Genomic DNA, 44,082 nt, shown 5'->3' on the forward strand with positions numbered 1-44,082 from the left:
TATTACGCTGCTCAATTAGGAGCGAATACTTGTGAAAGTTCTGTAAGACTTGAAGTAGAAGTAACTATCAACGATACTGCTACACCAACAACAACAGATGATACACAAGAATTCTGTGCGGTAGACGCACCAACAGTAGCTGACATTCAAGTTAACGAAACGGATATTACTTGGTATGATGCGCCAACAGGCGGAAATGCGTACAACGCAACCGATCTTTTAGTAGACGGAACCACCTATTACGCTGCTCAATTAGGAGCGAATACTTGTGAAAGTTCTGTAAGACTTGAAGTAGAAGTAACTATCAACGATACAGCTACGCCAACAACAAATGATGATACACAGGATTTTTGTACCACCACCCCTCCAACGGTAGCTGACATTCAAGTTAACGAAACAGATATTACTTGGTATGATGCGCCAACAGGTGGAACTGCCTACAACGATACTGACCTTTTAATTGATGGAAATATTTATTACGCAGCACAATTAGGAACAAATGGTTGTGAAAGTTCAGTGAGACTTGCAGTTACTGTTACTGTTGATGACGTGGCAACCCCTACAACTGATGATGATACACAAGATTTCTGTACAGTTGATACCCCAACAGTAGGTGATATTCAGGTAAACGAACCAAACATTACTTGGTATAACGCACCAACTGGTGGAACTGCCTACAACGATACTGATCTTTTAATTGATGGGAATATTTATTATGCGGCTGCAACTGGAACAAATGGTTGTGAAAGCAGTATAAGACTTGCAGTAACCGTTACTGTTGCTGACGTAGCAACCCCTACAACAGACGATAGCACCCAAGATTTCTGTGCAGTAGATGCGCCAACAGTAGGCGATATTCAAGTAAACGAACCAAACATTACTTGGTATGACGCACCAACAGGTGGAACCGCTTACAACGATACTGATCTTTTAATTGATGGCAACATTTATTATGCGGCTGCAACTGGAACGAATGGCTGTGAAAGCTCAGTAAGACTTGAAGTAACCGTTACAATCGAAGATACTGCCACCCCTACTACCGATGATAGTACTCAAGACTTCTGTGCAGTAGATGCGCCAACAGTAGGTGATATTCAGGTAAACGAACCAAACATTACTTGGTATAACGCGCCAACTGGTGGAACTGCTTATAACAATACTGACCTTTTAATTGATGGCAATATTTATTATGCAGCTGCAACCGGAACAAATGGTTGTGAAAGTGCAACAAGACTTGAAGTTACTGTTACTGTTGCTGACGTGGCAACACCAACAACAGACGATAGCACTCAAGATTTCTGTGCAGTAGATGCGCCAACAGTAGGTGATATTCAGGTAAACGAACCAAATATTACTTGGTATGACGCACCAACAGGTGGAACTGCTTATAACAATACTGACCTTTTAATTGATGGGAACACTTATTATGCGGCAGCAACTGGAACAAATGGCTGTGAAAGCAGCACAAGACTTGAAGTAACTGTTACTGTAGGTGACACAAACACCCCAACTACTGATGACAATTCGCAAGATTTCTGTGCAGTAGATGCCCCAACCGTAGCTGATATTCAAGTAAATGAACCAAATGTAATCTGGTATGATGCTCCAATAGGTGGAAATGCATACACTGCAACAGATTTATTGATAGATGGAACAACTTATTACGCAGCGCTTACAGGCCCTTCTGGTTGTGAAAGCTCTGTTAGACTTGTAGTTTCAGTTACAATTAATGATTCTACTACTCCTACTACCGATGACGATGTACAAGAATTTTGTGCTGTAAACAATCCTACAGTAGCAAACTTAAATGTAAGAGGAACAAATATTGTTTGGTATGATGCGCCAATAGATGGAAACGCATACAACTTAACGGATCCACTAATAGATGGAAACATTTATTACGCTGCAGCAACTGGTGCTTCTGGATGTGAAAGCTCAAGCAGATTAGAAGTTACTGTTATCTTGAATAACGCTAGCGATCCAACAATTACTTCAGATGCAACTGGAGAAGTATGCTTGAACACAGTAATTACTTACACTACTGAAGCAGGAAACACAAATTATATTTGGAATGTTACTGGTGGCGATGCTATTGCTGGAGGTTCTAGTACAGATAATTTTATTACTGTACAATGGTCTTCAATAGACAATACTACAGTAAGCGTTAGTTATGATACTGTTGCAAATTGTTCTACCGGAACCAATACTGTTTTCACAGAAACCGTAGTAGTTTGTGCAGATATAACTATAGAAAAAACTGTTGATGTTCCTGAACCAATGGTTGGAGAAAATGTTGTGTTTACCATTTCGGTTCACAATTTAGGACCTAATGACTTTACCAATGTAGAGGTTTCAGAACAAATTCCTTCAGGATACGATCTTATAAACTTTACAACTAGCATCGGAACCTATGTACCTACTACTGGTATCTGGTCAATAGCTATTCTACCTGCTGAAGAAACAGCCATACTTACTGTAACGGTTAAAGTGCTTGGGCAAGGAGATTATTTAAACTCTGCTACAATAACTACTTCAGATCCTATGGATGCTGATGACACAAACAACACTGCCGAAGTAGACACAGAGCCTTTATGCCTATTTGTATTTAATGAGTTCTCTCCAAACAACGATGGTATCAACGATACTTTTGTAATAACGTGTATAGAGAATTTCCCTAATAGCTCCATTAAGATTTTCAATAGATATGGAAGTCTAGTATACGAAAAAGCAAAGTATGATAACAGCTGGAACGGAATAGGAAATGTGGGTAACACTAAAAAAGACGAGGTACTACCATCAGATACTTATTATTATATTTTAGAACTCGGCGATGGAACTAAACCAAAAAATGGATGGTTATTTTTAATAAAGTAATCTCAGGCAAACCCATTAACAAAACCGAATTAGAAAATCAAAAATAACATTATGAAACTACACATATCCTTAAAGACCATTAATTGCCTGGTCGTGGCGCTCGTATTAGCAATGTCCTCATATGCGCAACAAAACCCACAGTACACGCAATATATGTACAACACTATGAGCATTAACCCTGGTTATACAGGGTCTATGGGAACACTTGATGCCGTTCTTACATATAGAGATCAATGGGTAGGAATTGATGGCGCTCCAGTCTCGCAAAATTTTGGTATTCACAGTCCGCTTAGCAATGAAAAAATCGGACTGGGTCTAAACCTTCAAAACGATGAGATTGGCCCTGCACAAGAAATGTATGCAGATGCTAACTTTTCATACACCTTGCAAGTAAGCTCCACATTAAAACTTGGACTTGGTTTAAAAGCTGGAGCCAAAATTTTTAATGTAGATTTCTCAAAAGGTACTTTTGAAAATCCAGGCGGCGACCCACTAAACCAAAACATAGACAATAAGCTTACTACTGCATTAGGAGCTGGGGCTTATTTATATTCCGAAAAATGGTACTTAGGGCTTTCGGTTCCAGATTTTATTAGCAATAAATATTACGATGATATTGAAGAATCTGTAGCTGAAGAAGAAATTCAGTACTACCTAATCGGGGGGTATGTATTTGAATTAAGCCCATCTTTAAAATTTAAGCCAGCATTCCTTGCGAAATATGTACAAAACACACCTTTTGTAGTTGATGTTTCTGCAAACTTCCTAATCATGGATCAGTTTTCATTAGGAGCATCCTATAGATATGAAGACTCTGTAAGTGGGCTAGCTGGAGTTAATTTTATGAAAGGTTTTTTCGTAGGCTACTCGTATGACTATACACTTACAGACCTGAGCGATTACAACTCAGGTTCTCATGAAATTGTATTACGTTATACAATTCCACAAAAAAATAAAAAAGTAAACTCACCACGATATTTTTAAAATTATAAAAGATGAAAAAATTAATACTCTTCACCTTATTGATCATATCGGGTAAATCGTTTTCACAGGCAGAGCTAAGAAAAGCAGATCGTCTATACGAAGCCCACGCATACGCAGAGGCCGCAAAACTCTACTCAGACAAACTTGAGCAGGGCGGAACAGCTTCAACTGAAACATTTCTAAAAGCCGCTGACGCTAATTATTTTGTAAACAAAATGAGAGCGGCCGCAACTTTTTATGAAAAAGCAATGGCTTCAGACGCTACTATTCAAGAACCGTATTTATCAAGGTACGTAAGAAGCTTAAGAAGCGTTAGAGATTATGAAAAAGCAGATGAAATTTATCTTGATTATCTAACTAAAACAGGAAACACTATAGCTATAGAGAAGTTTAAAAACGAAATAGCAGCTTTCAAAGCCTTGAATGAAAGCGAAGAGCCTTCTCGTTATGCAGTTTCAAACTTGAATATAAATTCTAAATATTCAGATTTTGTTAATGTAATTAGAGGTGAAGAAGTAATTTTCTCTTCTGCACGCCCTGGCGCAGCTAAAGAACTTTATGACTGGAATGAACAGCCTTACTTAAGCCAATATGTAGCAACTAAAACTGAAACTGGGCAACTTGCTAATCCGCAACTTTTCGGACAGCAAATAAGCTCTAAATATCATGATGCCACTATCGCTTTTGTTCCTAACTCCGAAACAGTTTACTACACATCAAGCGCCTTAAATAAAAATAGATTGTTGTTAGATGATGAACAAAAAAATAACTTCAACATTTATAAAGGAATCTATAAGGATGGAAAAATCACTGGAAAGGAAACACTCTTTTTTAATAGTAATGATTATTCAACAGGGCACCCTTCAGTAACGAGCGACGGTAAATACTTGTTTTTTGCTAGTGATATGCCAGGAGGTTATGGCGAAGCAGACATCTATTATTGTGAAATCTTTGAAGACGGAAAACTTTCTACCCCAAAAAATGCTGGTGCACTAATTAACACTGCTGGAAACGATTTTTTCCCTTCTATGCATGATGGAGAACTTTATTTTTCATCAAATGGACACCTAGGTTTTGGTGGAATAGACAACTATGCTTCTAAGTTTGACAGCAAAGAAGGCACCTTCACTAAACCAGAAAATCTTGGTAAAGTGGTAAATACAATCGATGACGATTTTTCAATTATATTTAATGAAGATGGCAATTCTGGTTACTTATCATCAAACAGAGAAGGTGGAAAGGGAGATGATGATATTTATTTTTTCACAAGAACCCCACTTCCATGCGATCAATTTATTTCAGGAAAAATTATAGATAAATTATCTAAAAATGTACTTTCTGATGCAACGATTACTGTAAAAGATTCTACAAATATTGTAATTCAAACATTACAAGCCGAAGAAGACGGTACCTATAAAGTAAAAGTACCTTGCGACAATACCGTAACTGTAACAGCATCAAAAGAAGGATATATCGCCAAAACTGAAACTGTAACAACAGGAAGCGTTGATGGCGAAAACACTCCAGAATTAAATTTCGAATTAAATAAATACGAAGATATCATTGTAAAAGATGATAAAGGAGTTGAGAAAATAAAGATGGATCCTATTTACTTTGATTATAATAAAGCGGATATAACTGAGTCGGCAGCAGCTGTATTAAATAAAGCAGCTGAAGTGATGCGAGATATTCCAGAAATGACCATAAAAATTGAGTCTCATTCAGATTCTAGAGGGCCTGCAGCATACAACCTTTCTTTGTCAGACAAAAGAGCAAAGGCAACACAACAGTACCTTTACTCGCAAGGAATTGCTGAAGAGCGCATAGAAAGTGCTATTGGTTACGGAGAAAGTAGATTGCTTAATGAATGTGCAGATGGTGTAAAATGTTCTGATGAACAACACGATGTAAACAGAAGATCTGATTTTGTTATTATTAAAAGATAAAACTACTTTTATCAGGATTAATTTTTAAAATCCTACGACGAATCTAATTTTACCCAAACACTTACTAACGTGTTTGGGTATTTTTTTACATCAATGCACTATTAAAAAAAGATTAGTAGCTACATTAAATTATTATTTACCTAATAAGAATAAATAAAAAGTACTTTTAAACTGTATAGCAAATTACTAAGGGCCAAGAAAAGCTGTACGAAGCATCGTTTAACTAAAAAAAGCCAGTTGTTTTTCAACAAGAAAACTAAGCGATTAAATAATTCTTAAAAATGAAAGAAACTAGCTTAAAATGTAAATCCGAATTCACCCGTAATACCGAAGCTTCGCGCATCGGGATTGTCTAAGTAATTACCTCGGAAATTGAAATCTAATCTAAAAACACGGAAAATATTCCCTACACCAACACTCCATTCCCAGTATATATCTTCAGGTGCCTGATACACAATATTAGAAGCATTTACAGCTATATTTTCCTCAGAAATTTCACCATAAATTGCTCTAAAACCAACTACTTCACGTAAGTCTAGTTTTCGCAATAATGGAATACGAGAAAAAATACGTCCACCAAAATTGTGCTCCAAATGAAGCGAAGAATAGGTATCACTCACAAACTCATAATAATCCAATTGTGAAAAGGTATTGTAAAGGCTAAAATAAGTCTGGTTCCCAGGAATAGGGTTTAAAAGGCTTAAAGGAACAGCGCCAAAAGTTTTACCTACCTCAACGGTAGATAACAGACGTCCAAGCCCACCTATATTCCAGGGTTGTGTATAAAGCGCTTGCAGTTTTTTATATTCAAAATCACCCCCCATTACATCTTTTAACCCATAACTATAACCCGCATAAAACGATGGAAAATCGCCTTCATTAATAACGGTTTGCTCTACGCCATAACCAGAAGTTTTTCTTCCTGGCGCATATAAAAACCCTAGTTGAATTTCAGCTTGTTTTAATTCACTTTTTACTTCCCCTGTAAAAAGCCCATCTTCCATAACATTATAATCAATACTAAAAGTTTCAGTAGCAGATTTTAAAGTTCGATAGGAACCTGTTAAGCGTAAAATAAAATTTTTCCATGGTTCTATATCAAAACCAACGGTACTTAAATTTATTCGTGAAAGCCTATCATTGGCTCCAACAGACAATAATGAAGAAGACGCAAGGCTTCTGCCCAATACATCATTACTATTGGTTAAACTTGCTCCAGTTTGTTCTACATCGCGCCGATTTCCGCCAAAAACGGTTAGCCTTGATTTTCTATCTAAAAGCCATTTTCCAGAAATGCCATATTTAAAACGATCATCCCCAAAACCATAAGCTCCAAAAACCTCCAAACGCCACGGGTCATTTTGAGTAAAATAGGTTCTACCGCCTAAACGTACACGTAACCCTTCAGCTTCATTGTAACCAAAAATGGAAAATACTGGACCTATATCAAAATTATTTATTTCATAATACCCACTGGCGAGCGTGGCTCCAACATTATAAAGCGCTTTAAACCTAGGAACCGTTTTAAGGGTGTCGAGCATCTTATAAACCCCCGTTTCATCCTTACTAAGTTTTTCCATCCGGTTTATCTCCCAAAAATCATCCGGACGATTGTAGATTTCATAATTGTAGGGATCTACCTGTTGGTTGTAAAACTTTTTGTCTTTAGGGATATCAAAAGCATATTTGTCATATAGAGTAGTACGTTTTCCATAGACCCCTTTAGCCTCTTCTTTTTTCCGAAAACTGAAATCACTCATAAAGTAATCTCTAGTTATAAGAAAAATAGAATCGTTTAACACATCAAACTCTTGCTCAATATACACGTCGCGAACCCAGTTTAGATTCGCGCTTTTTGAGGCTTGAAGACTTATTTCTTTAATTGCCCAAGTAGTATCGTTAACCCAAAAATTTCCTTTGAAGGTAAGCTCGTTTTTTCGCCTTGGGTAATAAATAATGTTATAACACCATTTATTGTCCCGATACGCACTATCCTGAAGTACATAATTATAAACATCTATCCCTGTTCTAGACAGCGGACTTGTAAAAGCTTTGTCGAAAAATTTTAAGTAATTATCATATACATCATACTCGCTATAAAGATCTTTTACAAAAGCAATCAAGGTTTGATTATTCTCAAAACCTGAGTTTTTATTCCCTTGTAAAACTTCCTTTTCTTCATTAATTGAATTGTCACCATAAACTTTGGAAGCAGCTTCATTAATAAAAATAGGCAGGTAGGTATTTCCTGTTACATTTGAAGTATCAACCTGATCAAAAATGAACTCCATCCCCTTGAAAATTTTGCTTTTTATAAGCGCACTATCAATGGTATTTAAATCGAATTCCAACTTTTCGTACTTATCGTACTGATACTGTTTGAATTTTTTTACACCGTTTTCTCTTCTATTTTCCCATATTTTCCGAAGAATATCTATTGCTGGATTATTCTTTTTTGAGGTTTTTCCACTATAAACCACCACTTCATCTAAGGCATCAGCACTTTCCTCCATAAGCACTTCCATGGAATACGTACTTCGTGAAGCGAGCTCTACTTCTTTCGTAGTGTACCCAATAAATGAAAAAATAACAGTTTTATAGGTCTTATCACTTTCTAAATAAAAACGTCCGTTTTCATCAGAAATAGTCCCTTCCTGTGAGTCTTTAAAAATAACATTCGCGAAAGAAACAGGATACCCAGTAGCATCCGTAATAACGCCACTCACTTTGGTTTGAGAATATACCGAAGCACTAATAACTATAAAAAAAGATAAAAGGAAGTGCTTCATAAAATAACTGGTAACTAATATTTAGTAAAGTGTATAAAATTAGTCTCTATAAAGCACTTTCTTTACAGCCTTAACAACATCTTCACTATTAGGCAACCATTCCTGTAATAAAGCTGGAGAATATGGCGCGGGTGTATCAGCTGTATTTATTTTTATGATTGGCGCGTCTAAATAATCAAAAGCTTTGTTTTGTACCATATATGTAATTTCGGTAGCTATGTTTCCAAATGGCCATGCTTCTTCAAGAATTACAAGTCGGTTTGTTTTTTTAACAGACTCAAGAATAGCTTCTTGATCCATTGGTCGCACTGTGCGTAAATCAATAATTTCGCATTCTATACCTTCTTCTGAAAGTGTATCTGCTGCTTTATAAGCTTCTTTTATAATTTTTCCGAAGGAAACAATAGTTACATCCTTTCCTTTTCTCTTAATATCAGCAACACCAAGAGGAATTAAATATTCTCCTTCTGGCACCTCCCCTTTATCGCCATACATTTGTTCGCTTTCCATAAAAATAACTGGATCATTATCGCGAATAGCACTTTTAAGCAAGCCTTTTGCATCGGCAGGATTACTTGGCACAACTACTTTTAACCCTGGACAGTTTGCATACCAGCTTTCAAAAGCCTGGCTGTGTGTCGCAGCAAGTTGACCAGCAGAAGCTGTTGGCCCACGAAAAACGATAGGAATATTAAACTGCCCTCCACTCATCTGGCGCATTTTGGCAGCATTATTTATAATTTGATCTATCGCCACCAACGAAAAGTTAAAGGTCATAAACTCAATAATCGGTCTGTTGCCGTTCATTGCTGAGCCCACTCCAATACCCGAAAAACCCATCTCGGAAATTGGGGTATCTATTATGCGTTTTGCGCCAAACTCGTCTAGCATTCCTTTACTGGCTTTATAAGCACCGTTGTATTCGGCTACTTCCTCGCCCATTAAATATATGGATTCATCGCGACGCATTTCTTCGCTCATCGCTTCCTGTATGGCTTCTCTGAATTGTAATGTTTTCATCTGTCTAAATTGAAATGTAAATAACTGAAATTTTTCAGGGATAGCAAAAATACTATAATTCCAATCTGTTTAGTATTATTTTTTAACTTTTAACCTAAATTTATTATGCATGCATAATAAAAAAAAGAAATATATCCGTAACTTCGCCCGCAAGCAATCTTAAATAGATGTAACTCATTATTTTTGCTGAAAATTTACAATCCAAAAACATTCAAAAAAATGAAAATATTAGTCTGTATTAGTCACGTACCGGACACAACTTCAAAAATTAACTTCACCGACGGCGACACAAAATTTGACACAAATGGCGTTCAATTTGTTATAAATCCAAATGATGAATTTGGGCTTACACGCGCTATGTGGTTTAAGGAAAAACAAGGAGCAACAGTACATGTAATTAATGTTGGTGGCGCAGAAACGGAGCCAACCTTACGCAAAGCCTTGGCAATTGGCGCAGATGAAGCAATACGTATAAATACTCCTGCCACCGACGGATATTCTGTTGCAAAACAACTTGCAAATGTTGTAAAAGAAGGTGGATACAATTTAGTAATTGGTGGTCGTGAATCCATAGATTACAACGGCGGCATGGTTCCAGGAATGGTTGCAAAACTTATTGGAGCAAATTTCGTAAATACATGTATTGGTCTTGAAGTAGAAGGCGATAACGCAACTGCAATTCGAGAAATTGACGGTGGAAAAGAAACTTTAAAAACCTCGCTTCCATTAGTTATTGGCGGTCAAAAAGGTTTGGTAGAAGAAAGCGATTTACGCATTCCAAACATGCGTGGTATTATGCAAGCGCGTTCAAAACCACTTAATGTAAAGGAACCTATTGCTTCAGATTCAGAAACCAACACGGTTTCTTTTGAAAAACCAGCTCCAAAAGGAAGTGTTAAATTGGTTGATAATGTAGACGAATTGGTGAGTCTTTTGCACAACGAAGCGAAAGTTATATAATACCATAATCGGCCAACCACAATTTTAAATAATAACAATAATTTACGAAAACAATAATCAGTCTAAAAATCGTAAATCTAAAATCGTAAATCTAATGTCAGTTTTAGTATATACAGAATCAGAAGAAGGAAAAATTAAGAAAATAGCCCTAGAAGCCGTTTCGTATGCAAAAGGAATTGCGGACCAAATGGGGACTTCGGTTACTGCGGTTAGCATAAATGCAAATGGTACTTCAGAATTAGGAAAATACGGTGCTTCAAAAGTATTGCAGGTTTCTAATGACAAATTAAGCAAGTTTAACGCTGAGGCCTATGCATACGTTGTAGCACAAGCTGCTAAAGCAGAAGACGCTAAAGTAATTGTAATGACTTCAAGCGCAAACAGCAAGTTTTTAGCACCACTATTAGCGGTAAATTTGGAAGCGGGCTTTGTGCCAAACGCAGTTGGTTTGCCTGAAAGCACTTCACCATTTAAGGTTAAGCACAATGTTTTTACAAACAAAGCATTCGCAATAACTGAAATTACCACCGATAGAAAAATTATTGGTTTAGGAAAAAATTCCTACGGCTTAAAGGAGAATGAAACTTCAGCAACTTCGGAAGCATTTTCTCCAAGCTTAGATGCACACGATTTTAATATGGAAGTTATTTCCGTAGACAAAGCAACCGATAAAGTAACCATAGCCGATGCGGAAGTAGTTGTTTCTGGCGGTCGCGGACTTAAAGGTCCTGAAAACTGGGGAATGATTGAAGAGTTGGCAAAAACTTTGGGCGCTGCTACAGCATGTTCAAAACCTGTGAGCGATTTAGGCTGGAGACCACATAGCGAGCACGTTGGGCAAACTGGTAAGCCTGTAGCTTCTAATCTGTATATTGCCATTGGTATTTCTGGAGCTATTCAGCATTTGGCTGGTATCAACGCTTCAAAAGTAAAAGTTGTAATTAATAACGATCCTGAAGCTCCTTTCTTTAAAGCTGCAGACTACGGTATTGTTGGTGATGCTTTTGAGGTTGTACCAAAACTCATCGAAAAATTAAAAGAATTTAAAGCGCAGAACGCATAATTTTTTATTAATTTGTGCCTGAAATAAAGGCTGTTTAAATAAGGAAACACCCTCGTTTAAACAGCTTATTTTTTTATTTGTTATTTTTATAACCCACTGTTTATCTGAACAGAGCGCTTAACTACTGACTATTGATTGTTGAAAAATGAGTTTAGTAAAACTTACTATAAAAGGAATTTCATACAGCCAAACACAAAATGGCGCGTACGCACTTATTTTAAATGAAGTGGACGGCGACCGCAAACTACCTATTGTAATCGGAGCTTTTGAAGCGCAATCGATAGCTATTGCACTCGAAAAAGAAATAACACCTCCAAGACCACTTACACACGATCTTTTTAAAAACTTTGCAGACCGCTTTCAAATAGTCGTAAAGCAAATAATAATTCACAAATTAGTAGACGGTGTTTTTTATTCCAGCATTATCTGTGAATGCGACAAAATTGAAGAAATAATTGATGCCCGAACCAGTGATGCCATAGCATTAGCACTTCGGTTTAAAGCTCCAATTTTTACATATAAAAACATTTTAGACAAAGCTGGGATTTATTTAAAAACACCAACTTCCAAAAAAAACCTCTCAAAAAAAGAAGAAACCGTAATAGAAAATTTAATTTTAGGAGAAGATAAAGAATCTGTAAAACCTACCAGTGAAGATTATAGCAAGTTTAGTTTAAATCAACTAAATAAAATGCTAGATGAAGCTGTGAATAATGAAAATTACGAAAAAGCTGCAAGCGTTCGTGATGAAATATCAAAAAGACAGTAGCTTCGTTTAAAATAATTGAAAGAAGATAATTATAACTATTTTATGCAAAAAATACTATTTGCCGCAATAATTTTTCTTTTCTTCGGAAATATGTTTGGTCAAAGCATTGAAAAAACGTGGCTATTTTTAGATATAAAAGACGAAACTGGACTTTCCTTATTTCAAATAAACCCAGAAAAAGATTTTCTAAAACTCGAAAACGGTTCGTTCGAATATCAAATAACCGCACACGACAGCATAAAATCCAGTGGCGATTATTTATTACAAAATAACTTATTAGTCCTTTTCTTTAACACCCCAAAGGACAGCATTAGAAGGTTTCGTGTGGCAACCGTTACAGACACCTCACTCACGCTTTCAGAAAATAATTTTAAATACAATTTAATCATCCCCAAAGCTGAAGTTGCCCCCACATTAACCACTGTTACAAAAGCTTCAGATATTATGCCAAGCCAAGGATTTTCAATGCAAAGTCTGTGGCGTGGTGCATTAGGAATGTTCTCTTTATTATTTATTGCATTTCTTTTTAGTGCAAATAGAAATGCAATAAACTGGAAAACTGTAGGCTTAGGACTGGCTTTTCAATTAATCATTGCTATAGGCGTATTAAAAGTTTCTTTTGTTCAAAATATTTTTGAAGGCATTGGGCAAATTTTCGTTAGCGTTCTTGAATTTACACAAGCTGGAAGCAAGTTTCTTTTTGAAGGCTTAGTTGTAGATATGGATACCTTCGGTTTTATTTTTGCTTTTCAGGTTTTACCAACCATCATTTTCTTTTCAGCCTTAACCTCCGTTTTATTTTATTTAGGAATCATACAAAAGATTGTAAAAATAATGGCTTGGCTTTTAACCAAAACATTAAAAATTTCTGGCGCTGAAAGCTTAAGTGTTGCAGGAAATATATTTTTAGGACAGACGGAAGCACCACTTCTAATTAAAGCCTATTTAGAGAAAATGAACAAAAGCGAAATGCTTCTTGTTATGATTGGCGGAATGGCAACTGTAGCCGGAGCAGTACTTGCAGCCTATATTGGATTTTTGGGTGGCGACGATCCTGTTTTAAGATTAACCTTTGCAAAACACCTTTTAGCAGCTTCGGTTATGGCAGCTCCTGGGGCAATTGTAATATCAAAAATTCTATATCCACAAACAGAATCTATAAATACAGATGTAAAAGTTTCTTCTGAAAAAATTGGCTCAAACATTCTAGATGCTATTGCCAATGGAACTACAGAAGGACTAAAACTCGCTGTAAATGTAGGTGCCATGCTTTTGGTTTTTGTTGCATTTATTGCAATGCTAAACGGTATTTTAGGCACCATAGCCAGCTTTGACGGATTTTCAATCGCGTTTCTAAATATTGACTGGCATTTTATGTCGCTTAATGAATTTATTGCAAAAAATTCTACCTACGATGGGCTTTCACTTGAATTTATTCTGGGTACTATTTTCGCCCCTTTAATGTGGTTAATAGGTGTAGCAAAAGAAGATATGATGATGATGGGACAACTGTTAGGAATCAAACTTGCCGCAAGTGAATTTGTAGGCTATATTCAGCTAGCAGAACTTAAAAATGCAACAAATGACTTGCATTTAAATTACGAAAAAAGCATCATTATGGCCACCTATATGCTTTGTGGTTTTGCAAATTTTGCTTCTATTGGGATTCAAATTGGCGGAATTGGTTCTTTAGCACCAGGACAACGTAAAGTGCTTTCAAAATTTGGAATGAAAGCGTTGATAGGCGGAACAATAGCTTCACTAATTTCTGCTACAATTGCTGGGATGATTATTGGATAGTTATTTAGTGTAGTTAATAACTTTTTAAATAATATAGGCAACGCATGCGTTCTCTTAATGTGATTTCTCTATTTTAGAAAACTCTAAAAAGCGATGGCATATGAAGCAATACCACGACCTCTTAAAACACGTACTCGAAAACGGAACTGAAAAACAAGACCGCACTGGTACTGGCACCAAAAGTGTTTTTGGCTACCAAATGCGATTTGATCTCAGTGAAGGTTTTCCGATGATTACCACCAAAAAACTTCACTTAAAATCAATTGTTTACGAACTTCTATGGTTTTTAAATGGAGATACTAACATAAAGTACCTACAAGAAAACGGAGTTCGTATATGGAATGAATGGGCAGATAAAAATGGTGATTTAGGGCCGGTTTATGGCCACCAATGGAGAAATTGGAACAGCGAAGAAATAGATCAGATTTCAGAAATAATTGAAACACTTAAAAAAAACCCAGATAGCCGCAGAATGCTTGTAAGCGCATGGAATCCAAGTGTTATGCCCAACACTTCAAAACCTTTTGCTGAGAATGTAGCAAATGGAAAAGCCGCTCTTCCACCCTGCCATGCTTTCTTCCAGTTTTATGTTGCCAATGGCAAATTATCGTGCCAATTATACCAACGAAGCGCTGATATCTTCCTAGGCGTTCCTTTCAATATCGCCTCCTATGCTTTATTAACAATGATGGTTGCGCAAGTTTGTGGGTACCAAGCAGGAGATTTTATTCATACCTTTGGAGATGCCCATATTTACAGCAACCATTACAAACAAGTTGAACTTCAGCTTACTCGAGAAACACGTACGTTACCAAAAATGTTGCTCAATCCAGATGTAAAAGATATATTTGGCTTCACTTTTGATGATTTTACCCTTGTGGAGTATAATCCCCACCCGCATATTAAAGGCGCTGTTGCCATTTAAACAAAAAAAACATTATGAAAAATCTAATTTTTGCGCTTTGCATCCTTTTTACTTCAACCCTTTTCGCGCAAAAAGAATGGGGAAATGTAAATAAAAATAAGGTAACTTTAAAAGAAATTAGCCCTATCTGGCCTGGTTGTGAGAGTGGTAACGTTGCACAACGAGATGCGTGTTTCAATCAGAAATTAGCTACACATATTGCTAAAAACTTTAAATATCCAGCCGAAGCATACAAGAAGAATGAAGAAGGAAAAGTAACTATAGAGTTTGTTGTTAATGAAAAAGGAATTGTGGAAATAGACAAAGTGTATGGGGCAACTAAACTATTACAAGAAGAGGCAAAAAGAAATATTTTGTCTATCCCAAAAATGGCAAAACCAGGAATGATGGGCGGTAAACCCCGAGCAATTAAAATGACTGTAAACATCCCATTTAAAACTGGGAAATAACATTTTTTGTGTTTTTTTAATGCGCTAACCCTAGTTTAACAACTGTTTAACGCAATTATAAGAGCCTTCAACAATTTTAATAATTATATTTAAAGTGTCGTCAAAATACGACACTTTTTTTATGACTGCAATTGCTACATTGGTTTCATTTTTTAGTGAAACCCGCCAACATACCGAAAATATTTGCAAACCGCTGGAGATTGAAGATTACGTTGTCCAGCCCATTGTAGATGTTTCCCCTCCTAAATGGCATCTTGGCCACACAACATGGTTTTTTGAGGAATTTATTTTAAAACCACATAAGCCAGGTTATAAATTATTTCATGAGGATTTTGCATTTGTTTTCAATAGTTATTATGAAAACATTGGAAAACGTGTAATTAGAAATGATCGCGGAAACCTTTCCAGGCCAAGTGTGGCAAAAGTTTATGAATACCGTAAGTATGTAACAAATGAATTAAAAAAATTTCTTTTAGATGAAATTTCTGAAGCTATACAAGAAATTTTAATAATAGGTATACATCATGAAAAACAACACCAAGAACTTCTTTTAACAGATATAAAATACATTTTAGGGAACAATCCGCTGCTTCCTAAATACACTGATTCATTTTCTGAAAATCCAATTCAAAATTTTGCACAAGAATGGATTTCAATACAAGAGGGGGTTTATGAAATTGGCCACAACAAGCCCGAAGAGTTCTGTTATGACAATGAATTAAACCGTCATAAGGTATACCTTCCGGATTATAAAATTTCAAACAAACTCGTTACCAACGCCGAATTTCTTGATTTTATAAATGCTAATGGCTATAAAGATTTCAACCTTTGGCATGCGGAAGGCTTGGATTGGGTAAAACAGAATAATATTACCGCCCCACTGTATTGGCATTTAATAGATGGCGAATGGCACCAATATACTTTAGCTGGACTTCAAAAAATAAATTTAAACGCAGCCGTATCACATATTTCCTATTTTGAAGCATTCGCATATGCCCAATGGAAAGGGTGTCGTCTTCCCACAGAATTTGAATGGGAAATAGCACAAAAGAAATTCAAATGGGGATCTCGATGGGAATGGACAGAAAGTGCCTACCTCCCCTACCCAAAATACACCAAAGCGCCTGGCGCAATTGGAGAGTACAATGGAAAATTTATGGTGAACCAAAAAGTACTTCGCGGCGGTTCTGTTGCTACACCCAACTTACATACACGACCTACCTACCGAAATTTTTTTCAAACAAATTTAAGATGGCAATTTACTGGGTTAAGGTTGGCCAAATAATTACGACAAAGCGTTTATGGAAATTAAAACAAAACCTCAATTAGATACAACTTTTAAAAACGAAGTTTTTAAAGGGCTGTCTTCATTTCCCAAATTCCTTTCGTCAAAATACTTTTATGATAAAAAAGGGGATCGCCTTTTTCAGGATATTATGGCTATGCCATCGTATTATCTTACTGGTTGTGAATATCAAATTATTTCGTCGAATACAAAAACCATAGGCGAGCTTTTTCGGGATCGTAAAAATGGGCTAGACCTAATTGAATTAGGTGCAGGAGATGGAAAAAAGACAAAAGTATTGCTGAAGTATATGGCAGAAAATGATTTCAACTTTATATACAAACCTATTGATATTAGTGAGAATGCTGTAGAAATGCTGTCTAATAATCTAGCTGATGAAATGCCAACTCTAAACGTTGATGCTGAAGCTGGTGAATATTTTGAAGTTCTAGATAGGCTGAAAGGCTTCAACAAACGCAAAAAAGTAATCATGGTCTTGGGTAGTAATATTGGCAATTTAAAACACCCAAAAGCAATTGAATTTCTTTCAAAACTTAAAGACACAATGCTTTCTGACGATTTACTTTTTATGGGGTTCGACCAAAAAAAGAATCCACAAACCATCTTAAATGCTTACAATGATGACACTGGAATTACAGCAGCATTCAATAAAAATATTTTAACACGAATTAATCGCGAGTTAGCAGGGAATTTTGAAGAAGCTAAATTTAACCATTGGGAAGTTTACGACCCTGAAACTGGAACAGCCAAAAGTTTTTTAGTAGCAACGGAAGCTATGGAAGTAAGTATCCAAAAATTGGGACTTACCATACGTTTTGATCCCTGGGAAACTATCCACACGGAGATTTCGCAGAAGTATGACGATAAAACAGTTCGTTGGCTTGCAGCACAAGCTGGCCTAAGAATAGAAACTTCATTCACGGATGCGAAAGGCTACTATAAAAATTACGTTTTCAGAAAAGAATAAAAGCCTATCTTTTTAAAATAGTCAATAAATATTCTAGCTCATTTTCAGTATTATAATAATGAAAACTAACTCTAATACCTCCACCACGAGGCGAACATATTATATTATTATCACGTAGTTTTTGAAATAATTCCATATCTCCTTTTAAATTAAAAATGGAACTATGTTTTTCACGAAGCAAGGTGTTTTTTTTTAAAAGTCCCATTTCAGCAAAATTATTCTTTGCTTTCTCTGCAAGTGTTGCTATTGCATGGTAAATTTTATCTACCCCTAATTTTTGTTGAAATAAAATTGCCTGCTCCAAGCTACCGTAATTCAAAGTGTCTTGATGGCCTGGTTCAAAATGTTTCATAAAGGCGGTTTCAATTGGTTTACTTTCAAATTTTTCAGCAGAATTAAATCCTAAGGTTTTTGGAAATATCCGAGCTCGCGCAGCTTCTTTTATCATTATAAATCCATTGCCATAACCCGCAGTAAGCCATTTATAGGCACTAGCGCCCAAAACATCAATTGCAGTATCTTTAAAACTAAATTTTTCGGTTCCTAGGTATTGCGTGCCATCTGCAATGAGAAGCATATTGGGGTTTTGGCTTTTTAATTTTTTTAAAAAATCTAAATCAATTTTAATTCCGTTTAGCCATTGCACAACACTAAACATAAATATATCTGGGGCATGTTTGGCAACTGCAGCTTCAATATTACTTTCTAAATTTTCGTCTATTTCTGCATAACACACCCTAAAATCACGTGTTTCAACAGGCCAGCCCAAAGAAGGATAGTCATTTTTTAATAATAGAATTTTTTGACCTTTTGGAAGCCCTTCCAACACTGTATTTATTCCAAATGAAAAATTAGGCACCAAGGCTGTTTCTGTGGCAGATGCATCAAAAAAATTAGCTACAGTCATTCTAATTTGCTCAATATGCCTTTTATGCTCATCGCGAAAAACACTAGCATGATTCATTAAATTTAAATCGTGCTGGTGGCGCCATGCTATTATAGGTCTGGGAATCACACCATTTGAAGCAGTATTAAGATAAGTACATGAGGATAAAGCGGGAAAATGATTTCTTATTTCTTCCATAGTAAATGGCCAAAATGGCGAAAATTAGGTATTTTTACAATACTGATTCTACAGTTAATTGTAGAATCTTCAACGAAAATACTTAACTATGTTTTCAAAAGCTAAAAAAACCGAAAGAATTGACGCTGAGCAGCGTGAGCAATATGAATACGCACGTAAGCGCATTGCACAGAAAAAAAGTTTAATGAGGCATTTCATCCTCTTTTTAGTAGGATCTGTGCTACTTATTATTATCAACCCACTTTTGGGGTATGGCAATGATTTTTTTATAAAAGATTGGTTTATTTGGGCGATTTTAATTTGGACATTTATATTTTTAATCCATCTTTTTAATGTTTTTGTGATGAATAAATTCATGGATAAAGAATGGGAAGACCGCCAATTGGAAAAGCTTAAAGCAAGACAAGCCGAACGAATTGCACAATTACAACAAAAAGTTGACAATGAATTACAATTACCTACAACACCAACAAATACTACAAAAAGCAACGAACTTAATAACCCTTTACCCCCAGATGTAGAATGATTACAATGATTGCCGCCGCTGGCGAAAACAATGAATTAGGCAAGGACAATGATTTGTTATGGCATTTGCCAGACGATTTTAAACGTTTTAAGCAACTTACAACAGGCCACCATATAATTATGGGGAGGAAGACTTTTGAAAGCTTCCCACGGCCACTCCCCAACAGAACGCATATTATAATTACCCGCAATAAAACGTACAAAAAAGGGGACATCCTGATTGCTCACGCAATGGAAGAAGCATTGCAATTAGCAGCTAAGGCCCCCCATCCTTTTATAATTGGGGGCGGCGAAATTTACAAAATGGGCCTCCCCATTGCTGATAAGATTGAACTTACTCGGGTTCATAGTACATTTGAGGAGGCTGATACTTTTTTTCCTGAATTTTCTAAGGAAGAATGGCAGCTTATTTCAGAAACAACGCATGAAAAAGACGATAAACACAACTATAGTTTCACTTACGAAACATGGATTCGCAAATAAAAAATAATTTTTCTTAAAAAAACATAGCATGAAAGCATATATATTCCCAGGTCAGGGTGCACAATTTACAGGAATGGGTAAAGACCTATATGAAAACTCTTCAAAGGCAAAAGAATTATTTCAAGAAGCAAATGAAGTTTTAAGCTTTGATATTACCAAAATAATGTTTGAAGGTACCGCTGACGAATTGAAGGAAACCAAAGTTACACAACCTGCAATATTTTTACATTCCACCATTTTAGCTGAAGTAATGGGTAGCAAATTTCAGCCAGCTATGGTTGCAGGACATTCATTAGGAGAAATTTCTGCTTTGGTTGCAAATAGAACACTCGCCTTTAGTGATGGATTGCAGTTGGTATACAAACGTGCCTTAGCCATGCAAAAAGCGTGCGAGGTAACTCCTTCAACAATGGCAGCAGTATTAGGCTTAGACGATCATTTAGTAGAAGCAATCTGTGCTGACACCCCAGGAATTGTGGTAGCTGCAAATTATAATTGTCCAGGACAACTTGTAATTTCTGGTGCAACTGAAGCCGTTGGCAAAGCCTGTGAAAACTTAAAAGAAGCTGGAGCGCGTCGCGCATTAATATTACCTGTTGGCGGGGCATTTCACAGCCCTTTAATGGAGCCAGCACGAGAAGAATTAGCCGCTGCCATTGAAGCTACGCAATTTTCAGAACCTGCGTGTCCAATATACCAAAACGTATCTACCTTTGCAGTAACAGCCCCTTCTGAAATAAAGAAAAACCTAATTTTTCAACTTACCGCCCCCGTTAAATGGACGCAAAGCATCCAAAATATGATAAAGGACGGTGCTACTAAATTCATTGAAGTTGGTCCAGGAAATGTTTTGCAAGGATTGGTGAAAAAGATTGATAATACTGTGGAAACTGAAAAAGCAGAGCTTTAAAAATTAATTCAAAAAAAAGCCGAATGATAATTATCATTCGGCTTTTTTAGTTTTATACCTGTTCTTTATGCACTTATCGCGCAATCCTCACAATCTTTCACCTCTCCATAATAGGTTTCTCGGTATTTGTGAAGGGTTTTAAAAGGAACATTTAAAAATGTTTTTTTAATGTAGATCACACTTGTAGTGAACATACCCATTTTTTCTGTAAATCGTTTTTCTGTTTTTGTTTGTCGTTTCACTGAAACTAACTTCATCATTGTTTTTTTGACCCCCTTTGGCCCCTAAAACATAGTTTTATAAAGCGAAAGTACAGAGTACTATTAGCGTGCAAAGAAACAAAGGATTAAAGCCAATACCAAATATTTTACGTTAAACATGGGTTAAACCCAAAATATTAAAAAATAGCATCAGATTTTATTAAACTGATTATCAATCAATACCACGCACTTTTTGCTCCCATTTCCATGCAGACAGCAAAGCTTCCTCCATCGTTTTTTCAGTCTTCCACCCTAAAATTTCATTTGCTTTCTTGGTATCTGCATACACTGAAATCACATCGCCTACACGACGCCCTACTTTTTTATAATTTAATTTTTGTCCCGTTGTTTTTTCAAAAGAATTTACAACTTCAAGAACAGAACTACCTCTCCCTGTACCAAGGTTAAAAACCTCGTAGTTATGGTTATCAACAGCAGGAGTATTTTTAGAAAGTAATCGTTGCAATGCAACAACATGTGCTCTTGCCAAATCTACAACATGAATATAATCGCGGATACAACTACCGTCTTCCGTTGGATAATCAGTTCCAAAAATAGAAAGCTCTTTTCGAACTCCAGCTGCCGTTTGTGTAATAAAAGGCACTAAATTTTGAGGAACCCCAGCTGGAAGCTCTCCTATTTCAGCAGTTTCATGTGCGCCAATCGGGTTGAAATAACGCAATGCAATCGCCATTAATTCTGAAACAGAACAGGTATCCTTTAATATTTCTTCACTGATTTGCTTGGTATTTCCATAGGGCGAAGTAGCTATTTTTATTTGTGCATCTTCGGTTATAGGAAGTGAATCTGGTTCGCCATACACAGTACATGAAGAGCTAAAAATAAAATTGTTAATTCCATAGGCATTACATTCTTGAAGCAGATAAATAAGCGTATTTAAATTGTTTTCGTAATACAATAACGGGTTTTCAACACTTTCTCCAACAGCTTTGCTAGCCGCAAAGTGAATTATTCCTTCAATATCTTTATTTCTTTTAAAAAAATCTGAAACGTCTGCTTTTAGACGAAGATCTAATCTTTCAAAGCGGGGGGGTGTTTTAGAAATATTGGTAATTCCTTCCAAAACATCTATTGACGAGTTAGAAAGATTATCAACAATAATAACCTGAAAATCTGATTTTTGTAGTTCAACAACAGTGTGGGAACCAATATAGCCCAAACCGCCAGTAACGAGTATTTTTTTCATTATTTAGCAACAAAATTTATAATAGTTTGGGTGATGAAATCTATTTGTTCATCATCCAACTCGGTATGCATTGGGAGCGAAATCACTTCTTTTACCAATTGATTTGTAACCGCAAAATCTGCTTCCTTATAGCGTTCATCTTTATAAGCTTTTTGAAGATGTAATGGAATCGGGTAATAAACACCACAAGGGATTCCATTAGCATTCAAATGTTTTACTAAAGCATCGCGATCTGTGTTAATAATTTTTAGGGTGTATTGGTGAAAAACATGGGTTTTTTCCTCCTCATTCTTATTAGCATCAAATCCCCCTGGTGCAATTATATTTTCAATCCCTTTAAATGCTGCTGTATATTTGCCTGCAGCCTTAATTCTGGCAAGATTATAACTATCTAAATGCGGGAGTTTTGCCCTAAGAACCGCTGCTTGAATAGAATCTAACCTACTGTTTACGCCTACCACATCATGATGATAGCGCTCATACATACCGTGATTTACAATACCGCGAATAGTATGTGCCAAGGCATCATTATTAGTGAAAATTGCACCACCATCACCATAGCATCCTAAGTTTTTAGATGGAAAAAAAGAAGTAGAAGCTACGTGACCAATGGTTCCAGCTTTTTTCTTGACACCATCTTTTGAAAGATAATCCGCGCCGATAGCTTGTGCATTATCTTCAATTACATATAGATTATGTTCCTCTGCAATAGCCATAATTGCATCCATATTTGCCGTAAGGCCAAAAAGATGCACAGGAACAATTGCTTTTGTTTTTGGAGTAATTGCTTTTTTTATTGCTGCTACATCTATGTTAAAGTTGACTGGATCAACATCTACCAAAACGGGCGTTAATTGCAAAAGCGCAATAACTTCAACAGTAGCAGCAAAGGTAAAATCTGCAGTAATAACTTCATCACCTGGCTTTAAATCGAGCCCCATCATCGCTATTTGAAGTGCATCCGTACCATTTGCACACGGTATAACATGTTTTACATTGAGATATTCTTCAAGCTCCTTTTGAAATTCGTGGACCTCAGGACCGTTTACAAAAGCTGTGGTTTCAATAACATTCATGATAGAACTATCCACACGCTCTTTTATATTTTTATATTGACCTTTAAGGTCGACCATTTGAATTTTTTTCATCTGTATGAAATAATATTTAGTTCTGTAAAATTACGAAAATGATATTTGTTATTTTGGAGCTACACTATATTTTGAAAGTATTCTTACAACATAAAATTCCAAACGATATAAGCTAGTGAATGTTTTTATCTCAAATAACTTATTTCTGAATACTGACCGTTGAATTTAGTATTTTTGCTATTCATGCATACCATCTATAATATTTTAGTTCATTTAACCTCCTTCGGTTTGGGGATTGTGGCCTTGTTCAACAAAAAAATGAAACTATTTGTTGCTGGAAGAAAAGATATATTTAAAATACTTCAACAAAAAATAAAAGAGGGAGACAAAACTATTTGGTTTCACTGCGCTTCCTTAGGAGAATTTGAACAAGGTGTGCCCATTATTGAAGCGATTAAAAAAATAAAACCAGATCATAAAATTGTAATTAGTTTTTTTTCACCCTCTGGTTATGAAATAAAAAAAAATACGCATTTGGCTGATGCAGTTGTTTACTTACCTCTTGACACCCCTAAAAACGCAAAAAAGTTCCTTGAATTACTTCAGCCTTCATTTGCTTTTTTTGTGAAATATGAATTTTGGCCTAATTATCTTTTTGAACTTCAAAAGAAAAATATCCCTACACTTTTAATTTCTGGCGTATTTCGTGAAAATCAACTATTCTTTAAAAGGTATGGTGGGTTTATGCGAAAAGCCTTATACGCTTTTAATCACTTTTTTGTGCAGGAAGAAAACTCTAAAACACTCATAAAAAGCATTGGATTTACTAATGTTACTATAAGTGGCGATACACGTTTTGACCGGGTTTCTCATCAAATAGAAATGGATAATACATTAAGTTTTGCCAAAGAATTTATAGGTGATTCACTTTGTATTGTTTGTGGAAGTACGTGGGCTGAAGACGAAGCAGTGCTTTTAAATTATATAAATTCATCTGCTGAAAATGTAAAATTTATAATCGCGCCACATAAAATTGAACCCGATAAAATTGAAGATTTTAAAAATAAAATCAATAAAAAAACCATACTTCACTCCAACAAAGATGAGGTAAATATTTCTGAATATTCTGTGCTACTTATCGACTGCATTGGGCTATTAAGTAAACTTTATAGCTATGCTGATATTGCGTATGTGGGCGGTGCGATGGGAAAAACAGGCCTACATAATATATTGGAACCAGCTACTTTTGGTGTTCCAATTATTATTGGAGCGCATTACGATAAATTCCCCGAAGCAATTCGTCTCCGCGAACTGGCGGGTTTATTTTCTATAGAAAGCAGTCAAGAAGCATCTGAAATACTCGAAAAATTGGTTAAAGACACCAACTTTAGAAATAAAACTGGAATGATTGCAGGTCATTATATAAATAAAAATACGGGTGCCTCCCAAATTATTATAACACACTTCAATTCTCTCAATTAAGTTCGTTTTTATGATAAAAACCTATTTTTATCGCCAAAATCATAAATATTAATATTTAGTTCACACTTTTTAATAAACAATTATTAATACCTCGGGTTTTTATGAAGTAGCTTTGTTTAAGTATTAAACACTAACTTAAATTTAAAAACTATGAAAAAGTTAACAATGATTGCCTTATTTACAGGACTAATTACAGTCTCACTTTCTTCGTGTAGAGATAAAAAAGACATGACAGAAGTTGAAGAAACTGTACAAGAAATGCAAGATAAAGGTGCTGATATAGATATTAGCGAGGACGGAGATAAAATAAAAATGGAAACCGAAGACGAAAAAGTTAAAATAAAAACTGACGAGGACGGTGATACCAAGATAAAACAAAAAGAAACTGACTAATCTAATATTTATTTAAAATAAAACAAACACCAATGGATGCTTTAAAAAGCATCCATTTTTTATTTCAAGCTACTTATCTGCCCTTTCAAATCGTCCATTGACTGTTGTAATTGACGAAGAAGACTATTCTCTGAAGGATCATCTACCCCAAAAGTTAGTTTGCTATTCACATGCCATAATTCTTGGATATCATTCACTTTTATATCAATAGGCATGTATTGGTCATTCAAAGAGACAAGCTTCACTAAATGTGGGTTATTTGGAATCTTTTGAAGTTTTTTAACTAAAACAGAATCTCTTAATACCACAATATAAATTTTACTGTCAGTTGCCTCCAGAATACTTGGCACTGCGCGCCCCAAAACCCATTCATTAGGCTTTAAATTAGGCAACATACTATCGCCCTCTACCTGAAAACCACGATAGGAAGCGTTTCTATATTCTGGTAAAGGAATATTAAAAGCTGGCAGGGTTTGATACCAACCCATATCGTGAATGTTATTTGGATATCCGGCAGCAGCTTTTTGGTTAACGAGTAAAATACTTTCCTCCCCAGTAGGATTTATAGTTACAATTTTTGGACTAACGTCTCCACGAGAGGTATCAATATTTTTTTCATAACTTTTCCCATAAAGCCATAACGGATTTATATTAAATTGAGCCATTAGCTCCATTACAATTTTACCTGTTATCTTCGTTTTTCCTCTTTCAATATCTGCGGTAGTGGCACCAATATTCAATAATTCAGCAAAAGATAGCTGTGTATGCCTCAGCTCTTCTCGGATTTTTTTAAAGCGTTGTGCTTCAATAGGTAGTTGTGATTTCATATACAAATATAAAATATTTTGGAAAATATCCAATCAAAAAGACGGTGTCGCATTGTGTTTTTTGGAATATTTCCGAAAATTTAGGCGGTTATTAAAAAATTTAATATATTTAGTATGTAAAAAATTTAACCAAAAGTAGAAAAAACGCCAAAATTCAGACTAGACAACTTATTTCAAGACAATCAAATAGCCTTAAAAAAGAAGAATTATCAGCTTATATATAAATAATTAGTATTGTATTTGAAATAATTATCGTAAAAAAAATTTTGAATCAAAAAATTAATTACTTTTGCCCACTATTAATCACTAATCTATTCAACATGAAAAAAGTATTTTTATCACTTGCCGCTCTTGCATTAGTTGCTTCTGTTTACTCTTGCAGAGATACAAAAGAAGGAACAATCGAAGATTCAGCTGAAACTATGCAGACTGAAGCAGAAAACGTTATAGACGAAGCTGGCGATGCTATTGACAACGCTGCTGACGCTACTGAAGACGCTTTAGAAGACGCTGGCGATGCTGTTGAGAACGCAGCTGAAGACACTAAAGAAGCTGTTAAAGACGCAACTGACGGTCAATAAGCAATAATTTTGCTAAAACTTATAAAGCCCTTTCAACTTTGAAAGGGCTTTTTTTGTTTTGTTTTTTAAATTTAAAGTATAAAAATCGTGTAACAACCGTTATACTTTTTCATATAAACCAGACTTGAATATCTAAAGATATTTTAGATTAATTACAATTTTCAAGTTTTGATTTTAGTCTTAAAATTTCCCTATCTCGAACGTGAACTTTGTATTCAAGATTTAAAATTCTGTCTTTTAATTGACGGTCTGTCTTCGGTGTTTTTACTGTTCCGCAACCACTAATTACAATTGCGACTACTAAAATTGTTAGTATCGTTTTCAAGTACATTAAATTTTATTAAGAGCATTAAACATAGATGAGGGTAACAACTCTCTCTTTTTAAAATATTGAGTTGCTATTTTTTGAAAACTACTAATACTACTTATCATCACTTCGATGATAGCTGTTAGTACACTTAGTGATAAAATTAAATAAACGATTGATTCCATAATTTAGCTAATAATTTAGAATCAAATCTATGAAAGAATAGCTAAAGCTTTTTATGGTTTTCCGTAAGAAAGAAAATAAAAATGGCGATTTTGATAAAAAAGGAACTCTTTTTTAAATTACTGACTAAATAGTAAATAAAAAAACCTTAACAATCTAATAAATAGAAAGTTAAGGTTTTAATAAGTACTGATGGCGGGACTTGAACCCGCACGACCAGATGGTCACAGGATTTTAAGTCCGGCGTGTCTACCAATTCCACCACATCAGCATTTAGACTGCTTTTTAAAACAGTACAGAGGTTGTCTTTATACAACCTGGACTTAACAAAAATGTCGAATTAAAGCGACATATTAGTTGCGCGAAAAACGGCCCCGATGCTTCGGGGGAACCCGTAACTCATACTCAGAGCGAAAAACGGGATTCGAACCCGCGACCTCCACCTTGGCAAGGTGGCGCTCTACCAGCTGAGCTATTTTCGCAGAATATTTAAATGAACGTTGCTTCATATTCAAAGCGGGAGCAAATTTAAAAATTTTACTCCAAAAGCAAAGTGTTTTTAGAGAAATTATTATCTAATTTTATTTTTTCAATTTAACCGCAGCATTTCGCTGTAGCATTCTTCTAATTTCATTGAGCTTCATCAAGGCCTCTACTGGCGTAAGTGTATCAATATCAATATCTAATATTTCTTCACGGAGTTCTTCTAACAACGGATCGTCCAGTTTAAAAAAGCTTAATTGCAGCTCTTCTTTTGAAATTTCTTTCATTTTTTCTGTCAATTCTTCAGAAGCATGGCTTTTTTCGAGCCTTTTCAAGATTTTATTTGCCCGTTTAAGCACCGCTTGTGGCATTCCTGCCATTTTCGCCACGTGAATTCCAAAACTGTGATGACTTCCTCCAGGCACTAATTTTCGAAGAAAAAGGACAGTATCTTTTAATTCTTTCACAGAAACATTATAGTTTTTTATACGGGGAAATGTTTCTGTCATTTCATTTAATTCGTGGTAGTGAGTCGCAAAAAGAGTTTTTCCACGTGAAGGGTGTTCATGCAAATATTCACTAATTGCCCAAGCAATTGAAATTCCATCATAGGTACTTGTACCACGTCCTATTTCATCTAAAAGAATTAAACTTCGCTCTGAAAGATTATTCAAAATACTCGCAGTTTCATTCATTTCTACCATAAAAGTCGATTCGCCCATCGAAATATTATCACTCGCCCCAACACGCGTAAAGATTTTATCTACACAACCCATTCTAGCCGCAGTAGCTGGCACAAAACTCCCCATCTGTGCTAAGAGCACAATTAAGGCTGTCTGTCTAAGAATAGCCGATTTACCACTCATATTGGGGCCGGTAATCATGATTATTTGTTGGTTTTCACGATCTAGAAAAACATCATTCGCTATATATGGCGAATCTGGCGGTAATTGTTTTTCAATAACGGGGTGACGCCCTTCTTTTATATCCAAATCAAAACTATCGTCCAAAAGCGGCCGCGTATAATTAGCCGCTTTGGCCTGTATCGCAAAAGAACACAGACAATCCATTTGTGCAATCAAAGCTGCATTTTGCTGAACCGAATCAATAAATTGAAGCATCCATGCTACCAATTTTGAGAATATTTCCTGCTCTAACGCCAAGATTTTTTCTTCTGCACCTAGAATTTTGGTTTCGTATTCTTTTAGTTCTTCCGTAATATATCGTTCTGCATTTACCAACGTTTGCTTTCGAATCCACTCTGGTGGAACTTTATCTTTATGTGTATTACGGACTTCTATATAATACCCAAAAACGTTATTTGAAGCTATTTTAAGTGACGAAATACCTGTGCGTTTGGTTTCGCGCGCCAGCATTTCATCTAAATACTCCTTGCCATTTGCTGAAATATTCCGAAGCTCATCTAAAGTTTCAGAAAAACCTTCGGCTATAGAATTTCCTTTTAGGATATTCACGGGAGCTTCTTCAAATAAGGTTTCTTTTATTTTCTTTCGAAGTAATTCACAATCGTGCAATTGCGCTCCAATTATTTTGAGCGATTCATTTTTAGAGTTTAAAGCCAATGCCTTTATAGGAACCACCGCTTCCAATGAATTTTTTAGCTGAATAAGCTCGCGCGGATTCACTTTCCCTGTTGCCACTTTTGAAATAAGTCGTTCCAAATCGCCAATACGCTTGGTATATTGTTGCGTTTTTTCTAAAATATCTGGGGTGTCAAGTAAATAACGCACTACGTCGTGACGGCGATTTATCTTTTCAGCATTTTTAAGCGGCAATGCCATCCATCGTTTTAAAAGCCTTCCGCCCATTGGCGAAATTGTTTTATCGATAACATCTAAAAGCGTAATGGCATTTTGTGCATTAGAATGATATAATTCTAAATTGCGAATGGTAAAACGATCCATCCAAACGTATTCATCTTCAGCAAGACGTGATAAACGTGAAATATGTTGAAGCTTTGTATGTCGTGTTTCGCTTAAATAATGAAGCGCCGCGCCGGCAGCAATAACACCGGCTTCCAAATGGGCTACGCCAAAACCTTTTAAATTTTTTACATCAAAGTGCTTTGTAAGTGTTTCAAAGGAATAATCTGCTTGAAAAATCCAATCTTCTAAATGAAATATATGGTATTCATTACCAAAGGTTTCAGAAAAAATCTTACGCTTCTGTTTTGAAAAAAGCACTTCGGAAGGATTAAAATTCTGAAGCAGTTTATCCACATACTCCGCGGAACCTTCCGAAACTAAAAATTCACCTGTAGAAACATCCAAAAAGGAAATGCCCAAATTTTTAGAACCAAAATGAACCGCTGCCAAAAAATTATTTGATTTCGATTTTAAAATATCATCATTAAAGGCAACACCAGGAGTAACCAATTCTGTAACACCACGTTTTACTATGGTTTTAGTGGCTTTTGGATCTTCCAGCTGGTCGCAAATCGCAACACGACAACCCGCCATAACCAGTTTTGGCAAATAGGTATTTAGGGAGTGATGCGGAAAACCAGCAAGCTCCACGTTATCGCCCCCGTTATTTCTAGCAGTAAGTGTTATGCTTAAAATTCCTGCGGCACGAACGGCATCTTCCCCAAAAGTTTCGTAAAAGTCGCCCACACGAAACAGCAACAAAGCATCTGGATACTTTGCTTTAATCGTGTTGTACTGCTTCATTAATGGGGTTTCCTTCTTCGCCATAAATCAAAAATATTCTTGAACCGATAAATGTAACCAAAATGCTGTTTTCTTTAAAATGAAGTGATTGTGAATTATTTTGTTTTATCAACAATTCTATTTCATCATTATCACATTTACCTATAACTTTGCCTTCTTATGAAATACCGAAAACTAAAAAACAGCGAATTAGACCGTATTAACCCAGAAGAATATAAAGCTTCGGAAAAAACGCCCCTAATAATTATTCTTGATAACATTAGGAGCCTAAACAATATAGGCTCTGTTTTTCGTACTGCTGATGCTTTTTTAGTAAAGAAAATCTACCTCTGTGGCATTACCGCACAACCACCGCATAAAGACATTCAAAAAACTGCCTTAGGCGCTACAGAGAGTGTAAGCTGGGAATATGCTGAAAATACGGTTAACCTAGTTTCAAAACTACAAAGCGAAGGGGTTTTTGTCGTTTCTATTGAACAGGCAGAACTTGCTGTAAACTTAAATGATTTTTCGACTCAGAAAGAAGTGACCTACGCCATCGTTTTTGGCAATGAGGTAAAAGGCGTCCAACAAAAAGTAGTTACTGCAAGTGATGCGGTTATTGAAATTCCACAATTTGGCACCAAACATTCGTTAAATATTTCGGTAAGCGTAGGTGTTGTTGTTTGGGATTTATTTGTAAAGCTAAAGAGATTTGGTTGATGGTTGATGGTTGATGGTTGATGAAAAAAACAAAGGAATCAATTAAAAACCATATACTCCTTTTCCTTAGTATTTCTGCTTTATGCTCTTTAAAAAAGCTTGTTTGTCAATGATTCCAAATGAATAAGCACAATGCTAAATACCCCAAGAACAATGGCGAATTTTAGAATATTGTGTAAAATTATATAATGAATTTTATTTTTTGAATACCATAAAACAGTAAGAAAGACTGCCAAGCCAGCGATACTCGCATAAAAATAATAGTCCATATAGCCTATTTCCTCATTAAATCTTGTAATCAGTAAAAAAACAGGCACCAATGTTAAAACACTAATAAAAGTCAACATTTTTTTTGAGGTTTTTTCTCCATACACCACCGGAATAGTTTTATAACCATGCGTTAAATCGCCTTTTATGTTTTCCAGGTCTTTTACCAATTCGCGCATTGAAATAAGCAAAAACAGAAAGGTAGCGTGTACAAAAATTACTACATCAAAATTACCATAGTGTACAAAAACAGCGAAAAAAGGAACCACCGCTAATATTGCCGCAGTCATATTACCTATAAATGGGTATTTTTTAAGTTTATGCGAATAAAACCAAAGCATAAATATATACACAGAGAAAAACAAAACTGCTCTAAAAGAAACATAACTCGCAAAAAAAACAGAAAGAAAATTAAGTATAAAATAGGCTGATAGCTTTGTGCGCTGGCTAACAAGTTTATCCAACATTGTTTTACGAGGCCTGTTTATCAAATCTTTTTCACTGTCGTAAAAACTATTAATAATATATCCACTTGCAATTGCAGAAGACGATGCAAGCACCAACATAAGCAAGTTTATATCGAATAAAACTTCACGAACAGGCAATTCTGGCGCAAAAATGTATATACTAGTAAGGTATTGTGCAATTACAATGATTAAAATATTGTAGCCACGGACCACAGAAAACAAGCTGAAAAACTTAAGAAAAAAGTGTTTTTGTTTTCGGGTAAACATAGTATTAAAATTGAGAAAAACTGAAAGAAATCTTCAGTCAGACACTCTAAAAGTTATAAACTACTTCCAGCTTATAATCTTTCAGTGCTTTACGCGCTTCATCGATATTCTCTGTAAACCCCAGCATATAACCTCCTCCACCAGAGCCACAAAGTTTAAGGTAGTAGGCATTACTATCAATTCCATTTTTCCAAAGTTTATGAAATTGCGCAGGAATCATAGGTTTAAAATTATCTAAAACTACTTTCGAAAGCTGCTTAATATTCCCAAAAAGTGACTTTACATCGCCTTGAAGAAAATCTTCCACACAGGCATCGGTATGTTTTACAAACTGATTTTTTAGCATATTCCGAAACCCTTCTTGTTTCATATTTTCCATAAAAATCTGAACCATTGGCGCGGTTTCACCAGTGCTTCCACTATCCAATAAAAACACCGCACCTTTACCATTTTCGGTTTGAGAAGGAATGCCAGCAGGTTCAATATTATCTTTAGAGTTAATGAGTATTGGAAGACTTAAATAACTGTTCAAGGGGTCGAGGCCTGAAGATTTTCCGTGAAAAAAAGATTCCATAGCTGCGAAAATAGTTTTTAAACTAAGCAATTTTTCACGTGTAAGATTTTCAAGAACGGTAATTTTATCAGTCGCATATTTATCATAAATAGCAGCAACCAAAGCGCCGCTACTACCAACACCATACCCTTGTGGAATGCTACTGTCAAAATACAAGCCATTTGCTACATCGGCTTGCAGGCTTTCCATATCAAAAGAAACAATTTTCGGCTTCTCACTTTGGAGATTCTCTAAATAGGAAGCAAATCTTTTAAGACTTTCATTTGATTTGTGTGTAGCGATAGTATGATGAACATCTATTTTTAGCGCCCCGTTATAAAAATTATAAGGAATAGAAAGACCTTTAGAATCTTTAATAATTCCATATTCACCGAAAAGTAAAATTTTTGAGTAAAAAAGGGGGCCGCGCATATACTATTTAATTGTATCTATAAAAGTACAGATTTTTAGCTAAAATAAATGTAATTAGGCACAAAGATAACGGTTTTCCATCTTATATAATCAGAAAATTTTGTGAAGAAATGTTCTGACACACAATTTAATGCCTTTTTTTAATTAAGTCGTTTCTATTAAAATGATGAAAAATCTAATTTGAAATTTTATGAGCACCTAAACCAACTTCATCAGTAATAAACTCTTTATTTTTACAGAAACCAGAAAGCTCTCTATCTATAAACTCCAAAATTATTTCTTTTTCAACTTCTGGATAGAGTACATGAACATTTGCACCAGCATCTAATGTAAAACAAATGGCACTCCCTGTTTCTTTACGAAATTTCCAAATACGATTGAGGATTTCTAAGGTATTTGGTTTCATTAATATAAAATACGGTATCGAAGTCATCATCATTGCGTGAAGGGCCAATGCTTCGCTTTCCACAATTTTTATAAATTCAGAAAGCGTACCGTTTTTAAAAACTGGAATCAGTTTTGAAAGATTATCCTTAGCCTGCTGAAACCGTTGCTTTGCAAATACATGATTGTGCATTAAATCGTGCCCAACAGTACTACTAACCTGCTTTTCCCCTTTGTCAACCAACAAAATAGTATCTTGATATTTTTTGAAGTTATCGTGTAATTCAAAAGGATATGGTGTTCCAAAAAGATTAGTACTCCCTTCAATTTTAGGATGTTCGCCCCATACTATTAAAGGCCCTTCGATACTTCTACATGCACTCCCTGACCCAAGTCTGGCAAGAAAAGATGCTTTTTCAATAAAATAATCGTCTGTAATTTCTGGCTTCATCTGGCGCTCCAAATCCATTAAACACAAAGCCAAAGCACTCATTCCACTCGCGGAAGAAGCAATACCACTGCTGTGCGGAAAACTGTTAGAGGTTTCAATTTTAAACCTATACATTTTCAAAAAGGGCAAATAGCTTTCAATGCGCTCAAAAAACGTACTAATTTTTGGCTTAAAACTTTCTTCACTCTTTCCGTCAAGATAAACTTCAAAGTCAAATTTTTCATGGCTTGATGTTTTAGCAAGCAAAAGCTTTTCAAAAGAAAGCGTTGTTCTGGTGTTGCAGTTTTTCAATGTAAAACTAACAGAAGAATTCATTGGTAATTGCGCGCCATACTTTCCCCAGTATTTTACCAAAGCAATATTACTTGGTGATTGCCAAGTAATGGTTCCAGAAGTTAGATTGTGATCATATTTGGATGCAAGAAAACGATGTTCAGCCATAAGGTATAATAGAGTTACAAATTTAAACACTTTTATGTAATGGCATCGACTATTTAAAAATTGATTCGTCCTTCATTAAAACATCAAAAAAAATTAATAGGGTTAACCACTAAAGTAACCTCATACAATAGCCTGATGTTTGTAACTGAATTTAAAAACCCAAATTAAAATGAAAAAAATATTCTTAACATCGTTCGTGTTTTTAATGGCTGTTATGTTTGTATCAGCCCAAGTATCTATTAACCTACCGTATTCAAGATCTATTGAATATAGCAATGACTCTTGGGGAAAATGGCCTGCAAACTGGGAATCTCAACAAGAATTGAATGGCTTTATTCCAATTTTTACTATAAAGCAAATCAACCTGGGCACTTTTGAAGTATCCCTATATGAAGGTGGCTCTGCTAGCGGTATTTTCACAGAAACGATACACTACGATCCAGCAGAAACAAAAAGAGTACGCAGAATAAGTGATGACGATAATATAACAGTCTATAAGTATTACGAATCAGACAATTACCTCTGGACAGAAAATGTAACAATGCCACAAATTGTGAGTAACAAGGCTAATTGGACTTCTAAAGCAAATTCTAGAATCTATATATGGTATAACGATCTAGGTAGTGCGTATTTATACAAACACAACAAGTAGCCAGAAGAAAAAGACGTAAAGCCCTAGAATGTATGTCTTAAAAAACAGGGCTTACCAAATACTGATTTACGTTTTTTAATATTCAATAAATAATTAGTGATTAAACAAATTTCAATAAAATGAAAAAACTTATAATTTCTTGTATCATAATAATGTGTACTACAATGGTGACCGCACAAGTACGTGTTGATTTGCCATACTCTAGATCTATTGAGCTTAAAAATGGAAAGTGGGAAAGCTGGCCGTCAAAATGGGAATCTGAAAAAGAGGTATACGGCACTATTCCAGCTTTAACTGTAAAACATATTAGCGGAGGCACCTATGAAATAAAGCTATATGAAGGTGGCGACATGTACACAGATAGAGTAACTTATGATGCTGCAGAAACAGAATCAAAACGCAAACAATCCTCCAATAACAATTTAACAGTGTATAGGTATGCGAATTCTAAAAATTATTTATGGACAGAGAATATAAACCTAAAACAAATTACCAACAGTCCTCATCTCTGGAAGTCTACTACTAAAGCACAAATATACTTGTGGGAACACGACATAGGAAACGCTATTGTTTATACAGCAAGCACAGTGACAATGGCGCCTAAAAATTATAAAATTAGTTTTAAGGCAACCCAAAAATACATAAAAGGAACCTGGGCAGCTTGGAGCCCTTGGCAAACTATGGCTAGTAACACCTATTTTCAGTTAAATATGTTAAAAGAAAATAGCGAGTATAATTTTAAGTATTACGAAGGCGGTAAATTGGTGAAAAACTATAACATTACTTACGATAGCGACCGAACCAAGACCGTGAGAGAAGATACTAAAAACGCTACAGCGTATAAAATTAACGGTAGTACTAACGAATATATTTACCTGTTAAACACCGCTATGAGTAGCATTATGAAGAATCCAGATAAATGGTCTCAAGAAAAAGACGCTGTTATTCTTATATCAGATATCAACAAAACTAGTATGCAAACACGAATTAAGTAAAAATTAATTCTGTAGCTGCTATTACATGATTTATACTAATTAATAAAAAAATGAAAAACATGAAACAACAAATATTCACATTCGTATTCATCCTTGCGGCAACCATTACTGGGTATAGCCAATTTGATGACAAAGGTTATAAAGGCTTAAAATTAGGGATGACTTATGAAGAAGCATCAAATATAGCAGAAATAGATATTGCCCAAGATGATACCGCTATAACTCTCTATGATAATCTTAAATTCGATTTAACTTTCGCTTCCAACAGTAATGACGAGTATGTTCTATTCACTATGAAAACTAGTTATAAGGATGCAAAATTAGATGGTGTAAGTCAAAACCTTATTGGGAAAACTCTATCGGAAGTAAAAGCAATTCTCGGCGATAAACTAGCTCCGTTTGAAGATGCTGGTCCGGGTAGCCCTTATCATATTTATTATAAAAATAAGTCTGCCAAAACTAATTACGATTCTAGCTGTATGCTTGAATTTAATAACGCTGGTGAGCTTATTTCAATTATGGCTGGTTTCAATCCTTAATATAAATACTAAAGTTTTAAAGAATTATGAAAGCAATTCAAATAAATCATAAAATGAAAAGCATAAATAAATTAATGTACGCATTATTATTTATGGTAAGTATTTCAGGGTACGGACAGTTTAATGATAAAGGTTACAAAGATTTGAATGTAGGTATGTCCTATTTAGAAGCAGAAAAAATCATACCAATAGATCTTGCAGAAGACGATACTGTAATGGTTAACTATGACAATATTGAATTGGAATTAAATTTTGCTTATGACAGTAATGGCAATTACTATTTATACATTATAAGATGCACTCATAAGGATGTTAAATTAGAAGGTGTAAGCCAAAAGGTTATGGGAAAGACCTTAAGTGAAGTAAAGGCAGTTCTTGGTGATAAATTAGCGCCTTATGAAGATGGTGGCCCAGAAAGTCGATACCGTATCTATTATAAAGATTCAGCTGCTAAAACCAATTACGAGTCTAGTTGTGTACTTGTATTTGACCAATCTGGTGTGCTTACTTCAATTTTAACTAGTTGCAATCCTTAAAACAAATACCAGGTGTTCAGCAAGAGTTCTGAAATTGACTTCAAGAAGACCTATCATAAATTTATACTTCATTAAGATGAAAAAACCAATTCTATTTATAGTACTTCTTTTATTTTTCAAACTGGGTTTTTCTCAAGAATTGAATAAGGAGGATTTAGAGAATGTAAAAATACTTGTTGACTGTATTAAAAGTAATAATATAGAGAAACTGAAAACTCTAATTGTTTATCCTTTAAAAAGAAAGACACCTCTTTTAGACATTAAAAACGAATTTGATTTTAAGAAACGATATCATGAAATTTTTGATGACAGTTTAAAATCTTTAATTATTTCATCAAATATTAAAACAGATTGGTCCTCGGTTGGTTCTAAAGGAATCATGTTTAACATAGGAGAATTGTGGCTTAACTCTAACGGAAAACTCATAGCTGTAAACTATGAATCAGATTTTGAATACAATAAAAAAATTGAACTCATTGAAAGAAAGAAAAAATCAATTCACGAAAGTTTAAAAAATTTTAAAGAGCCTATTATAATCATAGAGACTAAAAAATTTAAAGTTAGAATAGATATGTTAGAAGATTTTACATATAGATATGCTTCTTGGTCTATAGATTCTGAAATGAGTGAGCAACCTAATTTGATAGTCAAAAACGGAACTTTGATTCCTGACGGTAGCGGAGGAAATCACCGCTATGAATTTATCAATGGTAGCTATACATATACCTGTATTGTAAATGTGATAGGAGCCTATGACACACCATCAGCAGCGTTGATTGTCTATCAAAATGATAAGATCATTTTAAATCAAGCAGGGCAAATAATAAAAAAATAAAAGTACATCACAACTAGTAAAATAATTGCTATTTAGTGTTTAGTATAAGTGAGTTGCCTGTTTGTAAGGTCTGAATTTTCGAAGGAGAATTTTCGTATGCAAACTTAATTCCGTTTCAAATGAATAGAAGATGCAAAAGATATGTATAATGCTTTAGGTTATTGGGGAGAATACTCCTCTTAGTGTACATCTAAAGGATTTAGAAAAAGCCAATATCATGAATATAAATATATAAGTATTTTAATAGGTGCGCGTTATAGAAACTTTATATCTAAAACAAAAAATCCAAATGAAAAAAGTATACACAGTAGTTTGTCTACTAATGCTAATGTCTTGTAAAAACGTTAAGCAAAATAGTGAAGCTCGAATTGAAACCGATAAAATTCCATCTGTTATTGTTGGTGGAGATAAAGATGAACATGGTTGCATTGGTTCGGCAGGATATACATGGAGTGAAAATAAAAATGAATGCATTAGAATTTGGGAGCTAGGAATAAGACTAGAAATGTTAGAGAATAAAGAACAAAGTGCTTATGTTGTTTTTAATAAAGATAAATCTAAAGTTGAGGTTTATTTTTCTAATAAAAAAGGTAGCTTGATTTTACCATTAAATGGTGAAAATTACGAGTCAGAACAATATAGTTATAATGCAAATGATCAAGCTATAAGTATAAAAGGAGTTGTTAAATATCGATAATAAAGAAAAAAGCTATATCTAACCACATTTTTAAAAAATAACAAGTTTTTGTTTGTGTATAAATCGCATGTTTAACTAGTTGAAACCCTATAATCTATCTTGTGTTTTGTGCTGTATTTAGCATATTAAAATGTTATCCAGAATATGGCTCAGCTGCGATATACTGGTGAAATTAGATAGTATGCATCACATCATTAATTTGCGTATAAGTTGGTAGTGATTAAGAACTAAATGTAATTAAATTTTATATTTGAAAAATATCCAAATTTGTAAAAAAAGGATTGTTAAAATAGATAAGTCCCCCTAAATGAAACACCTCACTTCCTTATTTCTGATTGCAGCAATTTGTTTGTTAACTTATAGCTGCAATACTTTTTCAGAAAAAGAATCGCCTAAAGAGTTAGATAAAGATTTGGAAGCGTATCGGCATACACTTCCTGCCTATCAATGGTTAGAAAATGGAGCCAACTATAGCAATAAAGTTTACCAAGACAGTGCTTTTTATCACTTTAATCATCAACTAGAAAATAAAAACTACGAGGAGGCTGCTATCTATTTAATAGCCTATGGCAACGCCTTGGATAGAAACATACATTTTGACAGACTTTATTTTAATAGCTGTCGCAATTTTTACAATTCTCATAAAGACAAAATTAGTAGCGAATCTCAAAGTTACTTGTGTTATTATCTAGGGGCTCAAAGTTACTTTAATCACGACTTAGACCCCAGTTTTGAATGGTTTAAAAAGGGTATAGCGTTAAAACCTAAATCAAAATCGCACAAACAAATTGTAGGGTTTACAAACTTTGCGCTAGCACAAAACTATTCGCTTCTCAGAGATTTTGAAAACACTGAAAAACATCTCATTGCAGCCTTACGCATATTTGAAGAAATAGGAGATGTTAAAAATCAGGGCACTGTTTATCTATTGTTACACGATATTTTTGTAAAAACTTCCGCCTTAGCCGAGGCAGAGAAGAACCTTGAAAAAGGCTTGCAAATAGTTAAAAAACAAGGAAGCAAATCACTTACTTTTTCGGCCTATTCGCTATATGTAAATTTCAACATCGCAAAAGCTGATACTTTAGGCGCTATAAAATATATTGATTCTATGGCGATTCAAGCCAAAACATATCCCGAAATTAACAACTATCACAAGGCAGTATTAAACCAGCTTTTAGCCTTTAAACACATTGCTCAAAGAGAGGATAAAGAAGCTTTGGATTATTTAAAAATCGCAAGGGAAATGACAGACCAAAGCAACAGTCTCGATTTGCAAATGCGAACGCTCTTTCAAGAAATAATGTATGCCGAAATTTTTGATAAGCCTTTAAAAAATCCTGAAGAAGCAGAAGCATTCTATAATGAAATTGCCGCAGAGGAAGAGCCTAATATACAATTTATGACCCAATTGGGAAGTGGATTACACACGTATTACTCTAAGAAAGGCGACTATAAAAAAGCAAATACCTACGCTAGCTTTATATTAAGAAATCAAGACAAAGAATCGAAAGCGCTTATAAATGGTAAGTTGTTTGAGTTGGAACGTAAATTTAAAACCGAACAAAAAGAGAAAAAAATATTACTACAAGAAAAACAATTACAATCGCAAAAGGAGTTGATTGTTACCTTGGGAGTAGGGGCTGTATTTTTGATATTGCTTTTTGTAATACTAATAATCTGGAACAAAAACAGAAGCATTGTAAGAGAGAAATTATTGGCCGAAAACTTCACTTCGCTCTTGTTAAGTAAAACAGAAGAGGAACGCAAACGCATAGCGTCCGATTTGCACGATAGTGTAAGCAACGAACTGGTTAATTTACGCCACGCCCTTGAAAGCAACAGTTCTAAATTCAGCGCGAAAATAGACACCATTCTTGAAGAGGTTCGCAATATTAGCCGAAATCTCAGTCCTACACTTTTTGATAAATTAGGATTAAAACTAAGCATAGAACAATTGACAGATCGTGCGCAAAACCAGCATCGTTTTTTACTTACTTCAGAGGTAGATTACAATGGCGATCTAAGTAATACCGTAGAGTTGCAGTTATTCCGAATAATACAAGAAGCAACCACAAACATGATGAAACATGCTGAAGCATTGGCTGGAAAAATAACCATTACCGAAGATGCAAAATTTGTATATGCCGAAATTAAAGACAACGGAAAAGGATTTGACGCAGATAGTATGTTAAAAAAAGGCAACTGCTTCGGCTTATTAAACATCACCGAACGCACCAAATTTATTAATGGAACGGTTCGCTTTAAATCAACTAACACCGGAACGGTAATTAATATTACAATTCCAAAATAAAAATTTCAGGTTATGTACTTTGTAATTGCAGACGACTTTCCCCTTTCCCTTCTAGGCACACAAGTTTTACTTGAAGGGATGGGGCATGTTGTTTTAGAAAGTCATAATAACGGACAAGAGGCTTGGCTGGCAATTAAAAAGTTAAAGCCAGAATTTGCAATTCTCGATATAAGCATGCCCGATATGGATGGCTTGGAGATAGCCGAAAATATAAGGTTGTATCAAATTCCTACTAAGATTATCCTGCTAACATCTCACAAAGAAAAAAGCATTTTCAAGAAAGCTGAATCGCTTAAAATTAATGCCTATTTATTAAAGCAAAACGCTTTAGACGAATTAAAGAGCTGTATTAATTATTTACAAAAAAATGAAGTCTATTATAGCCACAGAATAAAGCTAGATATTGAAACCGATATTGACTATTTAAAAGGCGAAGCATTAGGCAAATTAACTTTTTCTGAAAAGAAGGTTTTCGAATTAATAGTAGCACAAAAAACCACCAAGGAGATTGCCAATATGCTTTTTTTATCTGAAAAAACCATCGAAGCTCAGAGAGCCTCAATTATAAGAAAATTGGGTATAGAATCTGATAAAAATGCACTTTTGAAATATGCGGTTAAATTTTGGAAGCCGGAGTAATAGTGTGATTAATTAGAAAGTCCAACTAATAATTTGCCCAAACCAAACAACTTTTCCGCCATTTGAAGAAGCTTTTCATAGCTACTTTTGAAAAATAATACTGTGTTATTATTTCTCATTATGAAAAAGTCACCTCTTGCCACCACTCAATTTAAAAATGTTACAAGTTTTCAAGACCTAGTAAATACACCTTTTCAAGGAAATATTAATGCGTTGTGCTGGAAACGTACATTAATAGGTGATTTTTCTGAAATTGCTAATAAACTAATCTGTACCGGAACTTTGGCGACAGTTAGTATTGAGGAATTGCTCACACTTCAACTGAGTGAACAAGGCAAACTTGCGCGTGAAACATTGTTACATGACATGAAACTGTTGGAAGCCTATGGTGCAGCTCCAATTCTAAATGTAATTGAGAACTATGAGCGTGATGAAGATCTGCCTTGGTTTCCAACAGATGTTTATTCCTTTCATGTAGATCGGTCTCCTATAGCCACCGATACATTTTTATGCACCTATTACGGTGCTGCAAGTGATATTCTTCCAAATAACCAGGCAGCCCAAAAAATACTTGTCCCCGAAATACGTACAGCGCTCAAAAAATTGTACCAAGGAGAAGAAGGCACAGGCTTTGAAGCCTTTTTAAATGAATATTTTTTCGACCTACACTACCAAGCAAAACCAAATGCACAGCCAATTAATTTAGAGGTAGGCAATTTATGGCGTTTGGCTGTAGACCATCCTGAAAGTAAAGTGCTTCCCTGTGTGCATCGCGCCCCTAAAGAAAAAGCTGGTGAGCGACGTTTGTTACTAATTTGTTGATGTCTATTAGGCCAATAAGAAATTATAAAAGATAGCTGAAATAAAAAAATCGCCTGAGGAAATCCCCCAGACGATTTTAGTCATACAACAATTAACTATTATGAAACTATTCTTTTAAAAGTCGTTTTGTAATCTGTCCGTTTTTTCCGATAATTTTAATGTAGTAGGTTGCGGCTTCAAGTTGATCCACATATATCGGTTTACTGCTTCCCATTCCAAGAAGATTTGTAGCTTGAACCAACCTTCCTCTCAAGTCGTAAATCTCTAATGTTTCCAACTCAATATGTTGCGGATTACTAATGTTCAGTATGTTTTTAGCAGGTACAGGATACATTGTTATGGTTCCAAAGTCTTGGTTGGTATCTCCAGCACCTAGTGTACTCGCTACGGTAAGTATAAATTCGCAAGTTCCCACATTTCCGTATTCGTCTGTTGCCGTTAAAGTAACAGTATACACCCCATCCGGAATCGGAGTGCCTGCTGCTGGGTTTTGACTCGTAGTGGTTATAGGATCGCTACAGTTGTCTACAGCTGTAGCTTCGCCAGTAGCAAAGTAATCTGGCACTGTATAAAACAAATTGCCTTGCCCGGGATCTACCGTTTGGTCTGCTGGGCAAGTTACCACTGGTGCAAGTAGGTCTACTACCGTTACCATGGCATTACATGTAGCTAGGTTGCCATTGTTATCCTGACTAAATACTTGTACCGTTACTGGGGTGCCTATGTCTGCACAACTAAACTCTGTAATGTCTACAGCTACTGTAAAGATACCACAGGCATCATCGTTGCTAGCTATTACATCACTCGGGTCTAGGGTTGCTGTTCCGTCTGCGCCAAGTTCAATAGTAAAATCTTGACAAATAAGCACAGGCGAGGTATTGTCTTCAATCGTTACCGTAGCGGTACATGTAGCGGAGTTTCCGTTAACATCGGTTACCGTTAGGGTTACTGTATTGTCTCCTATATTACTACAGTCAAAAGTAGCTATATCAAGATCGTAACTTGCAATGCCACAGGTATCGGCAGAGCCGTTGTCTATATCTGTTCCAAGGATAGTTACTGTTCCCGTTACTGGGTCTAGAGCTACAATTATATCCTGACAAGCTACCACAGGTGCCGTTACGTCTTCTACTGTTACAACAGCGATACAACTACTTGTATTTCCGTTAACATCGGTTACCGTTAAGGTTACGTTATTGTCTCCTACGTGGCTACAATCAAATGTGTCTTGGTCTATAGAAATACTAGCCACACCACATTGGTCTGTACTACCACCGTCTACATCGGCAGCTACTATACTAGCGTCTCCGTTGGCATCTAACTGTATCGTGATGTTTTGGCATACTGCAACTGGTGCTTCGTTATCGATTACTGTAACAGTATAGCTACAGCTACTCGTATTTCCATTTACATCTGTAGCAGTAAATTCTACAGTATTTACTCCTACCGGAAAGTGGCTACCACTTGCAAGCCCAGCCGTTTGCACAACACTGTTTATTCCACAATTATCTAAGGCAATAGGATCTGAAAAACTTACAGTAGCAAAGCAATTACCAGCATCTGTATTGGCAACAATATCTGATGGACATACTATTATCGGTGCTATATTGTCTTCTACTGTTACTATCGTAGTACAAGTAGCAATGTTTCCATTAACATCAGTCACCGTTAAGGTTACTGTGTTATCACCTATATTGCTACAATCAAAATCTGTTATGTCGATTGATGTACTTG

The 44,082-nt window shown here is 35.3% G+C and carries 40 protein-coding genes and 2 tRNA genes; 27 read left to right on the forward strand and 15 right to left on the reverse strand.

The genetic code is table 11. The features are described from left to right. The 3 genes from ABJ955_RS03540 to ABJ955_RS03550 all read left to right on the forward strand — a co-directional run. On the forward strand, window positions 1-2,874 hold a 2,874-nt coding region (locus ABJ955_RS03540; protein ID WP_347373223.1), incomplete at its 5' end, for a gliding motility-associated C-terminal domain-containing protein. Window positions 2,875-2,925: 51 nt separating this feature from the next. Beyond that, window positions 2,926-3,858, forward strand: a complete 933-nt coding sequence (locus ABJ955_RS03545) for a type IX secretion system membrane protein PorP/SprF (RefSeq protein ID WP_347373224.1) — start codon at window positions 2,926-2,928, stop codon at window positions 3,856-3,858. A gap of 11 nt (window positions 3,859-3,869) precedes the next feature. Next, window positions 3,870-5,804 carry an OmpA family protein gene (locus ABJ955_RS03550; RefSeq protein WP_347373225.1) on the forward strand — a complete coding sequence of 645 codons (1,935 nt, stop codon included), beginning with the start codon at window positions 3,870-3,872 and terminating at the stop codon, window positions 5,802-5,804. A 296-nt stretch (window positions 5,805-6,100) separates the two neighbouring features. On the opposite strand, the gene ABJ955_RS03555 is transcribed toward ABJ955_RS03550, so the two are convergent. After that, a complete protein-coding gene (locus tag ABJ955_RS03555) occupies window positions 6,101-8,593 on the reverse strand; it encodes a DUF5686 family protein (RefSeq protein ID WP_347373226.1) in 2,493 nt (830 codons plus the stop codon). 39 nt (window positions 8,594-8,632) lie between these two features. Then, entirely contained in the window at window positions 8,633-9,613 is a 981-nt protein-coding gene (locus ABJ955_RS03560) for a pyruvate dehydrogenase complex E1 component subunit beta (protein ID WP_347373227.1), read from the reverse strand. Between the two features lie 219 nt (window positions 9,614-9,832). Here ABJ955_RS03560 and ABJ955_RS03565 point away from each other — a divergent pair, with 219 nt between their 5' ends. The 8 genes from ABJ955_RS03565 (at window position 9,833) to ABJ955_RS03600 (ending at window position 17,852) form a co-directional block, all read left to right on the forward strand. Next, window positions 9,833-10,573 carry an electron transfer flavoprotein subunit beta/FixA family protein gene (locus ABJ955_RS03565; RefSeq protein WP_347373228.1) on the forward strand — a complete coding sequence of 247 codons (741 nt, stop codon included), beginning with the start codon at window positions 9,833-9,835 and terminating at the stop codon, window positions 10,571-10,573. Window positions 10,574-10,667: 94 nt separating this feature from the next. Next, window positions 10,668-11,636 carry an electron transfer flavoprotein subunit alpha/FixB family protein gene (locus tag ABJ955_RS03570; RefSeq protein WP_347373229.1) on the forward strand — a complete coding sequence of 323 codons (969 nt, stop codon included), beginning with the start codon at window positions 10,668-10,670 and terminating at the stop codon, window positions 11,634-11,636. Window positions 11,637-11,781: 145 nt separating this feature from the next. Next, window positions 11,782-12,405: a bifunctional nuclease family protein gene (locus ABJ955_RS03575; protein ID WP_347373230.1), complete on the forward strand. Its 624-nt coding sequence runs from the start codon at window positions 11,782-11,784 to the stop codon at window positions 12,403-12,405. 42 nt (window positions 12,406-12,447) lie between these two features. Then, window positions 12,448-14,205 (forward strand): nucleoside transporter C-terminal domain-containing protein, encoded by a 1,758-nt coding sequence (locus tag ABJ955_RS03580; protein ID WP_347373231.1) that lies wholly within the window; start codon window positions 12,448-12,450, stop codon window positions 14,203-14,205. Between the two features lie 100 nt (window positions 14,206-14,305). Beyond that, entirely contained in the window at window positions 14,306-15,130 is an 825-nt protein-coding gene (locus tag ABJ955_RS03585; RefSeq protein WP_347373232.1) for a thymidylate synthase, read from the forward strand. Between the two features lie 14 nt (window positions 15,131-15,144). Continuing rightward, the gene (locus ABJ955_RS03590; protein WP_347373233.1) at window positions 15,145-15,579 is read left to right on the forward strand and encodes an energy transducer TonB; all 435 of its coding nucleotides are present in this window, start codon (window positions 15,145-15,147) and stop codon (window positions 15,577-15,579) included. 121 nt (window positions 15,580-15,700) lie between these two features. Next, entirely contained in the window at window positions 15,701-16,864 is a 1,164-nt protein-coding gene (gene egtB / locus ABJ955_RS03595; protein ID WP_347373234.1) for an ergothioneine biosynthesis protein EgtB, read from the forward strand. A 16-nt stretch (window positions 16,865-16,880) separates the two neighbouring features. After that, window positions 16,881-17,852: an L-histidine N(alpha)-methyltransferase gene (locus ABJ955_RS03600; RefSeq protein WP_347373235.1), complete on the forward strand. Its 972-nt coding sequence runs from the start codon at window positions 16,881-16,883 to the stop codon at window positions 17,850-17,852. A 4-nt stretch (window positions 17,853-17,856) separates the two neighbouring features. Here the strand turns inward: ABJ955_RS03600 and ABJ955_RS03605 are convergent, their stop codons facing one another. Further along, on the reverse strand, window positions 17,857-18,936 hold the full coding sequence (locus tag ABJ955_RS03605) for an aminotransferase class V-fold PLP-dependent enzyme (protein WP_347373236.1): 1,080 nt from the start codon (window positions 18,934-18,936) through the stop codon (window positions 17,857-17,859). Window positions 18,937-19,024: 88 nt separating this feature from the next. Here ABJ955_RS03605 and ABJ955_RS03610 point away from each other — a divergent pair, with 88 nt between their 5' ends. Genes ABJ955_RS03610 through fabD form a run of 3 tightly spaced genes read left to right on the forward strand, consistent with a single transcriptional unit; the run spans window position 19,025 to window position 20,854 of the window. Then, a complete protein-coding gene (locus ABJ955_RS03610; RefSeq protein ID WP_347373237.1) occupies window positions 19,025-19,462 on the forward strand; it encodes a 2TM domain-containing protein in 438 nt (145 codons plus the stop codon). Continuing rightward, window positions 19,459-19,944, forward strand: a complete 486-nt coding sequence (locus tag ABJ955_RS03615) for a dihydrofolate reductase (RefSeq protein WP_347373238.1) — start codon at window positions 19,459-19,461, stop codon at window positions 19,942-19,944. Before ABJ955_RS03610 ends, ABJ955_RS03615 begins: the two co-directional genes overlap by 4 nt. 28 nt (window positions 19,945-19,972) lie before the next feature. After that, window positions 19,973-20,854 carry an ACP S-malonyltransferase gene (gene fabD / locus ABJ955_RS03620; RefSeq protein WP_347373239.1) on the forward strand — a complete coding sequence of 294 codons (882 nt, stop codon included), beginning with the start codon at window positions 19,973-19,975 and terminating at the stop codon, window positions 20,852-20,854. 65 nt (window positions 20,855-20,919) lie between these two features. Here the strand turns inward: fabD and ABJ955_RS03625 are convergent, their stop codons facing one another. The 3 genes from ABJ955_RS03625 to ABJ955_RS03635 all read right to left on the reverse strand — a co-directional run bounded on the left by ABJ955_RS03625 (window position 20,920) and on the right by ABJ955_RS03635 (window position 23,469). Beyond that, window positions 20,920-21,111 carry a hypothetical protein gene (locus ABJ955_RS03625; RefSeq protein WP_347374357.1) on the reverse strand — a complete coding sequence of 64 codons (192 nt, stop codon included), beginning with the start codon at window positions 21,109-21,111 and terminating at the stop codon, window positions 20,920-20,922. Between the two features lie 175 nt (window positions 21,112-21,286). Then, a complete protein-coding gene (galE, locus tag ABJ955_RS03630; protein ID WP_347373240.1) occupies window positions 21,287-22,321 on the reverse strand; it encodes a UDP-glucose 4-epimerase GalE in 1,035 nt (344 codons plus the stop codon). Beyond that, window positions 22,321-23,469 carry a DegT/DnrJ/EryC1/StrS family aminotransferase gene (locus tag ABJ955_RS03635; RefSeq protein WP_347373241.1) on the reverse strand — a complete coding sequence of 383 codons (1,149 nt, stop codon included), beginning with the start codon at window positions 23,467-23,469 and terminating at the stop codon, window positions 22,321-22,323. The genes galE and ABJ955_RS03635 overlap by 1 nt, the downstream gene beginning before the upstream one ends. Window positions 23,470-23,652: 183 nt before the next feature. Here ABJ955_RS03635 and ABJ955_RS03640 point away from each other — a divergent pair, with 183 nt between their 5' ends. Together ABJ955_RS03640 and ABJ955_RS03645 are read left to right on the forward strand one after the other, a co-directional pair. Continuing rightward, window positions 23,653-24,891: a glycosyltransferase N-terminal domain-containing protein gene (locus tag ABJ955_RS03640; RefSeq protein WP_347373242.1), complete on the forward strand. Its 1,239-nt coding sequence runs from the start codon at window positions 23,653-23,655 to the stop codon at window positions 24,889-24,891. A gap of 150 nt (window positions 24,892-25,041) precedes the next feature. After that, entirely contained in the window at window positions 25,042-25,284 is a 243-nt protein-coding gene (locus ABJ955_RS03645; RefSeq protein ID WP_347373243.1) for a hypothetical protein, read from the forward strand. Window positions 25,285-25,343: 59 nt separating this feature from the next. Here ABJ955_RS03645 and ABJ955_RS03650 read toward each other — a convergent pair whose 3' ends face one another. Then, window positions 25,344-26,111: a LexA family transcriptional regulator gene (locus tag ABJ955_RS03650; RefSeq protein ID WP_347373244.1), complete on the reverse strand. Its 768-nt coding sequence runs from the start codon at window positions 26,109-26,111 to the stop codon at window positions 25,344-25,346. A 320-nt stretch (window positions 26,112-26,431) separates the two neighbouring features. Between ABJ955_RS03650 and ABJ955_RS03655 the strand changes: the two genes are divergently transcribed. After that, entirely contained in the window at window positions 26,432-26,692 is a 261-nt protein-coding gene (locus ABJ955_RS03655) for a hypothetical protein (protein ID WP_347373245.1), read from the forward strand. Between the two features lie 148 nt (window positions 26,693-26,840). Here the strand turns inward: ABJ955_RS03655 and ABJ955_RS03660 are convergent, their stop codons facing one another. From ABJ955_RS03660 to mutS, 4 genes are all read right to left on the reverse strand, one after another. Beyond that, entirely contained in the window at window positions 26,841-27,017 is a 177-nt protein-coding gene (locus tag ABJ955_RS03660) for a hypothetical protein (protein WP_347373246.1), read from the reverse strand. Window positions 27,018-27,369: 352 nt separating this feature from the next. Further along, window positions 27,370-27,453 (reverse strand) — tRNA-Leu (locus ABJ955_RS03665). A 138-nt stretch (window positions 27,454-27,591) separates the two neighbouring features. Beyond that, a tRNA-Gly gene (locus tag ABJ955_RS03670) sits at window positions 27,592-27,664 on the reverse strand. A gap of 99 nt (window positions 27,665-27,763) precedes the next feature. Then, window positions 27,764-30,379 carry a DNA mismatch repair protein MutS gene (mutS, locus tag ABJ955_RS03675; protein ID WP_347373247.1) on the reverse strand — a complete coding sequence of 872 codons (2,616 nt, stop codon included), beginning with the start codon at window positions 30,377-30,379 and terminating at the stop codon, window positions 27,764-27,766. 135 nt (window positions 30,380-30,514) lie between these two features. On the opposite strand from mutS, the gene ABJ955_RS03680 reads away from it, so the two are divergent. Then, window positions 30,515-31,057: a TrmH family RNA methyltransferase gene (locus tag ABJ955_RS03680; RefSeq protein WP_347373248.1), complete on the forward strand. Its 543-nt coding sequence runs from the start codon at window positions 30,515-30,517 to the stop codon at window positions 31,055-31,057. Between the two features lie 89 nt (window positions 31,058-31,146). On the opposite strand, the gene ABJ955_RS03685 is transcribed toward ABJ955_RS03680, so the two are convergent. The 3 genes from ABJ955_RS03685 to ABJ955_RS03695 form a co-directional block, all read right to left on the reverse strand. Beyond that, window positions 31,147-32,058 carry a geranylgeranylglycerol-phosphate geranylgeranyltransferase gene (locus ABJ955_RS03685; RefSeq protein WP_347373249.1) on the reverse strand — a complete coding sequence of 304 codons (912 nt, stop codon included), beginning with the start codon at window positions 32,056-32,058 and terminating at the stop codon, window positions 31,147-31,149. A 46-nt stretch (window positions 32,059-32,104) separates the two neighbouring features. Next, complete coding sequence (locus ABJ955_RS03690; RefSeq protein ID WP_347373250.1) at window positions 32,105-33,043, reverse strand: mevalonate kinase; 939 nt, start codon at window positions 33,041-33,043, stop codon at window positions 32,105-32,107. A 175-nt stretch (window positions 33,044-33,218) separates the two neighbouring features. Then, entirely contained in the window at window positions 33,219-34,319 is a 1,101-nt protein-coding gene (locus ABJ955_RS03695; protein WP_347373251.1) for a diphosphomevalonate decarboxylase, read from the reverse strand. A 169-nt stretch (window positions 34,320-34,488) separates the two neighbouring features. Here ABJ955_RS03695 and ABJ955_RS03700 point away from each other — a divergent pair, with 169 nt between their 5' ends. The 9 genes from ABJ955_RS03700 to ABJ955_RS03740 all read left to right on the forward strand — a co-directional run bounded on the left by ABJ955_RS03700 (window position 34,489) and on the right by ABJ955_RS03740 (window position 42,348). Further along, window positions 34,489-34,971: a hypothetical protein gene (locus ABJ955_RS03700; RefSeq protein WP_347373252.1), complete on the forward strand. Its 483-nt coding sequence runs from the start codon at window positions 34,489-34,491 to the stop codon at window positions 34,969-34,971. A 119-nt stretch (window positions 34,972-35,090) separates the two neighbouring features. Next, entirely contained in the window at window positions 35,091-35,966 is an 876-nt protein-coding gene (locus ABJ955_RS03705) for a hypothetical protein (protein WP_347373253.1), read from the forward strand. Window positions 35,967-36,016: 50 nt separating this feature from the next. Then, the gene (locus ABJ955_RS03710; protein WP_347373254.1) at window positions 36,017-36,505 is read left to right on the forward strand and encodes a hypothetical protein; all 489 of its coding nucleotides are present in this window, start codon (window positions 36,017-36,019) and stop codon (window positions 36,503-36,505) included. A 74-nt stretch (window positions 36,506-36,579) separates the two neighbouring features. After that, complete coding sequence (locus ABJ955_RS03715) at window positions 36,580-37,041, forward strand: hypothetical protein (protein ID WP_347373255.1); 462 nt, start codon at window positions 36,580-36,582, stop codon at window positions 37,039-37,041. Window positions 37,042-37,117: 76 nt separating this feature from the next. Further along, window positions 37,118-37,876 (forward strand): hypothetical protein, encoded by a 759-nt coding sequence (locus ABJ955_RS03720; RefSeq protein WP_347373256.1) that lies wholly within the window; start codon window positions 37,118-37,120, stop codon window positions 37,874-37,876. Window positions 37,877-38,165: 289 nt separating this feature from the next. After that, window positions 38,166-38,573, forward strand: a complete 408-nt coding sequence (locus tag ABJ955_RS03725; protein WP_347373257.1) for a hypothetical protein — start codon at window positions 38,166-38,168, stop codon at window positions 38,571-38,573. A gap of 307 nt (window positions 38,574-38,880) precedes the next feature. Next, window positions 38,881-40,887, forward strand: coding sequence for a sensor histidine kinase (locus ABJ955_RS03730; RefSeq protein ID WP_347373258.1), 2,007 nt, complete (start codon window positions 38,881-38,883; stop codon window positions 40,885-40,887). Between the two features lie 12 nt (window positions 40,888-40,899). Beyond that, window positions 40,900-41,526: a response regulator transcription factor gene (locus ABJ955_RS03735; RefSeq protein WP_347373259.1), complete on the forward strand. Its 627-nt coding sequence runs from the start codon at window positions 40,900-40,902 to the stop codon at window positions 41,524-41,526. 120 nt (window positions 41,527-41,646) lie between these two features. After that, window positions 41,647-42,348: a hypothetical protein gene (locus ABJ955_RS03740; RefSeq protein ID WP_347373260.1), complete on the forward strand. Its 702-nt coding sequence runs from the start codon at window positions 41,647-41,649 to the stop codon at window positions 42,346-42,348. A gap of 106 nt (window positions 42,349-42,454) precedes the next feature. On the opposite strand, the gene ABJ955_RS03745 is transcribed toward ABJ955_RS03740, so the two are convergent. Next, window positions 42,455-44,082 (reverse strand): HYR domain-containing protein (locus ABJ955_RS03745; RefSeq protein WP_347373261.1); only part of this gene is annotated, 1,628 nt, incomplete at its 5' end.

Source organism: Aequorivita sp. Q41 (assembly GCF_039831855.1).
Classification (GTDB): domain Bacteria; phylum Bacteroidota; class Bacteroidia; order Flavobacteriales; family Flavobacteriaceae; genus Aequorivita.

Excerpts from the sequence above, each read along its gene's own strand:
- ABJ955_RS03635 (WP_347373241.1), bottom strand. The coding sequence starts at position 23,469 with ATGAAAAAAATTCAAATGGTCGACCTTAAAGGTCAATATAAAAATATA.
- egtB (WP_347373234.1), top strand. The coding sequence starts at position 15,701 with ATGACTGCAATTGCTACATTGGTTTCATTTTTTAGTGAAACCCGCCAA.
- galE (WP_347373240.1), bottom strand. The coding sequence starts at position 22,321 with ATGAAAAAAATACTCGTTACTGGCGGTTTGGGCTATATTGGTTCCCAC.
- ABJ955_RS03600 (WP_347373235.1), top strand. The coding sequence starts at position 16,881 with ATGGAAATTAAAACAAAACCTCAATTAGATACAACTTTTAAAAACGAA.
- ABJ955_RS03605 (WP_347373236.1), bottom strand. The coding sequence starts at position 18,936 with ATGGAAGAAATAAGAAATCATTTTCCCGCTTTATCCTCATGTACTTAT.
- ABJ955_RS03710 (WP_347373254.1), top strand. The coding sequence starts at position 36,017 with ATGAAAAACATGAAACAACAAATATTCACATTCGTATTCATCCTTGCG.
- ABJ955_RS03570 (WP_347373229.1), top strand. The coding sequence starts at position 10,668 with ATGTCAGTTTTAGTATATACAGAATCAGAAGAAGGAAAAATTAAGAAA.
- ABJ955_RS03720 (WP_347373256.1), top strand. The coding sequence starts at position 37,118 with ATGAAAAAACCAATTCTATTTATAGTACTTCTTTTATTTTTCAAACTG.
- ABJ955_RS03705 (WP_347373253.1), top strand. The coding sequence starts at position 35,091 with ATGAAAAAACTTATAATTTCTTGTATCATAATAATGTGTACTACAATG.
- ABJ955_RS03550 (WP_347373225.1), top strand. The coding sequence starts at position 3,870 with ATGAAAAAATTAATACTCTTCACCTTATTGATCATATCGGGTAAATCG.
- ABJ955_RS03560 (WP_347373227.1), bottom strand. The coding sequence starts at position 9,613 with ATGAAAACATTACAATTCAGAGAAGCCATACAGGAAGCGATGAGCGAA.
- ABJ955_RS03695 (WP_347373251.1), bottom strand. The coding sequence starts at position 34,319 with ATGGCTGAACATCGTTTTCTTGCATCCAAATATGATCACAATCTAACT.
- ABJ955_RS03655 (WP_347373245.1), top strand. The coding sequence starts at position 26,432 with ATGAAAAAAGTATTTTTATCACTTGCCGCTCTTGCATTAGTTGCTTCT.
- ABJ955_RS03580 (WP_347373231.1), top strand. The coding sequence starts at position 12,448 with ATGCAAAAAATACTATTTGCCGCAATAATTTTTCTTTTCTTCGGAAAT.
- ABJ955_RS03640 (WP_347373242.1), top strand. The coding sequence starts at position 23,653 with ATGCATACCATCTATAATATTTTAGTTCATTTAACCTCCTTCGGTTTG.
- ABJ955_RS03645 (WP_347373243.1), top strand. The coding sequence starts at position 25,042 with ATGAAAAAGTTAACAATGATTGCCTTATTTACAGGACTAATTACAGTC.
- ABJ955_RS03565 (WP_347373228.1), top strand. The coding sequence starts at position 9,833 with ATGAAAATATTAGTCTGTATTAGTCACGTACCGGACACAACTTCAAAA.
- ABJ955_RS03625 (WP_347374357.1), bottom strand. The coding sequence starts at position 21,111 with ATGAAGTTAGTTTCAGTGAAACGACAAACAAAAACAGAAAAACGATTT.
- ABJ955_RS03615 (WP_347373238.1), top strand. The coding sequence starts at position 19,459 with ATGATTACAATGATTGCCGCCGCTGGCGAAAACAATGAATTAGGCAAG.
- mutS (WP_347373247.1), bottom strand. The coding sequence starts at position 30,379 with ATGGCGAAGAAGGAAACCCCATTAATGAAGCAGTACAACACGATTAAA.
- ABJ955_RS03685 (WP_347373249.1), bottom strand. The coding sequence starts at position 32,058 with ATGTTTACCCGAAAACAAAAACACTTTTTTCTTAAGTTTTTCAGCTTG.
- ABJ955_RS03585 (WP_347373232.1), top strand. The coding sequence starts at position 14,306 with ATGAAGCAATACCACGACCTCTTAAAACACGTACTCGAAAACGGAACT.
- ABJ955_RS03715 (WP_347373255.1), top strand. The coding sequence starts at position 36,580 with ATGTACGCATTATTATTTATGGTAAGTATTTCAGGGTACGGACAGTTT.
- ABJ955_RS03690 (WP_347373250.1), bottom strand. The coding sequence starts at position 33,043 with ATGCGCGGCCCCCTTTTTTACTCAAAAATTTTACTTTTCGGTGAATAT.
- ABJ955_RS03555 (WP_347373226.1), bottom strand. The coding sequence starts at position 8,593 with ATGAAGCACTTCCTTTTATCTTTTTTTATAGTTATTAGTGCTTCGGTA.
- fabD (WP_347373239.1), top strand. The coding sequence starts at position 19,973 with ATGAAAGCATATATATTCCCAGGTCAGGGTGCACAATTTACAGGAATG.
- ABJ955_RS03700 (WP_347373252.1), top strand. The coding sequence starts at position 34,489 with ATGAAAAAAATATTCTTAACATCGTTCGTGTTTTTAATGGCTGTTATG.
- ABJ955_RS03575 (WP_347373230.1), top strand. The coding sequence starts at position 11,782 with ATGAGTTTAGTAAAACTTACTATAAAAGGAATTTCATACAGCCAAACA.
- ABJ955_RS03680 (WP_347373248.1), top strand. The coding sequence starts at position 30,515 with ATGAAATACCGAAAACTAAAAAACAGCGAATTAGACCGTATTAACCCA.
- ABJ955_RS03735 (WP_347373259.1), top strand. The coding sequence starts at position 40,900 with ATGTACTTTGTAATTGCAGACGACTTTCCCCTTTCCCTTCTAGGCACA.
- ABJ955_RS03740 (WP_347373260.1), top strand. The coding sequence starts at position 41,647 with ATGAAAAAGTCACCTCTTGCCACCACTCAATTTAAAAATGTTACAAGT.
- ABJ955_RS03725 (WP_347373257.1), top strand. The coding sequence starts at position 38,166 with ATGAAAAAAGTATACACAGTAGTTTGTCTACTAATGCTAATGTCTTGT.
- ABJ955_RS03545 (WP_347373224.1), top strand. The coding sequence starts at position 2,926 with ATGAAACTACACATATCCTTAAAGACCATTAATTGCCTGGTCGTGGCG.
- ABJ955_RS03590 (WP_347373233.1), top strand. The coding sequence starts at position 15,145 with ATGAAAAATCTAATTTTTGCGCTTTGCATCCTTTTTACTTCAACCCTT.
- ABJ955_RS03650 (WP_347373244.1), bottom strand. The coding sequence starts at position 26,111 with ATGAAATCACAACTACCTATTGAAGCACAACGCTTTAAAAAAATCCGA.
- ABJ955_RS03610 (WP_347373237.1), top strand. The coding sequence starts at position 19,025 with ATGTTTTCAAAAGCTAAAAAAACCGAAAGAATTGACGCTGAGCAGCGT.
- ABJ955_RS03730 (WP_347373258.1), top strand. The coding sequence starts at position 38,881 with ATGAAACACCTCACTTCCTTATTTCTGATTGCAGCAATTTGTTTGTTA.